At 61.4% G+C, this 57671-nt stretch carries 44 protein-coding genes, 1 tRNA gene and 2 pseudogenes (2 of these 47 cut by a window edge); 30 read left to right on the forward strand and 17 right to left on the reverse strand.

The annotated features are described in order from the left end of the window. The 5 genes from nirB to Q8R81_RS10440 all read left to right on the forward strand — a co-directional run. Window positions 1-1386, forward strand: partial view of a nitrite reductase large subunit NirB gene (gene nirB / locus Q8R81_RS10420; protein ID WP_305617672.1) — the 3' portion only. Its footprint begins 1095 nt before the window's first position; 1386 of the gene's 2481 nt are visible here — the last part of the coding sequence; its start codon lies beyond the left edge, outside the window; it ends in the stop codon at window positions 1384-1386. After that, window positions 1383-1724: a nitrite reductase small subunit NirD gene (gene nirD / locus Q8R81_RS10425; protein WP_305617539.1), complete on the forward strand. Its 342-nt coding sequence runs from the start codon at window positions 1383-1385 to the stop codon at window positions 1722-1724. The genes nirB and nirD overlap by 4 nt, the downstream gene beginning before the upstream one ends. A 163-nt stretch (window positions 1725-1887) precedes the next feature. After that, window positions 1888-4416, forward strand: a complete 2529-nt coding sequence (locus Q8R81_RS10430) for a molybdopterin-dependent oxidoreductase (RefSeq protein ID WP_305617674.1) — start codon at window positions 1888-1890, stop codon at window positions 4414-4416. After that, complete coding sequence (gene cobA, locus Q8R81_RS10435) at window positions 4413-5198, forward strand: uroporphyrinogen-III C-methyltransferase (RefSeq protein ID WP_305617540.1); 786 nt, start codon at window positions 4413-4415, stop codon at window positions 5196-5198. The genes Q8R81_RS10430 and cobA overlap by 4 nt, the downstream gene beginning before the upstream one ends. A gap of 534 nt (window positions 5199-5732) precedes the next feature. Next, window positions 5733-6287 carry a hypothetical protein gene (locus tag Q8R81_RS10440; RefSeq protein WP_305617542.1) on the forward strand — a complete coding sequence of 185 codons (555 nt, stop codon included), beginning with the start codon at window positions 5733-5735 and terminating at the stop codon, window positions 6285-6287. A 265-nt stretch (window positions 6288-6552) separates the two neighbouring features. On the opposite strand, the gene Q8R81_RS10445 is transcribed toward Q8R81_RS10440, so the two are convergent. The 6 genes from Q8R81_RS10445 to Q8R81_RS10470 all read right to left on the reverse strand — a co-directional run bounded on the left by Q8R81_RS10445 (window position 6553) and on the right by Q8R81_RS10470 (window position 10480). Further along, window positions 6553-6987 carry a hypothetical protein gene (locus Q8R81_RS10445; protein WP_305617544.1) on the reverse strand — a complete coding sequence of 145 codons (435 nt, stop codon included), beginning with the start codon at window positions 6985-6987 and terminating at the stop codon, window positions 6553-6555. A gap of 38 nt (window positions 6988-7025) precedes the next feature. Then, window positions 7026-7550, reverse strand: coding sequence for a hypothetical protein (locus Q8R81_RS10450; RefSeq protein WP_305617546.1), 525 nt, complete (start codon window positions 7548-7550; stop codon window positions 7026-7028). Beyond that, window positions 7547-8584 (reverse strand): hypothetical protein, encoded by a 1038-nt coding sequence (locus Q8R81_RS10455; protein WP_305617547.1) that lies wholly within the window; start codon window positions 8582-8584, stop codon window positions 7547-7549. The genes Q8R81_RS10450 and Q8R81_RS10455 overlap by 4 nt, the downstream gene beginning before the upstream one ends. Then, entirely contained in the window at window positions 8581-9321 is a 741-nt protein-coding gene (locus Q8R81_RS10460; protein ID WP_305617549.1) for a hypothetical protein, read from the reverse strand. The genes Q8R81_RS10455 and Q8R81_RS10460 overlap by 4 nt, the downstream gene beginning before the upstream one ends. Beyond that, window positions 9318-9629 (reverse strand): hypothetical protein, encoded by a 312-nt coding sequence (locus Q8R81_RS10465; protein ID WP_305617551.1) that lies wholly within the window; start codon window positions 9627-9629, stop codon window positions 9318-9320. Before Q8R81_RS10465 ends, Q8R81_RS10460 begins: the two co-directional genes overlap by 4 nt. Window positions 9630-9805: 176 nt before the next feature. After that, entirely contained in the window at window positions 9806-10480 is a 675-nt protein-coding gene (locus tag Q8R81_RS10470; protein ID WP_305617553.1) for a PspA/IM30 family protein, read from the reverse strand. A gap of 143 nt (window positions 10481-10623) precedes the next feature. On the opposite strand from Q8R81_RS10470, the gene Q8R81_RS10475 reads away from it, so the two are divergent. Both Q8R81_RS10475 and Q8R81_RS10480 read left to right on the forward strand, forming a co-directional pair. Beyond that, window positions 10624-11208, forward strand: coding sequence for a LemA family protein (locus tag Q8R81_RS10475; RefSeq protein WP_305617555.1), 585 nt, complete (start codon window positions 10624-10626; stop codon window positions 11206-11208). A gap of 14 nt (window positions 11209-11222) precedes the next feature. Further along, window positions 11223-13187: a M48 family metalloprotease gene (locus Q8R81_RS10480; RefSeq protein ID WP_305617556.1), complete on the forward strand. Its 1965-nt coding sequence runs from the start codon at window positions 11223-11225 to the stop codon at window positions 13185-13187. A gap of 464 nt (window positions 13188-13651) precedes the next feature. On the opposite strand, the gene Q8R81_RS10485 is transcribed toward Q8R81_RS10480, so the two are convergent. Then, complete coding sequence (locus tag Q8R81_RS10485) at window positions 13652-14569, reverse strand: DUF3703 domain-containing protein (protein ID WP_305617558.1); 918 nt, start codon at window positions 14567-14569, stop codon at window positions 13652-13654. A 71-nt stretch (window positions 14570-14640) separates the two neighbouring features. Between Q8R81_RS10485 and Q8R81_RS10490 the strand changes: the two genes are divergently transcribed. Next, entirely contained in the window at window positions 14641-15033 is a 393-nt protein-coding gene (locus Q8R81_RS10490; RefSeq protein ID WP_305617560.1) for a helix-turn-helix domain-containing protein, read from the forward strand. A gap of 249 nt (window positions 15034-15282) precedes the next feature. On the opposite strand, the gene Q8R81_RS10495 is transcribed toward Q8R81_RS10490, so the two are convergent. After that, entirely contained in the window at window positions 15283-16656 is a 1374-nt protein-coding gene (locus Q8R81_RS10495) for an IS1182 family transposase (protein ID WP_305617562.1), read from the reverse strand. 188 nt (window positions 16657-16844) lie between these two features. Between Q8R81_RS10495 and Q8R81_RS10500 the strand changes: the two genes are divergently transcribed. From Q8R81_RS10500 to Q8R81_RS10515, 4 genes are all read left to right on the forward strand, one after another. Beyond that, the gene (locus tag Q8R81_RS10500) at window positions 16845-17258 is read left to right on the forward strand and encodes a DUF6010 family protein (protein ID WP_305617564.1); all 414 of its coding nucleotides are present in this window, start codon (window positions 16845-16847) and stop codon (window positions 17256-17258) included. 643 nt (window positions 17259-17901) lie between these two features. Continuing rightward, complete coding sequence (locus Q8R81_RS10505) at window positions 17902-18672, forward strand: universal stress protein (RefSeq protein WP_305617566.1); 771 nt, start codon at window positions 17902-17904, stop codon at window positions 18670-18672. 15 nt (window positions 18673-18687) lie between these two features. Beyond that, the gene (locus Q8R81_RS10510; protein WP_305617568.1) at window positions 18688-21408 is read left to right on the forward strand and encodes a cation-transporting P-type ATPase; all 2721 of its coding nucleotides are present in this window, start codon (window positions 18688-18690) and stop codon (window positions 21406-21408) included. Window positions 21409-21448: 40 nt separating this feature from the next. Then, window positions 21449-22522 carry an NAD(P)-dependent alcohol dehydrogenase gene (locus Q8R81_RS10515; RefSeq protein ID WP_305617570.1) on the forward strand — a complete coding sequence of 358 codons (1074 nt, stop codon included), beginning with the start codon at window positions 21449-21451 and terminating at the stop codon, window positions 22520-22522. Between the two features lie 16 nt (window positions 22523-22538). On the opposite strand, the pseudogene Q8R81_RS10520 reads toward Q8R81_RS10515, so the two are convergent. Together Q8R81_RS10520 and Q8R81_RS10525 are read right to left on the reverse strand one after the other, a co-directional pair. Beyond that, a pseudogene (locus Q8R81_RS10520) lies at window positions 22539-22886 on the reverse strand (acetyl-CoA hydrolase/transferase C-terminal domain-containing protein); the annotation flags it as partial. 318 nt (window positions 22887-23204) lie between these two features. Then, window positions 23205-24017: a Fic family protein gene (locus tag Q8R81_RS10525; RefSeq protein WP_305617572.1), complete on the reverse strand. Its 813-nt coding sequence runs from the start codon at window positions 24015-24017 to the stop codon at window positions 23205-23207. A 150-nt stretch (window positions 24018-24167) separates the two neighbouring features. Here Q8R81_RS10525 and Q8R81_RS10530 point away from each other — a divergent pair. After that, window positions 24168-24370 (forward strand): annotated as a pseudogene (locus Q8R81_RS10530) (integrase); the annotation flags it as partial. Window positions 24371-24565: 195 nt separating this feature from the next. On the opposite strand, the gene Q8R81_RS10535 reads toward Q8R81_RS10530, so the two are convergent. After that, on the reverse strand, window positions 24566-25216 hold the full coding sequence (locus Q8R81_RS10535) for a response regulator transcription factor (RefSeq protein ID WP_305617573.1): 651 nt from the start codon (window positions 25214-25216) through the stop codon (window positions 24566-24568). After that, window positions 25213-26184 (reverse strand): HAMP domain-containing sensor histidine kinase, encoded by a 972-nt coding sequence (locus tag Q8R81_RS10540; protein WP_305617575.1) that lies wholly within the window; start codon window positions 26182-26184, stop codon window positions 25213-25215. The genes Q8R81_RS10535 and Q8R81_RS10540 overlap by 4 nt, the downstream gene beginning before the upstream one ends. A gap of 571 nt (window positions 26185-26755) precedes the next feature. On the opposite strand from Q8R81_RS10540, the gene Q8R81_RS10545 reads away from it, so the two are divergent. Next, the gene (locus Q8R81_RS10545) at window positions 26756-29629 is read left to right on the forward strand and encodes an autotransporter domain-containing protein (protein ID WP_305617577.1); all 2874 of its coding nucleotides are present in this window, start codon (window positions 26756-26758) and stop codon (window positions 29627-29629) included. A gap of 296 nt (window positions 29630-29925) precedes the next feature. Here the strand turns inward: Q8R81_RS10545 and Q8R81_RS10550 are convergent. Continuing rightward, a tRNA-Gly gene (locus tag Q8R81_RS10550) sits at window positions 29926-29999 on the reverse strand. Window positions 30000-30255: 256 nt separating this feature from the next. On the opposite strand from Q8R81_RS10550, the gene Q8R81_RS10555 reads away from it, so the two are divergent. The 9 genes from Q8R81_RS10555 (at window position 30256) to Q8R81_RS10595 (ending at window position 42521) form a co-directional block, all read left to right on the forward strand. After that, the gene (locus Q8R81_RS10555) at window positions 30256-32082 is read left to right on the forward strand and encodes a DUF885 family protein (RefSeq protein WP_305617579.1); all 1827 of its coding nucleotides are present in this window, start codon (window positions 30256-30258) and stop codon (window positions 32080-32082) included. 243 nt (window positions 32083-32325) lie between these two features. Continuing rightward, window positions 32326-34134, forward strand: coding sequence for a quinohemoprotein amine dehydrogenase subunit alpha (gene peaA, locus Q8R81_RS10560; protein WP_305617581.1), 1809 nt, complete (start codon window positions 32326-32328; stop codon window positions 34132-34134). Then, on the forward strand, window positions 34131-35585 hold the full coding sequence (peaB, locus tag Q8R81_RS10565; protein ID WP_305617583.1) for a quinohemoprotein amine dehydrogenase maturation protein: 1455 nt from the start codon (window positions 34131-34133) through the stop codon (window positions 35583-35585). Before peaA ends, peaB begins: the two co-directional genes overlap by 4 nt. Next, window positions 35582-35908 carry a quinohemoprotein amine dehydrogenase subunit gamma gene (gene qhpC / locus Q8R81_RS10570; RefSeq protein ID WP_109796883.1) on the forward strand — a complete coding sequence of 109 codons (327 nt, stop codon included), beginning with the start codon at window positions 35582-35584 and terminating at the stop codon, window positions 35906-35908. The genes peaB and qhpC overlap by 4 nt, the downstream gene beginning before the upstream one ends. Window positions 35909-35957: 49 nt before the next feature. Continuing rightward, complete coding sequence (locus Q8R81_RS10575) at window positions 35958-37046, forward strand: YncE family protein (RefSeq protein ID WP_305617588.1); 1089 nt, start codon at window positions 35958-35960, stop codon at window positions 37044-37046. A gap of 56 nt (window positions 37047-37102) precedes the next feature. Continuing rightward, the gene (locus Q8R81_RS10580) at window positions 37103-38098 is read left to right on the forward strand and encodes a hypothetical protein (protein WP_305617589.1); all 996 of its coding nucleotides are present in this window, start codon (window positions 37103-37105) and stop codon (window positions 38096-38098) included. After that, window positions 38095-39792 carry an ABC transporter ATP-binding protein gene (locus Q8R81_RS10585; protein ID WP_305617591.1) on the forward strand — a complete coding sequence of 566 codons (1698 nt, stop codon included), beginning with the start codon at window positions 38095-38097 and terminating at the stop codon, window positions 39790-39792. The genes Q8R81_RS10580 and Q8R81_RS10585 overlap by 4 nt, the downstream gene beginning before the upstream one ends. Beyond that, window positions 39785-40450, forward strand: a complete 666-nt coding sequence (locus tag Q8R81_RS10590; protein ID WP_305617593.1) for a S8 family serine peptidase — start codon at window positions 39785-39787, stop codon at window positions 40448-40450. Before Q8R81_RS10585 ends, Q8R81_RS10590 begins: the two co-directional genes overlap by 8 nt. 55 nt (window positions 40451-40505) lie before the next feature. After that, a complete protein-coding gene (locus Q8R81_RS10595; protein WP_305617595.1) occupies window positions 40506-42521 on the forward strand; it encodes a tetratricopeptide repeat-containing sulfotransferase family protein in 2016 nt (671 codons plus the stop codon). A 167-nt stretch (window positions 42522-42688) separates the two neighbouring features. Here Q8R81_RS10595 and Q8R81_RS10600 read toward each other — a convergent pair whose 3' ends face one another. Together Q8R81_RS10600 and Q8R81_RS10605 are read right to left on the reverse strand one after the other, a co-directional pair. Then, the gene (locus Q8R81_RS10600) at window positions 42689-45403 is read right to left on the reverse strand and encodes a TonB-dependent receptor (RefSeq protein WP_305617597.1); all 2715 of its coding nucleotides are present in this window, start codon (window positions 45401-45403) and stop codon (window positions 42689-42691) included. A gap of 409 nt (window positions 45404-45812) precedes the next feature. Next, entirely contained in the window at window positions 45813-46250 is a 438-nt protein-coding gene (locus Q8R81_RS10605) for a VOC family protein (RefSeq protein WP_305617599.1), read from the reverse strand. Between the two features lie 139 nt (window positions 46251-46389). Here Q8R81_RS10605 and Q8R81_RS10610 point away from each other — a divergent pair, with 139 nt between their 5' ends. The 4 genes from Q8R81_RS10610 (at window position 46390) to Q8R81_RS10625 (ending at window position 51560) form a co-directional block, all read left to right on the forward strand. Further along, window positions 46390-47100 (forward strand): SIMPL domain-containing protein, encoded by a 711-nt coding sequence (locus Q8R81_RS10610; protein WP_305617676.1) that lies wholly within the window; start codon window positions 46390-46392, stop codon window positions 47098-47100. A 131-nt stretch (window positions 47101-47231) separates the two neighbouring features. Further along, complete coding sequence (locus Q8R81_RS10615; protein ID WP_371135354.1) at window positions 47232-47987, forward strand: metallophosphoesterase family protein; 756 nt, start codon at window positions 47232-47234, stop codon at window positions 47985-47987. A 42-nt stretch (window positions 47988-48029) separates the two neighbouring features. Further along, the gene (locus tag Q8R81_RS10620; protein ID WP_305617603.1) at window positions 48030-48266 is read left to right on the forward strand and encodes a hypothetical protein; all 237 of its coding nucleotides are present in this window, start codon (window positions 48030-48032) and stop codon (window positions 48264-48266) included. Between the two features lie 87 nt (window positions 48267-48353). After that, window positions 48354-51560, forward strand: a complete 3207-nt coding sequence (locus Q8R81_RS10625; RefSeq protein WP_305617605.1) for a TonB-dependent receptor — start codon at window positions 48354-48356, stop codon at window positions 51558-51560. Between the two features lie 84 nt (window positions 51561-51644). Here Q8R81_RS10625 and mtgA read toward each other — a convergent pair whose 3' ends face one another. Together mtgA and Q8R81_RS10635 are read right to left on the reverse strand one after the other, a co-directional pair. Then, window positions 51645-52367, reverse strand: a complete 723-nt coding sequence (gene mtgA, locus Q8R81_RS10630) for a monofunctional biosynthetic peptidoglycan transglycosylase (protein WP_305617607.1) — start codon at window positions 52365-52367, stop codon at window positions 51645-51647. 51 nt (window positions 52368-52418) lie between these two features. Then, window positions 52419-53087 (reverse strand): Crp/Fnr family transcriptional regulator, encoded by a 669-nt coding sequence (locus Q8R81_RS10635; protein ID WP_305617608.1) that lies wholly within the window; start codon window positions 53085-53087, stop codon window positions 52419-52421. 169 nt (window positions 53088-53256) lie between these two features. Between Q8R81_RS10635 and Q8R81_RS10640 the strand changes: the two genes are divergently transcribed. From Q8R81_RS10640 to Q8R81_RS10650, 3 genes are all read left to right on the forward strand, one after another. Further along, complete coding sequence (locus Q8R81_RS10640; RefSeq protein ID WP_305617610.1) at window positions 53257-53694, forward strand: hypothetical protein; 438 nt, start codon at window positions 53257-53259, stop codon at window positions 53692-53694. Window positions 53695-53830: 136 nt separating this feature from the next. Next, window positions 53831-56902: an AAA family ATPase gene (locus Q8R81_RS10645; RefSeq protein ID WP_305617612.1), complete on the forward strand. Its 3072-nt coding sequence runs from the start codon at window positions 53831-53833 to the stop codon at window positions 56900-56902. Further along, window positions 56899-57671: the 5' portion of a cytochrome P450 gene (locus Q8R81_RS10650; RefSeq protein WP_305617614.1), read on the forward strand. Its footprint extends 595 nt past the window's final position; only the first 773 of its 1368 coding nucleotides appear in the window; its start codon is at window positions 56899-56901; the stop codon falls past the right edge of the window. The genes Q8R81_RS10645 and Q8R81_RS10650 overlap by 4 nt, the downstream gene beginning before the upstream one ends.

The following is a 57671-nucleotide window of genomic DNA, read 5'->3' on the forward strand; positions in this document are numbered from 1 at the left end:
GACAACCGGCTGGTTGGCGCGGTCCTTTATGGCGATACGGCAGACGGCAGCTGGTACTTCGACCTGCTGAAAAAGGGCGAGGACATCTCCGACATCCGCGAAGCGCTGATCTTTGGTCAGGCTTTCGCCAGCGGGGGTGCCCTGCTGGACCCTAATGCCGCCGTTGCAGCACTTTCGGACGACGCAGAAATCTGCGGCTGCAACGGCGTTTCCAAGGGCAAAGTGATCGAGACGATCAACGCAGGCGCGTGCAGCCTTGATGCGGTGCGCAGCACTTGCAAGGCTTCGGCATCGTGCGGATCATGCACTGGCCTCGTCGAAAGCCTGCTGGCGCTGACGCTGGGCGGCGAGGTGCAGTCCGGACCAAAGACGATGTGCAAATGCACCAGCTTCAGCCACGATGATGTGCGCCGCCTGATTGGTGAAAAGTCGCTGCGGTCCATCCCGCAAGCGATGCAGGAACTGCACTGGACCACGCCGGATGGCTGCTCATCGTGCCGCCCTGCGCTCAACTACTACCTGCTGTGCGCGTGGCCGGGCGAATATGAGGATGACCAGAAGAGCCGCTTTGTGAACGAGCGGCTTCACGCCAATATCCAGAAGGACGGCACCTATTCCGTGGTGCCGCGCATGTGGGGTGGCCTCACCAATCCGCGTGAATTGCGCGCGATTGCCGATGTGGTGGAGAAGTTCAACGCGCCGATGGTCAAGGTGACCGGTGGGCAGCGGTTGGACATCTTTGGCATCAAGAAGGAAGACCTGCCTGCCGTCTGGGCTGATCTGAACGCGGCGGGCATGGTTTCGGGCCATGCTTATGGCAAGAGCTTGCGCACGGTGAAGACCTGCGTTGGCAGCGAATGGTGCCGCTTTGGCACGCAGGATTCAACCGGCCTTGGCGTGAAGCTGGAGCGGATGACCTGGGGATCGTGGATGCCCCACAAGTTCAAGATCGCGGTATCCGGCTGCCCGCGCAATTGCGCGGAAGCGACGATCAAGGACTTCGGCGTGGTCTGCGTGGACTCCGGCTATGAACTGCACGTTGGCGGCAATGGCGGGATCAAAGTGCGCGCCACAGACCTGCTGTGCAAAGTGGCGACCGAGGCCGAGACGATGGACGTGTGTGCGGCCTTTATCCAGCTTTACCGCGAACAGGCGCATTATCTGGAGCGCACCGCGCCGTGGATCGAGCGCGTCGGGCTGGATCATGTGAAGGCCGGGCTGTTCGATGATGCCGACAGCGTAAAGCGCCTCGCCGCGCGGTTCCGCTATTCGCAAACCTTCTGTCAGGACGATCCTTGGGCCGAGCGCGTGGCGGGCAAGGATGCGGACTTGCACCAGCATCTGGCCGAAGTGCGGCCCCTTTCGATCACGGAGTATGCGCAATGATCGGCGATTGGCTCGACATCGGTTCGGTGGACCAGATCACCCCCGGCACAGCGCGCACGCTGCCGGTGGTGGGCTTTGACGAAATCGCGGTGTTCCGCACGCAGAAGAACGAGTTCTATGCGCTGGTGAACAAGTGCCCGCACAAGCAGGGGCCGCTTTCGCAGGGCATCGTCCACGACAACATGGTGACCTGCCCGCTGCACAACTGGAACATCTCGTTGAAGACCGGCGAAGCGCTGGGTGAAGACAAGGGATGCGTCCCCACCATTCCGATGAAGGTGGATGCGGGGCGGATGTATCTGCTGCGCTCCGCCGTGGTGGGGAAGCGCGCGGCGTGAGGGTCATTTGCGCAACCATCCTCCCCGGCACGGGGAGGGGGACCGCCAGCGGCGCTGGTGGTGGAGGGGGCCATCGTTTTCAACGGTGCTTGCCCGCTCGGTTGCGCGATGGGGATAGCCCCCTCCACCGCCTGCGGCGGTCCCCCTCCCCGTGCCGGGGAGGATTGGCGTGATCCGCACCACTTGCGCCTATTGCGGCGTTGGCTGCGGCATCGCTGCCGAGGTTACGGGCGAGCGTTCCGTCACCATCCGGGGCGATGCGGCGCATCCCGCCAACTTCGGCAAGTTGTGTTCAAAGGGCACGCATCTGGGGGAGACGGTCTCGCTTGATGGCAGGCTGCTGCACCCGATGATCGGGGAACGGCGCGCCGGGTGGGACGAGGCGCTGGATCTGGTGGCGGATAAGATGCGGGCGTGCATCGCGCAGCATGGGCCGGACAGCGTGGCGCTGTACGTCTCGGGGCAGTTGCTGACCGAGGACTACTATGCCGCCAACAAGCTGATGAAGGGCTTTGTCGGCAGCGCCAACATCGACACCAATTCTCGGCTGTGCATGGCCAGTGCGGTGGCGGCGCACAATCGCGCGTTTGGCGAGGATATTGTCCCGGTCACTTATGACGATCTGGACGAGGCTGACCTGATCCTGCTGGTGGGATCGAACACCGCGTGGTGCCATCCGGTGATCTGGCAGCGGATCGAGGGTGCGCGGGAAAAGCGCGGCACGAAGATCGTGGTGATCGACCCGCGTCGGACCGAGACGGCGGAGCAGGCGGACTTGTTTGTGCCGGTGCTGCCGGATGGCGATGTGGGGTTGTTCAACGCCTTGCTGGCCGCAATGGCGGCGCGGGGGTTGGTTGGCGAACAAGCCCTCCCCCAGCCCCTCCCGCCTGCGGGAGGGGAGAATGGTGGCGTTTCGGCGGAGACGTTTGCTGCGCTTGCCGATCTTGTCGCCGCGCATCCGCGCATGGTTACGGTGTTTTCGATGGGGGCGAACCAGTCTGTCGCGGGGACGGACAAGGGCAATGCCATCATCAACCTGCATCTGGCGACGGGGCGGATCAACGTGCCGGGCGCGGGGCCGTTTTCGATGACCGGGCAGCCCAATGCGATGGGCGGACGCGAGGTGGGCGGGCTGGCCAATATGCTGGCGTGCCATCTGGGCTTTTCGGATGAGGAGCGCGCCGATGTGGCGGCGTTCTGGCAGGCACCACGCATGTGCAGCGGGCCGGGGCTGAAGGCGGTGGACCTGTTCCGCGCGGTGCATGATGGCCGCGTGAAGTTCCTTTGGGTGATGGCGACCAATCCCGCCGTTTCGATGCCAGACGCCGGGTTCGTGCGCGAGGCCTTGGCGCGATGCGAGACGGTGGTGGTGTCCGACGTGATTGCCGATACCGATACCGCCAAGTTCGCGCACGTCCGCTTGCCCGCGCTGGCGTGGGGCGAGAAGGACGGGACGGTGACCAATTCCGAACGCCGCATTAGCCGTCAGCGCGCGCTGTTTGCTGCTCCGGGTGAAGCGCGGGCAGATTGGGCGATTGTTGGCGATGTGGCGCAGCGGATGGGCTTTGCCGGGTTCGATTGGACCAATGCGGCAGGCGTGTTTCGTGAATATGCAGCGATGACGGCGCTGGCGGTGAAGCATGGCAAAGTGCTGGACCTGACCGACAAGGCGGGGGTTTCCGACGCGGAATTTGAGGCGATGGAGCCGTTCATTTGGGGCGGGCGGCATCCGATGGCGGGGCGCGCGATGCGGCATGTGCCGGTGGAGGCGCGGATGCGTGACGCCGATCCCGACTATCCGCTGCGGCTCAACACCGGGCGTTATCGCGACCAGTGGCACACGATGACGCGCACGGGCCTATCGCCCACGCTGGCGCAGCATCGGCGCGAGCCTTTGCTGGAGGTGCATCCTGTTGATGCTGCGGGTTTGGCTGATGGCGCTTTGGCGCGGGTGGTGACGGCTGCGGGCGCATCGGTGTTCCGCGTGTCTGTGACCGAGGCGCAAGCGCAGGGCCAAGTGTTCGTGCCGATGCACTGGACCGATGCGATGGCCAGCGGCGGGCGCGGGAATGTGCTGCCCGATCAGTCGGTTGATCCCGTCTCCGGCCAGCCCGGCTTCAAGAACAACGCCTGCCGGATCGAACCGGTGGACAGCGATTGGCGCGCATTTCTGGTGCGGCATGATGCCATTGCGCCCCACGGCTTGGCATGGTGGAGCCGGTCTGCCATCACCGGGGGCTGGCTCTATGAACTGGCGGGCGATGGCCCGGTGGATGCCGATGTGCTGCTGCCTGCGGGCGAGCGCGTGGAAGCGGTGGACATGGCGCGCGGGATGCGGCGGCTGGCGGTGCTGGATGCGGGCGGCATGCTCAAGGCTGCGCTTTATGTAACGCGGACCGGGCAACTGCCTGCGCGGGAGTGGATTTCCGGGCAGCTTGGCTCAAGCGGCGCTGCCCTGCCCGAACTGCTGGCTGCGCGGCCCAGCGCCCCTGCCCCGGATCGCGGCCCGGTCGTTTGCGTGTGCCACGGCATCGGCGCGAAGCAGATCCTTGGCGTGGTGGAGCAGGGCGCTGGCACGGTGGCCGATGTGGGCAAGGCCTGCGGAGCGGGCACCAATTGCGGATCGTGCCGCCCGGCCATCGCCCGGATGCTGCGTGAATGGAACGAGACATGTGCGGAGGCAGCGGAATGACGGACTTTCCCGAAGGAACCGTGTGGCTGGTGGGCGCAGGTCCGGGCGATCCCGAACTGCTCACGCGCAAAGCCGAACGCCTGATCGGCATGGCCACCGTGGTGTTCCACGATGCGCTGGTGGGCGCAGGCGTGCTGGAAATGGCCGCTCCCGGTGCGCGGCTGGTGCATGTGGGCAAGCGATCCGGGCGGCATTCGAAGGATCAGGGCACGATTGACAAGCTGATCGTCGCAGCAGCCTTAGCCGGAGATCGGGTGGTCCGGCTGAAAGGCGGCGATCCGGCGATCTTTGGCCGCGCGACCGAGGAACTGGACGCCTGCCACGCTGCCGGTGTGCCCGTGCGCATCTGTCCCGGCGTGACGGCGGCGAGCGCGGCGGCGGCGAGTCTGGGACAGTCGCTCACCCTGCGCGGCCTTGCCCGCAAGCTGACCTTCGTGACGGCGCATGCGCGCGCAGGCGAAGTGCTCGATCTGGATTGGGCCACGCTGGCCGATCCCGAAGCGACGCTGGCAGTCTATATGGGCAAGGCGGCGGCCACCGACGTTTCACGCAACCTGATCGCGGCGGGCCTGCCTGCCGATACACCGGTGGCGCTGGTCGAGTCTGCCAGTCTGCCGGAGGAACGCCACTTCCACACCCGCCTTGATCTGCTGCCGCTGGTGGCGCGCACCGCACTGGGCGATGGCCCGGCGCTGCTGCTGATCGGCCAAGCGCTAGCCCGGGTCAAACGCAAACATAAAGCTGCAATGGAGCGGGTGAAGGGAACCGCAAAGATCGACTAACGATCTATAATTAAATAAGATGCTGTATTGCAGCAAAGAATACAGCCCCACACAATGGCCCCACTCCCTTTCGGTAAATCGGGATTGAAGCTTAAACCTGGTCTGCTTGTAAACCACTCACTGGGTGATGCCACCATACCCCGGCAAGCAAAGATGCGCAATTTCCGACCGCCCGCGGGCTAAGAGTCTGCTTGCTTGCTGCGACGATGGGCGCGGGGCTGCCACCTCAATTCCAGTCGTTCATTCACGCCGACAGGACAGTCTCAGATCGACGGGGTTTGGGACTTAACGGCCATTCCCGCCTGACGGGTTCAGCGGCAGGTTCAGTGCCAAAACCCGCCACTCTGCCGTCTGCGCGCTGGGCACGAATTGCGACCGCTATTGGGCCGGTTGCTGAAAGGCAGGTTCTGGCTGGCAAAGGATCAAAGCCGATGGTCGGCTTTCCAAGTAAGCTCCGCGATGCATTGTAAGACAACAGGTGGGTGATAAAGCGGTGGCCAGGCGCGGTCGGAAGCCTGCGACGGAGAAGGTCTGATGTCAAAACCTGCACCTGCATTCGTGGATGCTAGTAAGGGCAAACCTGTCCTTTGGGCTGCAGAGCCGGTGAAGGGCATCTACGTTCGCCCTTTCCAGTTGGGACTTCACATTATCCAATTAGCTGCATTTGCAGGGATTGCATACCTGTTCTACCAACAGTCACCGCTTCTGATTGCTATACTCCCCATCCTGTTTGGCATTTTTCTCGTTATAACGATTACATGGCTGGATGCCGACGCTCGCAATGGCATATCATATCGACTAACCGAAGATGGCCTTTTCTTCGTTCACGACAGGACCGCACAGGTTGTTCATTTCACGTCGATGGCAGCGCTAAAATCGATAAAGCGCCCCCGCGTTGTAAGGCACTGGGACTACTTCAGCGTCGATTTGCCAGACCCTGAGCCAAGGGAGCTGATAGGGTGGCGGTCACCTGATATCCCCGCAATGCGGCTCGGCGAACGACTCGAACTTGTCCAGGATCCTGACGCTTTTTTACTCGCTGTCGAATACGCAGGCACTGAAAGCGTTGAAGCCTGTGGGCAGAGCTGAAGGCCCACTAGCGTCATTGGCACCGCTACTTCTTGCGCTGCGCGAAATGACCGGAATTGGGCAACCCGGCGCCGGCCCGCAATGACCGGGATTAGGGCGCTTTGCTGACATTCTGCGTTCTCCTCGGTGATCGACCGGTTTCAGCTAAATCCAACGCTTACTGGTGCTGATGTGAACGGCGGATTGTGGGCCGTTCGCCGACAGACCGGCATGGGAAGTCGATTAGAGTGGGTTGTCGGTATAATCGCCTAATCGACCATGCCGATCAGCTTTCAGATGCGAAAAACAATGCAGCAAGTGCACCAATCCAGAGAGGAAGTGCTACTGGCGCTCGTTTGCTTTGCGCTGCCTTGGCAAGGATTGCCGCAATGCCCATGCCCGCTGCCAGAGTGATGAAGAACTGTTCTGCTGTCAGCCACGGAATTAGTGCGATCAGGGTTTTGGCGACTCCAGCCGGGACGATCTGGAAGGCTGCGAACGCAAGGCATGCGATTGCCAATGCGAGTGAAACCGCAAAGGCAGACCAGCTCAGCGTTGCACTATGTGCAGCCGGCACCGCAGCTGCAAAGACCACTCCTGCTACAAACAGAATTGCATTGTTGATATTGGAAGTGTTGCCGGTGCGCAGATTGCCAATGATCAGCGGCACCATCGCGAGCGTTAGTACGCCAATCTTCAGGAGAATGGCTGTTTCCAGCATTGGAGATTCCTCTGGATATTGAGACGGAAGGTTCAGCGTTAACGGCTGGAGAACCATGCCCGTGCTGATGGGGTGTGAATGAAATAGATCGCGGCAAGGCCCAGCAACGTCGAAACCGCCGAGAAAATCGTGGCCTCCATCGACAATTGGGGTGTGCTATCTTTCGAAGCATACTCTGTGCCTGATAGCATCTGGATCCAAGAAAACAGGGGCATTACGCAATGGGCGGAAAGAATCCATCGGGCCGAGTTGCTGCATAGTCGTGATGTAGCGAACCACAGTGCGAGCATAAGGAACAGGCTTCCGACCAGTATGCTGAAGAATATGTCGAAGCTAACGCCCATTCGCGCAAATACCTGTTCCGTCTCGACAACTTGACGAAGCGGATCAAGAATGAGGAAGTGGGCCACAAGGTTTGTTGCGATGGCCAGCATCATCAACTGATCGAAGCGCGCGAGGTCGGCCGGGCGTTCGATTTGCACCGGTAAGATGGTGTCGGTAGCACTTTGCTTGCGCCCGAAACTGGCGATTGGTTGGCTGGATTGGTTGACACGGCGATTCATGCGGTAACCTTCCGTCCGAATGTCCTTTGCGGAGTTCCATGTTTGGATTGCGGGGCAACTTCCGCGCGCAGATCGAGGCGCGCCTCAGCGACGACACGAGCGCGATCGGCGAGATAACTGGCCATAATCTCATCCGGGTCGAAGCTTTCGCCAGGATTGCCGGCGGGCGATGGTGTGTACTCCCGTACAGGGGCACAGGTCTGGGGCGCGGGCGTATTCCACGCTTCCACTAACTCGCCGCCCGCCGCCCTGCAGGAAATCAGATTGGCGACAAGGGCAGTAAGGCCATCCTTGTCGAGGTCGAGCAGGTCGATTGGGATGAGGTAGTCACGGGTCTTCCCGCCCGGCTCGATCGATGTCAGCACAATGGCGCGCCGCGAGCCGATTGTAAAAAGTACCTTCAAGTTCAGACGGGAATAAGGGCGGGCGCATACTGAGTCGATATGGCGCCAAGCCACGGTCTTGCGGGCCAGAAGGTTGTTGATGCTGATCTGATGATGGTCAAATGTGACAAGCTCGTTGTCGAACAACGCTTTGAACACAATCAACGCTGACGTCACTAGAACAGCGATCCCGACAAGCAGAACCGGCCACAGCACAATGCCCAGCACGCAGAGCAACACCGCTGGAATACCGAGGGCGATCGCATGCTTGACGGCGACTGGAAGAGAAAGGTTGTAGCTTCCGGACTGAGATATCTGGGCTGGTACATCAGGCTTATTGCAATGGTGCACGGGTAATTGACGGGATACCGCAATGTCTAAGCGAGCCTGGTCCTTTTTGCGCAGGACCTGGTGGATGCCCAGCGCCAGACCTACCAGCATCAGTGCGCCGATTACTGACCCTTGCGCCAGCGCGGTGATGGTCGAACCCACCACACCAACCCATAAGATGAAGCGGACGTAGAGCCATGCCAGCGCTTGCGCTCCTTTGCGTGCGCCGTCGCGCGTGGCCACGGCCACCCGGCCGGTTTCGCGCAAGACGGCGACAGTGGCACCTTCGCGGAAGTCCTTTTCGGTCGGTTTGCGGATCATTCCGCTTTCCCTTCACCATGCGTCCTAAGGTTCAGAAGAAACCGAAACGCAAATTTGATCAGCCGTATGACAACAAGACCGCCAAAAAACGCCAGACCGGCAGCAACGGCGAACCACAGCCCTTCAGTGGCAACCGCCAATCCGCCGAACATCAAGAGATAGAAGGCGAGTATCAATTGACCTTGCGGGCTGGACCACCGATGCCAATCGGAGACTGCCTCGGATTGGGACGTTGCTGACCGGCGTAAGGCCGTAATAACCCGCCTTTCCTCAAGTTCAGCCTGCTCCGGTTTGCGGATCATTTCACTTCTGGCCTCCTCAGACAGTTTACCAACACCTCGCTTGCCAAAACCAGTTATCCCCGTTGGTGGCGGCGTGCCACCGACCGCATGTGGTGTGTCGATGTTTGGTCTGCTCTCTTGGTTCAAGAGCGCAGACTTACGCCAGTTCGACAAAACCCAAGGACGCAGGATCAGGTAGAGCAAGGCGCCTGTAATGGCCGTTGTTGCTATGGCCGCGCGCAGGGAGGATCCTTCTTCCGTGCCTGATGTAACCATGGCCGCGAGAGCAAAAACTGCTACAGTCGCGGTGCCATATAGAATGAAGATAAAACCCCAAACATGCCAGACATGGCTGGACAACCGACGAGCAGAATCAAGGATCTTCTCGCCAATTTGTCGTAGCCAGTCGATCGATTGATGCTCTTGAAACTCGCTCGTGTGAGGACGACGGATCATTGCTTATCCTCCCCGAATGCATTCGAACAATCGGATCCGCCAATGACCGGCGTAAAACCCTGAGGCATAGGGGCGAAACTGGCCGGGGCTGCAGCCATGTCACTGGGCTGTTCCAGAATTGCGCTCATTTCACGCGGCATTCCCTTCCAAGCGCCATAGCGCAGGATTGACCAATACATCAGGCTGCGACGTAGCAACACGCCCGCCCCCGCGATCACCGCTACAGTTGACAGCACGAATGCCAGGCCAATTCCGCCCAGAGCGAAGCAGATTGAAACGAGCAGGAAGGCCCAAAAAGTGATGGCCACGAATTTGTACAATCCGTGACGCTCACTGTCTGGCGACGTCCATCGAAATAGCGGCTCTGCACAAACCGCGTGCCAAGCGTCGGCTTTCCAGAAGGCGCGCTGCAAATCCCTGTCGGGTTTCCGTATCACGATCGCGCGCCTTGAGTATTGGTTTGGTCAGTTGCCGCGTGCGCCGCTCAGGCTGCTTGCGAGGCCGAAAGCTTCAACGCGGCAAGCCGTTCTGCAACCGTCGCCTTTTTGGCCAGCGTGTCGATCTCGGCCACTTGGTTTATTGCTTCGGCATCACCACGCGTGAAACCAATCCCCCCGGCCCCGGTCATTGCGCGATCAAACGCAGCTTCGGCGTTTTCAACCTGCCTCTCAACGGTGCGGGTCGCAGCGTGGCCATCGCCGCCAAGGCTTGCCTCAGTGCGTGCAATCGCAAATGCCGCAAGTGCTTCTTCCATCTGCTTTTTGCGGGCACGGAGCGCTGAAAGGCTTTCCTCAAGCCGAGCCTCTTCTTCACGAGCAAGGCTTTGCACCTGATCGAGACCGCCAGCCTGTTCCTCAAGATCAACCTGACGCTTCAACGCGCCTTCGGCCAGATCTTCACGACCTTCTTGTAACGCAAACCGAGCCTTTGCGGTCAGCTCATCGACCTTCTTTGCGATCATCTCCTGCTGGCGGGCGGCTTGCAGACGGCGGGTCATCGCCTTTTCCTGATCAGAGCGAACCTCATCGATAGCGCGCGATACTTCGCGAATCGCCTCACGCATGGTGCCGTCGGAGTTGGCACACTCCATGGCGTCAACACTGTCTTCAATACGAGCAGAAAGCAGGCGGCGGACGCGTGCAAAAACCGATTCAGCCATTAGGACATCTCCTGATCAACACCACGATCTTGCGAGACGCTGTTTAACATCGCGTAAAAGATCTTCCAAATTGGCGTAAAGTAGAAAAGTTTTAATCAGAGGTCTTCTAAAGTGCTTGAGCAGTTACTTACACGAGGGTAGTTATGGAAACGGCATTGTGGATCGTAGGCAGCATCCTGGGGGCTATCCTGCTAATAGCATTGATGTTCTACAGCCGCTTCAAATCAACCTACAACCGTCTTGTGGCATTGGATCAGCGTTGTGAGACTGCGTTTTCCGATGTGGATGTGCATCTCAAGCACCGGCACAATCTCATCCCGGGGTTAGTCGGAGTGCTCAAGGGTTCGACTGCTTATGAAAAGGAAATGCTTTTCGGCGTGATGGAGGCGCGTAATGAGGCTCTGCGCACGGTGTCGATGCCCATCCGCATCAAAGCGGAAGGCAAGCTGACCGCGCAACTTAACACGCTGATTTCTTCATTCGACAAGTTTCCCGACATGAAGGCCATGCCCGAGTTCGCTAGGCTGAGGCAGGAACTGGTCGACTGCGAGAACCGGATCACTGCTGCGCGGCGTTTTCATAACCTTGCGATCGAGGAGTACAACACGGCCACGCGCCAGTTTCCAGGCACTCTGGTCGCGCAGAAGTTGCGGATGAACACCCGTCAGCCTTTCGATTTAGGTGTTGAGCGCGTCCTGGTCGACGAGCCGGTCGCCATTGCGTTCTGAGCGATAAACTGGCGATGGGGAAGAATGCACCGATCGGCCTTTACGGCTGGGTCCAGAGCAACGACGGGCGTTCTGCCGGTCTTTTCATAGGTTTTCTTACCGCTGTTCAGGCCATGGCAGCGCTGGCGCTGTTTCTCCCGCTCACCTTCGTTGATCCCGAACATGCGCCGTTCCTTGGGTGGAATGGGTATTTCCTGCGTTATACCCCAGTTGTTCTGCTCACCTCGATTGGCTGGTTCGGATGGCAGATGTTTTGGCATATCGAATCGGTAAAGCGCGCTGTCGGCTTCCGCTTTGTAGACGCCATCGATGAGCCTCGGCTGTGCCGGTTGATCGAACCGCTTATTACCGCGATGGGCCTGCCGGCCCCCTTTGTAGGGGTGATTGAATCAGACGCGCGAAATGCCTTTGCCTGCGGCATTGCCCGCAAGAAGGCTGTGGTGGTAGTGACGCGTGGCCTTATTGACGATCTAACCGATGTCGAACTGGCCTGCGTTCTGGGGCATGAACTGGCCCACATTCGCAATGGCGACATCCGCCTTATGGCAGCTGCGAACATATTTATGGATGCGCTCGGCAAGCTGCACCGCAACAACCCGCTGAAGTTCACGATAGTGCATGTGGTGCTGGCTATCGTCATTCCAGTAATCCTGCCGCTCACGCTTGCAGGCGGGTTCATCGGTCATCTGGCGCTGCGGGCGGGGCAGGTTTCGCGCTTGAAGATCGCGTCGGCCCGAGAGTTCATCGCCGATGCGCAAGCTGTGCAACTGACCCAAAACCCGGCAGCGATGGCTTCGGCTCTTGTAAAGGTTGAGCAGCATTGGGAAGTCAAAGGTGCTAGGCGCAGCGACGATGCTATGATGATTGCTGGCGATACCTTGGGTGAAAATGCAACACATCCAACGGTTCCACAACGTATCGCCGCGCTGGCTCGCGTTACTGGTTCGATGGTCTTCAATGCTCCAGACGCCCTGCCGAAAGAAGCTTGGGATAGCTCGCGTTCGCTAACTGAAGCCAAGGCCGCCGCGCTTCTTCAAAAGCTGCCGGCAGCAAGGGTTCTGTCGCGCGTGCGCGCAGGTGCCGCTGAAAACGTTCTTGGCCTGACATTCAACGGAATGGTCATGGCCGGAATGGCAATCGTGGGGTTGGTGACACTGCACTGGTCAGAAATCGCGAACCCGCGAACTATGCTTGCCAAATTCGATATTCGGCCGCTTTCACTGATGGTAGGCAGCCCCATGGCTTGCATGGTGGAAGTTGCCGTCACCGGTGACGAGGCTTGCAAACATCGCTGGCAAAGCCGTACTTACCGTGAATTCGAAGGCCAGAAGAACACATTGGCCGGCTGGTTGGCCGATGGAAGCGCAAAGCGCCGCGCGAAAGGTTTCCTTAAGCCAGATCTTGGCGTCTCCAGCATGAATGGGTTAAGCCTACGGGGCGGGGAGTATCGCGGGCAGAGCGGAATGTTGCGCAGGACAACCGCTGTCATGGATGGTCAGGGCGCATTTCAGGCCGAGAACGGATCCGGCTTTACCAACAAAGTGCCAACCGATCTCATGATTGCCGAACTGGACCAAGTCGGATGTTTCTTTGCAGCCATGAACTATGGTGAGCCCGAAGGGCACTATGCTCCCTCCTATTCCATCAACGGCACCAACCTCGAAGGCTTTATCCAAGCGGCCCAGGATAGTGCCAACGTGCCAAGCGAACTGTCCGACGCCTCCCTCCGCTCATATCTGGATACACGCGGAACGCTAACCCAGATTTCCTACGACTTCTACGGCCTCAAAGGGCTGGGCTACATGCAGGCTGCCTACAGCGATCCCGTCCATGCTCCGATGATCGCTCGCATGTCTGAACGACTTGGCGATCCCGCGTTCAAACGGGGCATGGACGCGCTAAATGTTGCCAAGGCGCAAGCGCTGGTACGAAATCCCGATCGCTTCGTTCCGTGCCCTGCGGTTCGTAGAGGTTATTGATGACGCAACGCCGGAGGCGGCGGCGCTATCAACTCGCTATTGGCGAAGACACTGCCGCTGAACAAGGCGCGACGGAACGTCAGGTAAATCTCAGAACGTGGCCGTCGCTTTCAATGTGCCATATCACTTGACGCTAGCGGCAATTTCCGAGGCGAAATGCAGTCCCGGGCCAGCTACCCGCGCCGATTGCAACTATGCCCGCTTTCAGGCAATCAGCGGGCGAGCCGCAACGACCGATAATAGGGCGCCTTGCTGAGCACCTGCATTGCCTGTCTGGGTTGTCGGCTCCTGGGCCGGTTGCTGAACGTCAGGTCTTGGCTCACCAGGGGCCAAAGCCGCAGGTCCGCTTTTAGGATGATCTTGCGAGGCCTGGCGTGACCGAAGCTGGGTGGAAACTTGAATGGCGGCTTAAGCCGTCTGAGTGCAGGCAAGGACAAGTTTCCATCACTCCACAAGGCAGCCTACTATCCCTTCGGTCTCAGTAACTCGCTCAAATCATCTGGGATGGGCATCGGCTTGAACGCACTGACATTGGATCGACCGGTGTTTCCTAGAGGGATACGCCCCGTTAGTGCACCAAGAGGAGCCAGCGCAAGACGGGCGAGCTGTCCGATGATTTCCTTGGCATCTCGTTGGCTCATGGCAAATTTGAACATCGCGAAATGGCTGGCAAGATGCCGAGCCAAATAGGGTTGGGAAATAATGTGCGCACGCTCAAGATGGAGCCATGCCGCTTCCACATCACCGCCTTTCGTAGCAGCATGAAAGGCAGCCATTTCAAGGGCGATCAGTTCATGGGGCACAGATATCCGGCGATTGCTCAACCCTAGCCAGCGGGGAACCATAGTTTTGAATTCTCGATAAGGCTTGCCAAAGCTACGTTCCAGATGAACTTCCTCATAACTCACCTGTGCGATGCATGATCCGACAAATACCGCAAGCCCACCCCAGGCCCACCAAAGGCCAGACGCAATCGCACTCGCCAACCCAATCAGCATCATGCCGACAAAGATCGGGTTTCGGCTGAACCGAAACAGTCCGTGTGAAATGAACTGAGGCGCGTCACCTTCTCGCACGCCAATCCGCCATGCAAGGCCCATCTGCTTTTGCGCCAGAAGCACAATTGCCGAACCAAGAAGCGCGAGGATGGCAGCTAGTAGTGGTAGATTGGAAACAGCGCCTTTCGCGGCATTCAGGCTGGCCAGAAATAGAAGGGCTATGCTTGCTGCGAAGGACAGGCCCGCGATACGCTGAACGCCCTTTGCCTCAAAAAATGCAAAAGGGCGATCGCCGGTTTCCCGCCGTATTGCGATCCCGCGTAAAAGGGTCGCCACGATAACCGCAGCCATCGAGCCGAGCGGTGCAGATTGAATGATTTCCACGTTGATATTCCTTCTCGACAGCCACGAGTCGGAAATTTATCTACAGCCTGTAGCAACTACAGGGTCAAGGCATGAGAATTGGCGAACTGGCAAAAGCCACCGCAACCAATGTGGAGACAGTGCGCTACTATGAAAAGATCGGCATTCTGCCAAAGCCTGCACGCACCTCCGCCAACTACCGTTCCTACGGGGGAGATCATCTGGCCCGCCTCTCGTTCATACGCCGCGCACGCAATCTGGGGTTCACACTGGAGGCGTTGCGCGAGCTTCTCACACTGTCCGACGACAAGGAACAATCCTGCGAGGCCATTGATGCTGTATCACAGGCTCATCTGGCACAAGTTGACCTGAAGATCAGCGATTTGAGAGCACTCAGATCCGAACTCAGTCGTATCATTGTTTCATGTCAGCAAGGCACAGTTGCCGATTGCAAGATCATCGAAACACTCTCGCGCAGCCCGTGAAACCTAGAGTGTAGCGCCAACAGAGATTAGCTAGTTCAGAGGCCGCCATTTACGCCTGATATGTCGTAAATGGGGTCGACACAAGAATTTCCGGTTTTGGCAAAAAAGCCGATGAAGCTGCCGGACAGGTTTCGGGGATGCGGCCGTTGAACCGGAATGACCGGGTTTGGGTGTATTCCGTTGAAAAAGACAGCTGGGGCATCGTTGCGGCGGAGCTCGCGATGAAGACGAGCGGTCTCCCTTTGCTGATCAGGCCAGCGCTGGCGTGGTCATCGGGATGATCTTGGCCATCTTGCGGAGGTTCTGGGCTGCTGCGGCGAGGTGGAACTCGTCTCTTGCGCCATTTGGGCCGCGCAGGCGCAGTCGATCCAGCTTCAGGATGCGCTTGAGGTGGGCGAACAGCATCTCGACCTTCTTCCGCTGGCGGCGTGAGACGAGATACGCGTCGGTTGTGGCGATTTCGCGGGCCAGGTCTCGCGCGCCTTCGTGGATCGACCGGGTGACCTTGCGGGCCGGCATGTTCGGCGTACATCGCTGCCGCAGGTCGCAGCCCTGACAGTCCTGCTGGCGGGCGCGATAGCGGATCGATCCGTCCTTATCGACGCGGCTGCGTGGGGTGCTGAAGTTGCGATTGGATCGCCGCAGGCGATTGCCCCCTGGGCAGATGTAGCTGTCGTCTTGATGGTCGTAGACGAAGTCGGCGCGCTCGAAGCTGCCGTCGCTCCGGGCGGACTTGTCGAACACCGGGATATGCGGCTCGATGCTCATCTCCTCGACCAGCCACGCCAGGTTGGGTGCCGAGCCATAGGCGGTATCGGCCACGAGGCGCTCGGGCCAGATCCCGAAGCGATGCTGTGTCCGCTCGATCATCCGGCGCTGGGCAGTAACTTCGGCCTGACGGACCGATGTTGTAGCCTCGACATCGACGATCACCGCATGGTCGAGATCGATCAGATAGTTAGTGCTGTAGGCGTAGAAGGCGGCCTCGCGCGTCGCCGCGGTCCAGCGCGATGCCGGGTCGGTGAGGTTGATGCGCTTGGGCGTGACCGGTGTCGCGCCGCCGAATGCTGCGTCGTCGAGCACGTCCAGATACTCATCGACGGCGCGGCCGACCGCTTCAGGCGGCAGGCCTTGCTCACCCGGCACCGAACGCTGGCGCTGCACATCAGCCCGGATGAGGCTGGCATCGACCGCGAAACCCTCGCCGCCAACCAACCCCTCGGCCATGCAGCGTGCCACCGTCATCTCGAACAGTTGTCGCAGCAGGTCACTGTCGCGGAAGCGACCATGCCGGTTCTTGGAGAAGGTCGAGTGATCGGGCACATCACCCTCCAGCCCCAGTCGGCAGAACCAGCGATAGGCCAAGTTGAGATGCACCTCCTCACACAGCCGGCGTTCGGACCGGATACCCATGCAATAGCCGATGACTAGCATCCGGATCATCAGCTCTGGATCGATCGAAGGCCGGCCCGTCTCGCTATAGAAGGGCCGCAGGTGCTCACGGATATCGGACAGATCCACGAACCGGTCGATCGAGCGCAGCAGATGATCCGTCGGAACATGCCGCTCCAGGCTGAAGCTGTAGAACAGCGACTCCTGCACCACCGTCCGCTCACCCATCATCGGCCCGTCTCCACCTTCTCACGGAGACTGAATCAGGACGCCCGCGCTACTTCAAGCCTGAGTTTTTCAACGGAATAGGGTGGATTGCTGTCAGTCCGCTTTTCAATTTTGGCCTTGCAAATGATACACGGTGCAGGTCTCCAACCGAATGGTGAATGACTCGCCTCCTATCGACGCGACGAGAGGAATTGCCGATTTCGAACCTTGAGAACTTGATGGGCAAAAGTCCCGCTCGTATCGGTGCACTCTTTGCTACCGTTAGCCTTCCAGCGCATTTCATTTTGCCAGACAACATATCGCATCAGCTTGCAGCCATCGTCCTTACACTCGTAGCTGGCATCTACGTAGGCTTCGCTGTTCAGGATGGGCGGAGTAAGGCGCTCGCGACAGAGGGCAGTATTGCCTTGATGTTCGCGGCAGCCGCATTGGTAGGTTTGGCTTTCTGGCATTGGGCTATTGTGATTGCCTACGCCCTGCACGGTTTCTGGGACCTTGCGCATCATCGCAGCGTCGATACCGCCATGCCGAAATGGTATGTCCCATTTTGTGCTCTATTCGACTGGGTATTCGCCGCAGGACTCATGGTGGCCTGGGCAATATAAAACTTGGTCAACATCAATGATGCGGACAAGCGGCGGCCTTCGAAGATGGTATGCGAGTCCGGCTACGTCCGAAAAGGGGTCGGTTGCGGAATAGCAGGAAATCGTGGCGATCTTGAAAAATCTGCCTTTCAGGCTTCGACGCAATTGCGGACATTAGAAGGGGTCGGTCGTTAATGATGGTAGCCGCAGTGCTTCACGCTGCTGCTTGATAAGGGACAGAACTTGTTCTCGAAAGCCGGGCTGGTCGCTCAATAGCTGCTCCATCCTCTCGGCTGCCGCATGCGCGAACACGCGCCTAAGGACAGAGCCTATTGATCCGCGGAAGTTGGCGGGGCGTAACCAGGCGCTCGTAGTCGATCCGCGCAGGTTGGAGCTTTGTGTAAGTTGCAGGCTGTTTGGCTGGAGCAGTGCTCTGCGGTAATAAAGTGTTGCTACGCCCGCCGGACTGCATCATCCCAGAAATTATTGATTTACCTCAATATCCTGCAATCCATCCGTGCCAGAATGCTGTGTCAACCGGTCTATCCAAGGTTGATCACTACAGCACGAGGAGCACGAGATGACGAGCGCCGGTTCAAGCTGCAATTCACGGTCGATCCTGACTTATGCAACAGTTGATAGCTTTGAGGCAGAGCGGGGCGCAATGGCGCTGGCTCTTTCGGTTTCCACAGCGATGCAGGCCTGCCTGACCGGCGTGCTGCTTGATCTTGAAGCGAACATGCCGCCGAGTGTCACGAGTCTCAACTTTGCGCAAATGTGCGAACAGTCGGAACTGCGCGAAAAGCGAAACAGGCAGAATGCCCAAACGTTAGAGGCAAAGGCTGCCGAACGTGGCATTCCGGTTGAGACGCTGACAGGTATCGACCATTCGCGCGGGGTGATAGGGTTTCTGGCAGATCATGCACGGCTGCACGATCTGCTGGTTATCGGTGCGGATGGCACAGGCCTTATGTCGGACCGTATGATTGCCGAGAACGTTCTGTTCGAAGCCGGCAGGCCAATGCTGGTTGCGCCAGCAGATTTTGCTGGCCCCTTTTCTGGCAGGAAAATCGCGGTCGCCTGGGACAACAGCCGGGTGGCCGCCCGGGCTATGGGTGATGCTTTGGCATTGTTCCCGCAGGTGCAGGAGATCGTGATGATCGTTGTGGGCGACGAGAAGACGATCCAAAGCAGCCTTACTGCCAGTGATGTCGAGCACACGCTTGCGAGGCGGGGTATCTCTGCAAAGGTGCAGCATGTCCTGGCGCAAGCCAGGCCGGTAGGTGATGTCCTGCAAGCGCAAGCAGAAGCTGTCGAAGCAGATTTGCTGGTGATGGGAGGATTTGCCCATTCGCGACTGCGCGATGTCATTCTCGGCGGGGCAACGCTGTCTGTGCTCAAGGCGCCCCGCATGCCCGTTTTGCTTTCTCATTAACATTGGGCATTGGCCATGATCGCTTCGCAGCACCGATTCCACGCAAGTACAACGCAGGATGTTCTGCAGGCGCTTGATGCTGCGCCCGGTGGACTGGACGAAGCAACTGCCGCGGAGCGACTGCACAAGTTCGGGGCCAACAGCCTGCCGCAGGCGCGGCAGCGCAACGCGCTCGTGCGTTTCGTGCAGCACTTTCACAACATCCTGATCTACGTTCTCATGGCTTCGGCGCTGACCACGGCAATGCTTGGGCACTGGATCGATACCGGGGTAATTCTGGCCGTGGTGATCGCCAACGCGGTGATCGGTTTCATCCAGGAAGGTCGGGCCGAAAATGCGATGGCGGCAATTCGTGGTATGCTGGCTCCTCATACTGCTGTGCTCAGAGAAGGGGCGCGTCGAACCATCGCGGCAACAGACCTGGTGCCCGGCGACATTGTGCTGCTGGAAGCAGGGGACAAGGTTCCTGCCGACTTGCGGCTGATTGAAGCGCGCGCGCTGCGAATTGAAGAGGCGATCTTGACGGGCGAGTCCGTCCCCACGGACAAGGACACGCCTCCGGTGGCAAGCGATGCAGCACTCGGCGATCGGTCCTCCATGGCCTTCAGCGGCACACTGGTGGTGGCAGGAACGGCCAAGGGTGTGGTCGTTGCCACGGGATCGCAAAGCGAAATCGGGCAGATCAGCGGCATGCTGGCACGGGTCGAGACGCTGACCACGCCGCTGGTGCGGCAAATGGACATGTTTGCCCGCTGGCTGACCGCCTTCATTCTTGCAGTCGGAGCAGGGCTGCTGGTGTTTGGCGTATTCGTGCGGCAGATGCCCTTTGCCGAAATATTCATGATCGTTGTAGGCCTATCGGTCGCGGCAATTCCGGAAGGCTTGCCTGCGGTGCTGACAATCACGCTGGCCGTGGGCGTGCAGGCCATGGCGCGTCGCAATGCGATCGTGCGGCGCTTGCCCGCAATCGAAACGCTGGGGTCCGTTTCTGTCATCTGCACCGACAAGACCGGTACGCTGACGCGCAACGAGATGGTTGTGGGATCGCTGGCTACCGGAGCCGGACACTTCAGTGTGAATGGTCAAGGCTATGCCCCCACCGGGGCCGTTCGGTTGAATGGGGCTGAAGATCGTTCAGCGCGCTACCCGGTTCTGACCGAATTCGCGCTTTGCGCCAGACTTTGCAACGATGCCGCACTGGTGCGCAGGGGTGATACCTGGTCCGCCGAGGGCGACCCGATGGAAGGTGCGCTGCTGGCGCTGGCGGGCAAGATCGAGGCAGAGGAGTGTGACGATGCGCCGGTCTTTACCCGCATCGATACGATCCCGTTCGATGCCGTGTGGCGCTATATGGCGGTGTTAAGCCATGACCCTGCAGGCAGGGCTTTGGTTCACGTAAAAGGCGCGCCCGAAGCTGTGTTGCCCATGTGTGCAGACCAGTTCACACATGGCCTCGGAACCGCTCCGCTCGACACCCCATATTGGCAGGCCAAGATTGAGCACATGGCGTCGCAAGGGCAGCGGGTTATCGCGCTTGCGATGCGGGCCGTTCCGCAGCAGCAAACCGTTCTTGGCGCGAAGGATCTTGACTGCACGCTGACGCTGATCGGCCTTGTCGGACTGATCGATCCGCCACGCACCGAAGCGATAGCGGCCGTAGCCGAATGCCACCGTGCCGGGATCTCGGTTAAGATGATCACCGGCGATCACGGTGCCACCGCCCGCGCTGTTGCCGCTATGATCGGGCTGCGCAACACCGATGATGTGTTGACCGGCGCTGATATTGCCGGACTTTCCGATGCTGACCTTGCACTGGCGGCAATGCGGGTTGATGTCTTTGCGCGCACATCGCCTGCTGACAAGTTGCGCCTGGTGACCGCCTTGCAATCGCGCGGATTGGTGGTGGCGATGACGGGCGACGGGGTGAATGATGCTCCGGCGCTCAAGCGTGCCGATGCCGGGACAGCCATGGGCATCAAAGGCAGCGAAGCCGCCAAGGAAGCGGCAGAACTCGTGCTGGCAGACGACAATTTTGCCTCGATTGCAGCAGCCGTTCGCGAGGGGCGCACTGTCTACGACAATATCAAGAAGGTCATCAGCTGGACTTTGCCGACCAATGCAGGTGAGGCACTGACCGTCATGGTTGCGCTGCTGGCGGGTATGACCCTGCCAGTCAGCGCGGTGCAGATCCTTTGGATCAACCTTATCACCGCAACCACGTTGGGCATCGCACTGGCCTTCGAGCCGAGCGAGAGGGGCACGATGCAGCGTCCGCCACGCCCGCGTGATGCACCGCTGCTCAGCCGGGAACTGGTGTGGCACATCCTGCTGGTATCGCTGCTGTTTGTGGCATTCGTGTTCGGCATCTTCGCCTATGCCCGGGCACAGGGCTATTCCGTAGCTCTGGCGCAGACTATGGCAGTAAACATGCTGGTGGTTCTCGAAATCTTCCACCTGTTCTTCATCCGCAATATCTACGGTACGTCGCTGACGTGGAAGGCTGTGCGTGCCACACCTGCGGTGTGGTTGTCCGTAATGGTCGTGACCGTTGGGCAATTCGCCATCACCTATGTACCGGTTTTGCAGAAGGTGTTCGGGACGGAGGCTGTGTCTCTGGCTGATGGTGTGCTGATCGTGGCGGCAGGGGCTGCGTTCTTCGCGTTGGTCGAAATCGAAAAGCAGATGCGCCTTGCATTTCGGCAAGGTCCGACGCGGCAATCTGAGCTGCTTGGATGACTGCCCGCCCAATTGCGGGATCGACACAAGGACCTGACCTATGGCAAAAATGAAAGCTGCAATTTTCGTCGAGCCGGGGCGCATTGTCCTTGACGAAAAACCGATCCCTGATGTCGGCCCACTTGATGCGCTGGTGCGGATAACGACGACGACGATCTGCGGAACCGATGTCCACATCCTGAAAGGGGAATATCAGGTTGAGAGAGGGCTAACCATCGGACATGAGCCAGTGGGCATAATTGAGAAGCTGGGTTCGGCGGTGCAGGGCCTCGCCGAAGGTCAGCGAGTCGTGGCAGGAGCCATCTGCACGTCAGGGCACAGTCATGCCGCTTTGTGCGGATGCCATGCGCAGGACGGACCCGGCACGCCGCACGGATGGAAGCCGCTAGGCGGGTGGAAGTTTGGCAACACGATTGACGGATCGCAGGCAGAATACCTTCTTGTTCCTGATGCTATGGCCAATCTTGCCCTCGTTCCAGAAGGTCTGACCGACGAACAGGTTCTGATGTGTCCCGACATCATGTCGACCGGTTTCTCCGGCGCAGAAAGCGGCAAAATCCAGATTGGCGATACAGTGGTTGTCTTTGCGCAAGGCCCGATTGGTCTTTGTGCCACGGCGGGCGCGCGTATGATGGGAGCAACGACGATCATCGCAGTCGACAGTGTGCCCGCGCGGATGGAGATGGCGAGGCGCATGGGCGCCGATCATGTGATCGATTTCAACACACACGATCCCATTGCGGAAATCATGCGTTTGACCAAAGGACGCGGCGTCGACGTTGCGATCGAGGCGCTGGGACGGCAATCGACGTTCGAAGGTGCACTGCGTGTCCTGCGTCCGGGCGGCACGCTCTCTTCGCTCGGCGTCTATTCAGAAGACTTGAAGATTCCGCTGGATGCCTTTCTGGCAGGCCTTGGTGATCACACCATCCGCACCACGCTCTGTCCCGGCGGCAAAGAGCGAATGCGCCGCCTGATGGATGTGATCGCCTCGGGGCGTATCGACACCCGCCCGCTGGTCACGCACCGCTTCTCGCTGGATCAGATCGAGGCAGCTTATGACCTGTTTGCCAACCAACGCGATGGTGTGCTGAAAATCGCCATAACTCCGTGAGTTCGTGACGGGCAGCTTAGCGGAGTGAATTGGCGAGCTCGTCCCGGAATTTCGGGTGTGCCAGCCCGATCAGCGCATCAGCGCGCTGATGGACGGACTTTCCGCGCAAATCAGCCCAGCCATGTTCGGTCACGACCATATGTGTATCATTGCGAGGCGTGGTGACAGGACCATCGTGCATGGGGACGATTCGCGATACTGTGCCATCGCAAGCTGTCGACTGACAGGCCATGATCGACTTGCCGCCGCGCGAGGCAGATGCGCCGCGCACAAAATCAAGTTGGCCACCTCAACCGCTATATTGCCGCCCAAGCAAATGTTCCGAATTGCAGGCGCCACCCAGATCGATCTGCAAGGTGCCGTTCCCAATGCCATCGACAAGCCAAATGCAGCAGTAAGTGCGGAAACGCCGACAACCGCAAGCAGAACCGCGGCGGTGAACATCTCGGCATTGCGCGTGGCTGCAACTTGTCGCAACGCAGGGCGCAGCACGACCCTGCCGATGCCATAGATCAGGCAGATATATCAGGCTCGCCGCCTAACCCACGCCATTCAATTAGCGGTCCACCAGCGGGTAAGACCAAATCGGGGCCTGATCAGACGGCAGTCATTTTCGTGGCCTCGCTTGGCAAGTTTCCCCACAACCTTTCAGCGCGGACGTGAGGGCATAACGTTGTCCATGCTATCCTTCCTCTGACACCTCAAGGAACAGTCGGACGAGTTCGGTATTGATATAGTAGTTATGCTTGCCGGCGCGCTGCTTCACCACGAACCCATGCTCCGTTAGTGTATCCAGGTATTTTGCTGCGGTCTGACGGGCCTTCAGCCCCAGATCGCGCTGGACGTATTCGATGCGTGTGTAAGGATGCCGGAACAGATTGTTGAGAAGCTCCTGACTGTAGAGCCGGGGTAATTCGGCACGCATCCTGTGCTTTGCTCGAGCCATCTGGTCACGGATACCTTCGACGATGCGCAGCGTGTTTACCGCTGTTTCAGCTACGCCCTCAAGCATGTAGATGACCCAATCCTGCCATGCTCCGTGCACCCCGCCGCTGTCACGCACAGCCTGGAGCAGGCGACAATAATCGGCCTTATGTCTCGTGACATGTCGGGCAAGGTAAAGCACCGGGATGTCCAGCAAACCGGTACGCGTCAGATAAAGCACATTGAGAATGCGGCCGATGCGACCATTTCCGTCTGGAAACGGGTGTATGCTTTCGAACTGGTGATGGATCAGAGCCATCTTGATCAAGGGGTCAAGATCACTGACCGTGTCGTCGTTCACGAACCGCTCGAGAGCGGTCATCTGCGCAACAATGTCTCGAGCGTCCTGCGGCGGAACATACACGATTGATCCCGTCCGATCATGTTTGAGGGCGGTACCTGGCGTCACGCGAAACCCATCTTCGCGTCCCTTCAGGAGCCTGAACATGTCGATGAGCACGGAATTGGGTATCAGGCCATCGGTTTCCTGTATCCGCGCATAACCACCCATCATCGGTCAGAATCTGGGGTGATGCACGCTCTCGAAAGCGGCATGGCGGCTTCAGGCGGAACCAGACGTTCAATTTGGCGGTCGTGGACAACCGGGTCTGGTCGGCACGTGACTCATAGGAATTTACCGATTGGGCCGACAGGCGTTCTTCGGATGGCCAATCATGGTCATCTCAGCACTCGCCAATACGCCCGACTTGTAGACGAACAAAGGCGTCGATCATCTACCGGGCAACTGGCAACCGGCGCGCTGTCCAGATTCTCCTCGGCCACAGCAAGATCGAGAATACGGTGCGCTATCTCGGGATAGATGTGGAGGACGCGCTCGCCCTTGCCGAGAACACTGAAATTTGAGCTCCTCGGCTCCTCGTCGCCGGCGAGGAGCCGAACTCGGGCCCTTGGGACTAAGCCTTCGTTCGCGACCTCTACCGGGAACGGCCGGGTGCACTGAAACCTTTCATTCCTAAAACAGCCGATGTGGCTGCGACGGGGACCGGATTTGAGCTACTTGCTCACTGACCACGTAAACTTCGCTTGAATCGCGAAACATCAAACCAGATCGAGCATCCTTGCTTTGATCGAAGCATCGGTGCGATTTGTTGCGCCCAAGTGAACCAGCAGCTGGCTCAGGTGCGTTTTCACTGTTGATGGCGCGAGATTGAGGGTGCGGGCGATCTCCTTGTTCGATAGGCCCTGCGCCATCAGGCGCAGCACTTGCATCTGGCGTTCGGTCAGGCTTTCAGCGAGGCGGGCAACGTCATCGCGGACGGCGGTGACCGAACCGTCTTCGATGCGGGCCGAGGCAATCTCAGCAAGGCGCGGCGGTAGGTAACGGCCTCCGGCGAGGATCAGACGCATGGCTGCCTCAATGATTGCCCCGCTCGCGGTCTTGGGCGCAAACCCAGCAACACCTCGGTCGAGCAGGTCGAGCAATAATGCGTCGTCTTCGGTCCCGGTTACAACCAACAGCGGCGAGTTCGGTGCAGCGCGGATAATGCCGTCGATACCTGCCAGCGGACCGCTGCCCGGCATGATCAGGTCGCAAACGATCAGGTCATAGCACATCTCGATCGCCATGGCCCAAGCGCTGGGAAAGTCGCCTGCGCGATCAACCTTTGCATCGGGCCAACCCATGCGAACGGTTCCGGCCAGTGCTTCGCGGACCAATGCGTGATCGTCGCAAATCAGGCAGGATTTCATGATGTCTCCTCCTTGGCGTGGTGAGCCGCCGGAAAATCGAGGTAGAATGCCGAGCCGCGTAACCAGCGTAGATCGAGCCCTGCTGTGCCATGCATCAGCGCCACAATCCGCCGCACCGATGACAGCCCGAGACCGAACCCGCTTTTGACCGCAGCACGAGAGTCCGAGCCGCGATAGTAATCGTCGAATATCCGCCCCGCATCGACGCGTGCGATGCCGGTGCCATCATCAATCACCCAGATGCGGACGCGGTCGCCATCTTTACGAGCACCCATGAGGATCCGCTTGCCCCCGCTGTGTTCAATGGCGTTGCTTACGAGGTTGCCCAGCGCACGCTCGAACAATACCTTGTCGAGCCGCAAACGCGTATGTGACCTGACCAGCCGAATTTCGATCCCTGCAGCGCTTGCCGCAGGTTCGAACTGCGCCGCGATCCGCGCCATTGCCGGGCCTATCGCAAAACGCGCAAAATGCGGGTCGACGGCATCGGCTTCCAGCCGCAAATGGTTGAGCATGTGCGATAGCAACTGGTCAGCCGAGGCAAATGCCCTTCGCACGCCGTCAGCCGCTCGGCTGCGCTGGTCAGGGTCGGGCGCGCGCAGCGTCTGGTCAAAGAATAGGCTGGCTGCCTGCAACGGCTGGCCCAGATCGTGCGAAGCAGCAGCAATGAACCGGGTTTTGGCGTCGCGTTCCTCGGCAACATCGGCAAGCGCCGCTGCAAGCCGCCTCGCTGCTTCTTCGCTTTCAAGGCGCGCAGCCACCGTCTCGGCGAGCGGCTTGCTTACGATATCGCAGAACAAGAAATACAGCACCCCTAATCCAACGATACCGATTGCAAAGATCCCGCCAAGATTGCCGCCCGATGTGATGAACCAGAGCGCCAGCGGGACAGTGGCAAGGATCACGCCCACCCTGTTGGCGAGGACATTTTCGGGGCTGCAGATAATCTGCGCCGAAGAGCAACTCATGAACATGCCGCCAAGCAAGAACTGAATTGTGACGGGGCAGTGCCGGAACAAAAACCACGTCGCCCAAATCGTGGGAATGTGCGATAGGATAATGATAACCCGCGCGGCGGCACCCCATACTCGTACGCTTTCCTCAGGCCCCGGTTGCCGAAAGACCATGGTCAGTACAACGCCGAGCCAGGCTACCAAAAACACACTGGTGAAAGCCACCCAGGCCGACATGCGCACATCAGTCGCGTAAGGATGGATCAGCCACCAAACGACAATGGCAAAGACGCTATATGTTAGCCACGTTGCTGCCCCTGCCAGGATAAGCGGACGCAGCGGATGGCGCACAGCATAGTCTGCTGCATCCACTAAAGGCACGTCTGCCCCGGTTAAAGTGCTCCCGTTCATTGCGGTTGCGAAACTGCGCCCGCCGCTGCCTTACGTCAACGATTGCCATGGCTTCCCCCATTTGGGGGAAGCAAACACCGTCTGCCTCCCCCATCTGGCTCCCCCATCTGACCGATGGCGGACCGCACATCAGGGCTGTTAGCCCCTTTGCAAAGGAACAACCGGGGAAACGACGATGCAACGCACCAAATCCGTTCTGCTTGGCGCAACGGCGCTGGCGATATTCGTCGTGCCGCAGGTGGTAAGCGCACAGAGTGTGGCCTCAGGCGTAACGATACTCTCCGGCCCGGAGACACCTGCGACGAACGGCGAAATCGGAGCTGACAGCCTCATCCTGCCCAGAGCAATTTCTGCCGACGGCACAAGTGTGCTGGCGCAACCCATTCCTGCGGGAAATGTCGGGACTCCGATCGATAACAACATCTGGGTCTGGGTGAACGGCGTGCCGCGGTTGATTGCAATTGGTCGCCCCACTTTGCCGGGCGGTGAGGAGGCGCGCCAGTTTACGCCCTTCGATCTCAGCGGTGATGGCCGGACGATCACCGGCAGCGTCAACGGGCGCATCTCACTGTTGGACGGCACAACCTTGCGCACCTTCAATGTCCCGCGTTCGGTGTTCTGGACCGAGGCGACCGGACTTGTGCTGTTTCCGCAAATATCCGAAACCGAATTTGTTGGACGCCTTGGCGGCGCGCCTTCCGCCTTTGTGAACAGTGATGGCAGCTTCTTTGCCGTTTCCAGCTCGCCGCTCCCCTATCTGCCCGATGGCTCTCGCAATCCGGCGCCGCGCCTGTCCCGCGCGCATCGTTTCAGCGTTGCTGGCGGATACGAGTCTCTGGGAAGTCTGGGCGCGACTGTCTCGTTGATGGTGAGCGGCATCAACGGCGCTGGCGATGTCATCATCGGCAATTCGGTTGATCTTGTGGCAACCAATTTCGATGAGAATGGTGATGCCATCAATCAGGGCGCGTTTCGCTGGGATGCAGCGACCGGCCTGACCCAATTGCCTGACCTGTCGGCGGCTCCGCTCAATGGAACCGTGGGGCGGCAAGCCGCCGCGGTCGCAGTAAGCCGCGATGGCTCAACCATCGTCGGCAGCTCGCGCGGCAATGATGGCCGCACGCAGGCAGTGCTGTGGCGCGCCAGCGGTATTCAGGCACTCGGGTTCGTGCCCGGGTTCGACAATGCTGGTGCGATTACCGTTGCCACAGCCGCCAGCCACAATGGCAGCATCATTGGCGGACAGGGGACGGGCGGGCCGTGGCTATGGGAAACGGCCAGCGGCATCCAGAGTTTGCAAACCTTGGTCCAGAATGCCGGAATTGGCCTGAATGGTTTCACCTTGACGGATCTGAACGACATTTCCGACACGGGTGAGTTCATCACCGGCGGGGCCTTCAACGCGGCTGGCGGGCTGGATGAGTTCGGCCTTCCTCTGGTGGTCCGCGGGTTCGTGCTGCAAATTCGGCGCGCGGCCCCAACGATGCTCAGCACCTCGGCGCAACTGGTCGTTACGCTCACCCTGCCGGGGGTAACGCAGACCTCGATCGTCAACCAGACCTTCAGCACGCAGGTCGATGCCCTGCTCAATGGCACAAATGTGTTCACCCGCACCGTTGGCGATACGATTACCGGCAGCCTTGGCGTGGCTGCGCTGGCCGATGCGCGGGCATCCTTGCAGCAGACCAGCGGCCTGCGCCGTGTGGTGATTGGCGCGCCGGTGCTGATCTCAAACGTCACGACGGTGCTCGGCAGCACCAGCAACACGGTGGATGTCGCCTCTGGCACGCAGGTGACCTCAGCAACCGTTGTGACAAACGGCCCCGCAATTGTCGCTACGGGCAATCTCGGCACTTGCGCTACGGCGGCGGCGAATGGCGTCAACCCCACCGGCTGTTCGCTTCCGGGAACCCCGGTGACGGTGGGTGCAAACGTCATCAACACCAACACCTTCACTAACACGATCAACAGCGTGACGCCCACAACCACGCAAACCGTCAACCAGTTGATCACTGCCCGCTGGCAAATCTCCGCCACCGCCGGCAACCAGTTCGGCACCGCCCATGCGCTGGTCGGCCCCGCCGCCTTTGAACGCGGCGACCGGTTGGTTGGGCAGTTGCTCGGCATGAATAGCGGCAACGCTTCGGCAGCAAGCGGCATTACCCGCGCGACGATGCCTGTGCGCGATGAGTCCGGCCTCGGCGGCGGCGAAAGCGGCCTAACGATGTTTGGCGGCTATTTCGGCAGCCGCAGTTCGATTGATGCCGACGCCAGCATCTTTGTTGCGCGGGTCAAGGGCAACAGCAACGGCTTCGTCCTTGGTCTGCAACAGGCACTGGGTGACGCTGCACATATCGGCATTGCGGTCGATCATGGCACTTCAGATTACACCGTCCGCGATCCGCTTTATCCCGAAACGCTGATGCTGAAGCATACGCAAGCCGCATTGTTCGCCGGATGGAGCGACGGCGGGTTCTCGCTGAGCGGAGCTGCACTTTACGGCTTTGGCACGGCGCGCACATCGCTTTTGACGCCAACAACCCCCGCTACCGGATCGCGCGATGTGAACAGCTGGTCACTCGGCGCGCAGACGGGTTATGCGGTGGCTTTAAGCAAAAGCGCCAACCTGACCCCACATGTCGGCATCCGCCACACTTCAGCCAGGCTTAAGCGCTTTGCCGAAGTGGGCGGCCCAAACCCGCTGCTTGGCCTAGCGCAAACCGTCAACCGCACGCGGATATATGCCGGACTTGAGGCCAAGGCTGGCATCAATCTCGGCGGACTGACCCTCACCCCACGCGTCTATGGCCGTATTGCCCGCGACAGTGGCGACGCCAGCGGCACCGCCGACCTCGTCTTCGCCAGCACCCCCACCGGCCCGGTGATGCAAGCATTCGGCCCTCGCGTGGGTCGGACGGTTACCGAAATTGGCGGAACGCTAGATGCTGCAGTCAGTGGCAAGGTCCACTTGTGGGCAGGCTATGACGGCAGCTTCCGCAACGGTGCGCGCAGCCATGCGGCCAAGGCAGGTGTCACGGTAAGGTGGTAGGGTACGGCCAGCAGCTTCTGGCGGCCATCTACCCGATACTTGAGCCGCCAGAGCTTGCCCCCAACCGAGGGTGACTGTGAGCAGACGACGTTGAACGCCTTCGGTCTGACAACCATTGAATACCGTAGATTTCAGTGACCGGTCTAGACCAATGCGAACATTAGCGAACAGGGAAATGGAGCGGGTGAAGGGAATCGAACCACGCTCGTAGCGCCTTGGCGCGGAGAGCCACAAGGACTCGAGGGTTCCACGCCGGAACACGCAACATCGGGCGTTACGCGAAGCTAAAGTTATAATGGAGCGGGTGAAGGGAATCGAACCCTCGTATTCAGCTTGGGAAGCTGCTGCTCTACCATTGAGCTACACCCGCACGCGGCCATTTGAGGCGCAAGGTCCGGCTTGTGCGGACCGGGTGCGCCTCTGCCATGATCGGGGGCGCGCCGTCAACCGTGTGGTGGGCGGGAATGCGGCATTTGGGCAGCGGCAGTTTCAGATGTGACGATTTGTCTTGATTGGCGGGTTGCGCAACCGGTTGTTCTTGCGCCAGAACGGGCGGCATCGCAGGCCGGTTGCATCGCGCCGGACTGCCTCAACCCATCGCCGCCCATCTTGGCAGAGGAACCTTCATGAAGCCTACCATCACCGCCAGCCTGCTGGCTGTCGCCATCGGCCTGCTCTCGCCCGCAGTTGTATCGGCACAAGCGCCCGCCGCCCAAGCAACAACCGCCAGCGAAGACGCGCGGCTGACCGCGTTCCTCGATGCGGAATTCGCCACGTGGGTAAAGCAGCAGCCGCAGCTTGCCACGCGGCTTGGCATCAAGGACGGCGGCGACAGGTGGAACGACATTTCCGATGCCGCCTCCGATGCCGAAGTGGCTTGGCGGCAGGACAGCGCAAAGCGCATGCAGGCGCAGTTTGACCGCGCAAAGCTTTCGCCGCAGGGACAGGTGAACTTCGATATCTGGGCGCTTGAGGCCGATCGCGCCGCGCTTTCCAACACGGATCGCAAGTATCGCCCGCCGCTCTATTCGCGGCTCTATTCGGTCCACAGCCAGCTGCCCGATTTCCTTGTGAACACGCATGGCGTGGCGGATGTGACGGACCTGAAAAACTACATCGCCCGCCTGCGCGGCATTCCCGCCGTGCTCAATGTGGCGATTGCGCGCACCAAGGCGAGCGAGGCCGCTGGCATCCGCGCACCGAAGTTTCAGGTGGAAACGGTCATCACCGGCAGCGAAAAGCTGATCGGCGGCGCGCCCTATGGCAACGGGCCGGACGCCGCGCTGTGGGCCGATGTTAAGGCGAAGACCGCCGCGCTGGTCACATCCGGCAAGCTCCCTCAGGCCGAGGCTGACGCCCTGCTTGCAGAAGCGCGCACCGCGATCCTCGATCTCAAACCCGCTTATGAGCGCGTAATTGCGTGGGGCAAGGCCAGTTTGCCACTGGCCCCCAGCGGCAAGGTAGGTGCAGTGTCGCTGCCCGGCGGCACGGCGTTCTATGCCAATGCGCTGAAGCTCAACACCACCACGGACCTGACCGCCGACGAAATCCACAAGATCGGCCGCGCCGAAGTGGCCCGGATTGAAGCGGAGCAGGACGCGCTTGCACGGCAGGCCGGTGTGGCTGATCGCAATGCGTTCTATGCCCAGCGCGCGCAGCTTCACCCGCCCAAGCCGTGGGACGATGCGGCCCGCGCCGAATACCTCGCCGCCGCCAATGCCTTCGTCGCCAAGACGCGCACGATGCTGCCCAACTACTTCGCCACGCTGCCCGAATACCGCATCGAAGTGGTGCGCGAACCAGCGTTTTCTGAAGTGCCCGGCGGCGCAGCGCATGCCTCTGCCCCCAGCCCCGATGGCACGCGGCCTGCACGCACTTACGTCCACCTCGTTGGCGATACGGAAGACCCGGCGGCGATGTACACGCTGATGTGCCACGAAGCGGTGCCCGGCCACAACACGCAGGGCGATATCCAGGTGCGGCAGAAGGGCGGGCCAAAGTTCCGCTCCGTCACCGGCTATGTCGCGTTCGGTGAAGGCTGGGGCCTTTATGCCGAGGCGATGTGCAAGGAAATGGGCGCATTCCCGGACATTGCCGCCGATTTCATGCGGTTGGATGCAGAACTGTTCCGCGCCGCGCGTCTGGTGGTCGATACCGGCATCCACGCGATGGGCTGGACCGAGGACGAGGCGGTGACCTTCATGAACCAGACCGGCCGCCAGCCGCTGGAATCTGCGCGGTCAGAAGTGCGCCGCTATATCACGCTGCCGGGGCAGGCCACGGGCTACAAGATCGGCATGCTCAAGATCATGGAACTGCGCCGCAAGGCCGAAAAGGATCTGGGGCCGAAGTTCGATATCAAGGGCTTCCACGACCTGCTGATCGCTTCGGGTTCGCAGCCGCTGTCTATCCTTGAGCGGCGGGTGAATGACTGGATCGCTGCCAAGTCCTGATCGGCTGATTCAGCAACAGATTTGAGGGGGTGGGCAGCGCGCGTTGCCCACCCCTTTTCTTTGCGCGAACGACGTATGGACGCCGCCGCATTGTGGGGCGAAGGTGCTGCCGACAGCGCGTCAAACCCTTTTCGCACCTGCAAAACAAAGGCGTTGACGAACTTTTGACACCTGTCCAGTCTTTGCCCTGACACCGCAGCCGACTCGCTCTGCCTGCGGCCTGCCAAGGGGGAAATTGCGACCATGACCGTGGCCGAAACCGTTGCGCGTGACTCTGCCGACAGCCTGACTGCCGCACACCCCAAACGTCCGCTGCGTGGGCGTCTCCTACAGTTTCTGGCCCTCACCTCCCTGCCCGCTGGCATCGTTCTGGCGCAAGCTGCCAAAGAACCGGCGCGCGATCCTTCCAACCCGGTTGAGACTGAGGCGGGCTTCCCGATCAAGGACGCGCTGGTCGTTGAAAAGTGCGGCACCTGCCATACCGCAGATGCGAAGGGCAACCTCTCACGCATCTCATACGTGCGCACCACGCCCGAAGGTTGGGCGCAGGTAATCCGGCGCATGTCGGCGCTCAATGGCCTGTCGCTGACGCCGGTCGAGGCCCGCGCGGTGATCCGTTCGCTCTCGGCCACCAATGGCCTTGCACCTGAAGAGGCAAAGCCCGTCGCCTACTTTGCCGAACACCGCATCATCACCGAAACCAGCATCCCCAACGAGACGATCCGCCAGTCCTGCGCGGCCTGCCACGCCTTCGCTCAGCCGCTGTCATGGCGGCGGTCAAAGGCGGAATGGAGCCTGCTGCGCAACCTGCACGTGGCGATGTATTCGCAGGCCGATGCGCAGTTCCGCAAGCCGGTGGAAGACCCCACACAGCCGGTCCCGGCCAGTGGCGCGCTGAAGCCGCTGCCGGTGGAAGTCGCGCTGGAGTACATGAACAAGACTGCGCCGCTGACGACGCCGGAGTGGACCAGGTGGCAGGCGCGCCAACAGTCGGCCAAGCTGGGCGGCAAGTGGCTCGTCAACGCGTTCCTGCCCGGCAAGGGCACCTATGTCGGCGAAATGGTCGTCACCCCGGCGGGCGGCGAGGATGACTATACCACCGCCATCACGCTGAAATCGCTGGCCGATGGCTCCACCCTGTCGCGCAGCGGCAAGGGGCTGGTCTACACCGGCTATTCGTGGCGCGGCACGTCAAAGAGTGGAGCCGAGGGCGCAACGCCCGATGCTCCCGCCGATCACGAAACGCGCGAGACGATGCAGTTCGCGCCCGATCGCAAGTCTGCCGAAGGGCGCTGGTTCTGGGGCGATTACAAGGAATTCGGCTTCAACGTGAAGCTCACCCGCGCCTCGGCAGAACCGACCGTTGCGGCCATCTGGCCCTATGCGCTGAAGTCCGGAAGCAAGGGCGCAACGCTCAAGCTGATCGGCGACGCCTTCCCGGCAGGGCTGAAGCCTTCCGACATCGATCTGGGCAAGGGCGTGACGGTCAGCAAGGTGGTTTCCGCCAGCCCGACCGAGGCAGTGCTGATGGTCGATGTGGCCGCCGATGCAGCCGTTGGCGCGCACGATGTGGGCCTTGGCGGATCGGTGCTGGCCGCTGGCCTGCCGGTGTACAAGAAGGTCGATTATCTGAAGGTGACGCCCGAAACCGCCATCGCGCGCCTTGGCGGCAGCGAGAAGCACACGCCGGGATACCAGCAGTTCGACGCCATCGGCTATGACGCCGGGATCGACGGCAAGCCTTACACCTCCGACGACGTGGCGCTGGGGCCGGTCGACGTCACGTGGTCGATGCAGGAAATGCAGACCGTCTATTACGACGATGACGTGAACTATGTCGGCAAGCTGAGCCAGACCGCGCTGTTCACACCCGCCATCGATGGCCCGAACCCCGAACGCAAATGGGGCCGTAACAACTACGGCGAAGTCTGGGTCGTCGCCACGGCCAAGGCCGAAAAGGATGCGCTGGGCCGTCCGCTCACCGCCAAGTCGTTCATGGTCGTCACCGTCCCTGCCTATAAGCGCTGGGATCAGCCGGAGGTGGCCAAGTGACCACAATTCTCGCTCCGAAGTATCGCCGTGGTGACATCCACCTGTTCGACGCCGATGGCGCAGGGTTCGTCTACCTCGCATCAGCCGGCGCGATCTTCGCGCTGGATGAAGGTGCAGCAAGCGTCATGGCGCTGCTGGGCGAAAGGCAGATGGCCTATGGCGAAATGGTCGGCGCGCTGGTGGAGGCAGGCTATTCGCGCGCCGATGCAGAAGACCTGATCCGCGAGCTGCGCGCTGTGCGCGGCATCGTTTCGGACGAAATCCGCGAAGCGCCGCTGGCCCCGCCTGCGCCGCCCGAGGACTATCCGTTGCAGGCACTGGTGCTCAACGTCACCAACCAGTGCAACCTTGCCTGCACTTATTGCTACGAATTCGGCGCGGACAAGATCGCCACGCCTGCGGGCAAGCCCAAGTACATGACGTTGGAAACCGCCAAGACATCGGTCGATTTCCTGCTGAAAAGTTCGGGCGACCGCGAAAGCCCGCACATCACGTTCTTCGGCGGTGAAACGCTGATGAACTTCAAGCTGCTGCGCGATGTGGTGCTCTATGCCAACGAAGCCGCCGCCGCGGCGGGCAAGCGCATGACCTACAGCCTGACCACCAACGCCACGCTGCTGACTGACGAGATCATCCAGTTCCTGTCCGATCAGGCCGTGGGCGTCACAGTATCGATGGACGGCCCGCCGGACCTGCAGGACAAGCGCCGCGTCTACAAGAACGGCAAAGGTTCCTACGCGGTGATGGAACCGCGCCTGCGCAAGCTGATTGCCGGGCACAAGACCCGCGCGATTACTGCCCGCGTCACGCTGACCGAAGGCGTGACCGATGTGATCCGCATTTACCGCCACCTGAAGGACGATCTGGGTTTCCACGAAGTCGGATTCGCGCCGGTAACGGACTCGGGCGAGCAGGCCTACACGCTCGACAGCGATGGCATGGACACGGTGGTTTCGGCCTTCCATGAACTCGCCGCCGAATGGCTGGCCTATGCCCTTCGCGGTGAAATGCACGGGTTTTCGAACGTATCGGAAACGATCAGCGAACTGATCCAGGGCACCAACAAGTCGCACCCCTGCGGCGCGGGGCTTGGCCTTGTCGGCGTCAGCCCCTCGGGCGATCTTTCGCCGTGCCACCGCTTCACCGATGCCGATACGCATGTGCTGGGCCACGTGACGACGGGGCTGGACAAGGAAAAGCGCACCGACTTCCTGACGCGCGGGCACGTGGGCGCAAAGTTCGACTGCGCATCGTGCTGGGCACGTCCGTTATGCGCGGGCGGATGCCATCACGAAGCGTTCGTCCGCTATGGCGATACCGGCCACGCAAACCTGCATTACTGCGACTGGATCCGCGAATGGACCGAGGCCTGCCTGAAGATTTACGGCACCGTCGCCCAGCGCAATCCTGAATTTCTTGAACGCTTTGCTGCACGAAAGGGCTTGTCATGAAGCACCTGAAACCCCTGAACAAGAAGGCACTGCGGATCGAGGAAACCATTTCCTCAACCGAGGAAGACGTCATCGCGCTTCAGCAGAAGCCGATGCACACCCCGATGGGCTGCTCGATCTCGTTCTCACCCGGCTGGGAAGTCGACGCGGGCGGCGGCACGGCGGGTCTGTGCCAGCCGGCCGAGCGCGATATCTATGACTGCTACGTCACCTGCTTCTGGCCGGTGCAGGTGCCCGATCATGTCAACTACTCGCCCGATTGGGCCAGCAATTGCGCAACGGCGGCCAAGGACTGGCGCAGTCTCGACATCATCTTCCCTTAAGGCGCGCCGTCGCCGCCCCACGACATCCCTGCACCGGAAGAGCATTCCCATGAAGAAACTCGGTCTTGCATTGCTTGCCCTTTCCGCCGGGATCGTCCCGGCGCAGGCCTCCACGCTGTTCATGGGTTCATACCCCGACAAGATGCTTGTGCTGGATGAAGAAACCGGTGCGGTGAAGGACCGGCTGACGCTGGCATCGGGCCTGCCCACATCGATGCGCATTTCGAACGATGCGAAAAAGATCTACGTCACCACGATCACCACCAGCGGCATCGAGGTGATCGACACCGCGACCAAGAAGGTGGTCAATTCGTTCAGCCTGAACACGCCCACCACCCGCTATCGCTTCAACGGCGGCGTGCCCGATCCTTCGGGCCGGTTCTTCTACACGATGATGCAGAAGTTCGAGAAGCTGCCGGACCGCTGGACCGTCAGCCCGCAAATGTTCGGCGTGATCGATCTGACCAAAAAGGCCGTCGTGCGCACCGCAGACCTGCCGGATGAGGACGTGCGCGGTGGGGCTGGACGTGGCAATTACATGATGTCGCCCGATGGCAAGACCATGTTCCTGATCCGGGACAAGGTGCTCATCGTAGACACCGCCGCGTTGAAAGTGACCGACCGCCTTGAGTTCTCCAAGCCCGAAGCCACCGGGATCGAGGGCGTGAGCTTTGGCGGCGGGGTGGAGACGCTGCGCAACCCGAGCGAATACGTCTCGATGTTCACCGCGCAAGACCCGTTCATCCGCAACAAGGTTTATGGCGTGGGCCGGTTCAATCTGGCGACCAAGGCGTTTGATTTTCACCCCATCGGTCCTGCGCCGGTTGGCGGCGGCATGGCGGGTCTGCAAGTGTCGAAGGACATGAAGGAGGGCTGGACCGTCGTTACGCAGGAAAAGGTCGGCAACAAGCGCTGCGAGTTCTGGCACCTCGACCTGACGACCAATCTGGTCAAGAACAAGGCCGAGTTCCCCTGCCGCACGCGCTTCCAGTTCGGCATGTCGGGCGATGGCAAGATGCTGTATATCTACGGCGCAAGCTATGACATCGAGATGTACGATGCGCAGACGCTGCAGCACATCAAGACCGTCGATCTGGGCAATGACACCACCGGCGCGGGGATGATCATTACGCAGTGAGCGAGCCATCACTTCAGTTGAGGGGGCCCATTCACTTGAGGGGGCAAGGTGTCGCGGTGGCTACGGCCGCGCACCTTTTGGATCGGGCCGGGTTTGCGTTTGCGCGCGAACCCGGCCTTCGCCGTCCGGTGCCGGTGATCATGCTGAGCGATCCGGCGCTGGCGCTGTTGCGCGATGTTTACGGCAACCCGATGCTGTTTGCCGACAAGCCCCGGATTGAGCGCCGCGCAGTGCGTTGGGGCAGCCCCGAAGCGGTCACGATGCCGCATGGCGCGGTGGTTGTTTCCGAGGATGATTTGAGCAATGTTCTTGATATGTTTCCCCGGGGAAACACATTGGAAGCAAACGATAAAATCCAACATTCCAATGATTTCAATGGCAGTTTCTCGGTCCACGCAATGCCACCGTTCCCGCAACGGGAAACGCTGCGCTTCGGCGAGCGCCTTTCGGCCACCGCCCGCGTCACGCTGAAGCCCGATGTTGCGCCCGCCACCTGCTGGATCGAGGCGGTGGATGCTGGCTGGCTGTTCCTGATCCCCGATGGCTTTGGCCAAGCGTGGTTGCTGGCCGTCGGCGGCGCGCCGGAGGTGTTGGCGCACAATGCTCCGCTGATCGGCCCCCTGATCGACGCTCTCGAACCTTCAGGCGGCCAATTCGACACCAGACCGCGCATGCTGGCTCAACTGGCCGGAGACGGCTGGCTCGCCTGCGGCGCAGCGGCCATCGCCTTCGATCCGATTTGCGGCGATGGCACCGCGCAGGCCGCCCGCGAAGGGATACTGGCCAGCGCCGTAATCGCCGCGCTGGCGCGGGACGAAGATGCAGGCGCGCTGGCCACGCACTACCATTCGCTGCTGCTAGCCTCGCTGCGGCGGCACTTGCAGCTGTCCTTGCCGTTCTACGCCAATGGCGGTGCAGGGCCTTGGTGGCACGAACAGTACGCCGCCGCGCGCGAGGGGTATGACCGGACCACCGCGCTGCTGGCAAAGCTGCCCGAACCGCGCTTTGCCCTGCATGGCTTCGACCTGATCCGGCGCGAGCAGGCGGCATGAACCCGGCCCCCAAGATCGCGCCGTGGAGCACCTACAAGCGGCTCTGGCCGTGGCTCAAACCCTATGCGCCGCGTCTGGTGCTGGTCCTGCTCGGCAGCCTCGTCGCCACCGGCCTGACGCTTGCGCAGCCGTGGATTTCCAAGCTGATGATCGACGAAGCGCTGATGAAGCGCGACTGGGAGATGCTGGTAAAGATCGCCGCGCTGATGGTGGGCGCGACCGTGGGCGGATTTGCGGTCAATGCGCTCGTCTCCTACCGCTATGTCGGGCTTTCGGCGCAGATGCTGTTCGATATGCGCGTGGCTCTGCTGCGCCATCTGCAGCGTCTCTCCCCGCGATTTTACGGCAGTTTCCGGCTGGGCGATCTGATGTCGCGGCTGAACAGCGATGTGTCCGACGTGCAGCGCGTGGCGGGCGATACGCTGCTATCGGTGCTGAGCAACGTGCTGTTCTTTACCGGCAGTGTGGCGATGATGCTGTGGCTGGACTGGAAGCTGTTTCTGGTCGGCACGGTGCTGGTGCCGCTGGCGGTGGGCAGCTTTCTGCACTTCCAGCGCAAGATGACCGACCTGACGCGCCAGATGCGCGAGAGCGGAGCCGACATCGGCAGCCTGCTGGCCGATACGATCATCGGCATGCGCACCGTCAACGCGCTGGGGGCCGAGGCGCATGAGGCCGACCGGTTTGGCAAGGCCAACGGCGGGTTCGTGGCCACGATGCTCAAGATGCAGACCGTCTCGTTCCTGACCGGTGCCCTGCCCGGCACGATCGTAACCGCATCGAGCGCGGCGGTGATCCTCTATGGCGGCAAGCAGATCATCGATGGCACAATGACCATCGGCGCATTGGTAGCGTTCATAACCTATCACGGAAGGCTGCTGGCCCCGGTGCAGGCGCTGATGGGGCTGACCGCCAGCCTTGCGATGGCGCGCGTGGCGCTGGCGCGGATTTTCGAACTGTTCGACACCGCGCCTGAGGTGGTCGAGGCTCCCTCCCCCTGGCCGCTGCCGGGGGTGACGCGCGAGATCCGGCTGGAGGGCGTGACGATGCACCACGGGCGCGAGCCGGTGTTGCAGGATGCCAGCCTTGCCATTCCGGCAGGGTCACTCACTGCGATCATCGGGCCATCGGGCGCTGGCAAATCGACGCTGGCGGACCTGTTGGTGCGGTTCCTCGATCCGGTTGAAGGCCGTGTGACAATCGATGGGGCAGACCTGCGAGAGCTGTCGCTGAGCGATCTGCGCGCGCGGGTGCTGCTGGTGGATCAGGCACCGTTCCTGTTCAACGCATCCATCGCCCAGAACATCGCGTTTGCGCGGGGCGATGCGGCGGAAACGGATATTGCCGCAGCCGCCAGCGCTGCCGGGCTGGACGCCTTGATTGCGCGCCTTCCCGAAGGCCTTGCGACGCGCACCGGTGAGCGGGGGTTGGCGCTATCGGCGGGCGAACGCCACCGCATCGCCATCGCCCGCGCTTTGCTGCGTCAGCCCGATGTGCTGATTTTGGATGAACCCACCGCCGCGCTGGACGAGGCGACCGAGCAGCTCGTAGCCAAGGGCCTGCGCCGTGCCCTGCCCCACGCCACGCTGATCGTGATTACCCACAAGCCAGCGCTGGCCGACATGGCCGATCATGTGATCCGGCTGGAGCACGGGCGAGCGCGGATCGAGCCGCAGGTTTCTGCGCATGGCTAGGCGGATTGCAGTGATCGACAGCGGGGTTCACCCTGCGCATCCGCATATCGATGCCGCGCGGCTGCTGCCGGGGCTATCGGTGCTGGCCGATGGCACAGTGTTGAGCGATCCTGCTGAAACCCTCGACAAGCTGGGCCACGGCACGGCGGTGACGGCAGCAATTCAGGAGTTGGCGCTAGAGGCCGACGTGCTGCCGATCCGCGTGTTCCGCGATGGGCTGCGCGCCAGCGCCCGCGCGCTGGCAACGGGCATCCGGCAGGCGCTTGAGGCGCAGTGTAACCTCATCAATCTCAGCCTCGGTACGGCCAATCCCGCGCACGCGGAAGTCTTTGCCATGCTGGCGGAGGAAGCGGCGGCGCAAGGGGCGCTGATTGTCGCAGCGTTCGAGGCCGAGGGCGCGCCGTGCTGGCCGGGGTGTTTGCCGCAAGTTCTTGGCGTAGGGCTGGACTGGGACTTGCCGCGCGGGGTGCCGTGTCTGGCAGCGGATGGTGCCAAAGTCATGGCATCGGGCTATCCCCGCCCGATCCCCGGCGTGGAGCCGCGCCGCAATCTGTATGGCGTGAGCTTTGCCGTTGCGCAGGTGACGGGGTGGATCGCAGCGCGCGGGCTGCCGAGCAGGGATGAGGTGATGGCGGCGCTCGAACGCTGCACGGCGTGATCCTTGCGCTGAATCGCGTACACCCATTGCCGGGCACGCGGCCTAGGCTGCTGCCATGATCCAGCAGTTGCGCACGCCTCCCCCCGCCCAGATGCTCGCCGAGGCAGAAGGACTGCTGGAAAAGCAGCCGCATCTGGCGCTGGGCAAGGCCGAGGCCATGCTGCGCACAGCACCCGGCTTTGCCCCGGCGGAGTTCCTTGCCGCACGGGCCTTGCGGCGGATGGGCAAGGGCAAGCAGGCGGTGGCGAAGCTGGACGCTCTGGCACGGGCCAATGGCCGAGTTCCGGCGGTGCTGTGGGAACTCGGGCAGGCGGCGGCGGAGATCGGCGATACCCCGCGTGCCATTGGCGCGTTGCAGGCGTTGACGCAGTTGCAGCCTGCGGTGGCTTCGGGCTGGTTCCTGCTGGCGCGGCAGTTGCGCAAGGCCGGGCGGGCGCAGGATGCTTGGCGGGCGGATCTGTCGGGCGTTCATGCCTCATCGCGCGACAAGCAGCTGCTGCAAGCGGCGGTGGCGGTGAATGACGGTGATCTGGACGCGGCGGAGGCCCTGCTTTCGGCGCGTACCGATGATCCTGCTGCGCTGCGCCTTTATGGTGAAATCGCGTGGCGACGGGGCGAGATGACGCCCGCGCTGGAGCGGGTGGAGAAGGCCGTGGCGCTGGCACCGGGCTTTGATCTGGCGCGCGATTTTCTGATCCGGCTGCTGTTGCAGACCAACCGCCTGCCCGAAGCGCTTGAGCATGCCGAAGTGCTGGTGCAATCGCCTATCCCGTCGCCCGGACACCGGCTGATCCTCGCCTCGGTGCTGGTGCGGCTGGGGCATCAGGAGCGGGCGGCGGGGCTTTATCGTGCGCTGCTGGCCGATCAGCCCGACCAGCCGCAAGTATGGCAGAACCTTGGCCATGTGCTGAAAACGCTGGGCGAACAGGCCGAGGCTGTGGACGCCTATCGCGCTGCTGTTACGCGCCAGCCAACGATGGGCGAAGCGTGGTGGAGCCTTGCCAACCTGAAGACGGTGAAGGTGGGGCAGGTCGACATTGCCGCGATGGAGGCCGCGCTGGCAACGCTCGATCCCGAGGACGAGGCGCGGCGGGAGGACACGTTCCATCTGCACTTCTCCCTGGGCAAGGCGTTGGAGGACGCCAAGCGCCACGACGCCTCGTTCGCGCACTATGCCAAGGGCAATGCGCTGCGCCGCACGATGATCCGGCACGATGCGGACACCTTCTCTGCAGAAGTGCAGGCAGCGAAAGAGACGTTCACGGCAGCGTTCCTCACCACGATGGGAGATGGCGGGTGCCCTGCCCCGGACCCGATCTTCGTGGTGGGCTTGCCGCGCTCCGGCTCCACGCTGGTCGAGCAGATCATGGCGAGCCATTCGATGATCGAAGGCACGATGGAACTGCCCGAGATGATGATGATTGCGGGACGCCTGCAATCGCGGGTGGACGAGGGCGAGTTTGCCGATTTCGGCGCGATGGTCGCCTCGCTGACGCCCCCCGACCGGACGCGACTGGGCGAGGAATACATCGAGCGCACACGCATCCACCGCCAGACCGATCGGCCTCTGTTCATCGACAAGATGCCCAACAATTGGCAGCACATTGGCCTGATCCGGCTGATCCTGCCCAATGCGAAGATCGTGGATGCCCGGCGCCATCCGCTGTCGTGCTGCTTTTCGGGCTGGAAACAGCACTTCGCGCGGGGGCAGACCTTTACGTACGATCTGGCCGACATCGGGCAGTATTACCGCGATTATGTGGGCATGATGGCGGCGTGGGACGCGCAGATGCCGGGCACGGTGCACCGCGTGATCTATGAGCGGATGGTAGCCGATACGGAAGCCGAAGTGCGGCGTTTGCTGGAATACATTGGCGTGCCGTTTGAGGCCGGATGCCTTGAGTTCTACAAGAACGAACGCGCAGTGCGCACGGCGAGTTCTGAGCAGGTTCGCCAGCCGATCTTCAAGGACGGGTTGGAGGCATGGAAGCCTTATGAGCCTTGGCTTGGGCCGTTGAAGGCGGCGCTGGGGCCGGTGCTGGAGAGCTACCCCGACGCGCCGGTGGGGTGATCCCCCGCGACGGCGGGGCCCTCACACTGCCCTTTCGTAACAACACCGAGGCCCCCGCCTTCGCGGGGGAACAGTGCGTGTTGAAGGTAACACTGGCACACAAAAATGGCCCCCACGGTTTCCCGCAGGGGCCAGTCGTTACCTTCGCAGGGTAATCTGGTGAACGATCAGTAGCGCTGGCCCCAGCGGATGCCGAAGAACTGCGGCTTGATCGTGAAGGTGCGTGTCGAGTCAGAGCAGAAGTCGATCGAGCAGAACGTGTTCGTGGTCAACGGACCGCGCTTGTCGAAGGCATTCTGCAGGAAGATGTCGAGCGTCCAGTTGTCCTTCTTGATCCCGGCCGAGAAATCGAAGCTGACGAAGCCCGGTGTCTGGCAGGAGCGGCCCGCAGCGGTCTCTGCAGCGGCGATTTCCGGGCAGACGTAGAGGTTGCTGTCGGCAATGTTCAGATCCTGCGTCGCGCCGGTCTGATAGAGTGCCGCCCCCTGGAAATAGGCATCCATATCGCCCCATTCGGTATCATAGCGGATCGAGCTGGTGCCCTTGAACTTTGGCTGGCGCGAAAGGCGCGAGCCATCGGCTGCGGCAACCTGCGAAGTCGGCGGTGAAGAACCCGGGACGTCCTGGCCAAGGACGCACGTTGGCAACTGGCTGATCGACAGCGTGGTGCGATCGAGCGCGAAGTTGCAGAAGTTGCCCTTTAGCTTGGCGTCATTGTAGGCACCGCTGGTCGAGATCGTGACCTTGCCCAGCTTCAGATCGGCATCGTATTCCACACCATAGACGCGCGCCTTGCCCGCGTTGCCGGTCATGCCTGCACCCTGCGCGCCGGAAACCACGACGCTGTACTGGATGTTGTCCCAGCTTTCGTAATAGACGGCTGCGTTGAAGCGGAACATGTTGTTCCACGTGCCCTTGAAGCCGAGTTCGAAGTTGGTCAGTTCTTCGGATTCGAATGACGGAACCGTGGCAACGCCAACCCCGCGAATGCGCAACGGACGGTTGAAGCCGCCGGGACGGAAGCCGGTCGAATAGTTGAAGTAGACCATCTTCGACGGTTCGAACTGCCAGTTGAGCGCAACCTTGTGGGTTTCGCCCTCTTCCTTGTACCGGCCGACGCCATCGGCTGCAGCGAAGTTGGTGTTGATGCACTGCAGGCGCTCGGCTGGAAGCGGGATCGGACAACCGTACGTTCCGGTCGGCACGTTGAGCGAGGTGATGGTGTTCTGTGCGGAGGCTGCGACACCTGCAAAGCCGAGCACCTTGTAGTTGGTCCAGAAATAGCGGATGCCACCGGTCAGCTTCAGTTCGGGCGTGATGTTGTAGTGCCCTTCGGCAAAGACCGCGTAGTCCTTCCAGAAGTTGTCTTGCTCCGTCATGTAGAAGGCGTCGCGCTTTACGGCGGGCGAGCCGAGGATCATCGTGCCGCCGTTCTCCACCGGAACGCCGAAGCCCGCCGGGAAGTTGGTGTCGCCGCCACCGGCCTCGGTATAGCCGACAATCTGGTCAAGACCGTGGATGGCGTAATCGTTGTTCACCTCGTTCTTCTGGTAGTGGTAGAAGCCGCCCAGTGTAACGTCGAACGGCCATTCCTTCGGCGTGGAAATGCGCAGTTCCTGCGTGAACTTTTTCTCGTTGCGCAGGCCGCGATAGTACTGCGTCGGGTTGATCAGGCTGTTGCATTTCAGTGTGGCGCCCGCACCGGTGCAGCCGTTCTTGTCGAAGAACTGCAGGTAGCTTTCATAGCCTGCGCCGAATGCGTCATAGGTCACGGTGTAGTAGGTGTAGTCGTTCAGCAGCTTGATCTGGCGCTGGTAATATCCGGTGGCTGAGACGACGTCGAAATCGCCGATATGGCCGTGGATGCTAAGCGAGGCCTGATAGAACTTGTCGTTCTGCTGGGTCACGTCGTAATCGTGGACCTCAAGATCCCCGACGCGCGGATCGTAACCGAAATAGCCATTTGCGATCTGCTGCTGCGCGGTGATCTGGGGCATGATGTCCCATCCATCGATTGGCTGCCACAGCAATTGCAGGCGGCCGCCATAGCCTTCGATCGTGTTGTAATCGTCCTGCGCGATGTCGGAGTTATCAAGCGCGAAGTTGGTATCGGGGTTTTCATCACCCAGCGTCAGCACCGCTGGCGCGCCGGTGTTCAGCAAACCATTGTTCGGCGTGTTGTCGATGTAGCCACCATCCTTGCGGTAGAAGCCCATCGCGCGCACGGCGAGCGTATCGCTGATCGGCACGTTGATGAAGCTCTGGTACTGGCCGCCGAAATCGCCCTTGCCGTACTTGTTTACTTCGGCGTCATAGCCGAACTCGAACTTGTCGAGCTTGGGCTTTTGCGTGATGAAGCGGATCGTGCCTGCCAGCGAACCTGCGCCGTAAAGCGTGCCCTGCGGGCCGGACAGCGCCTCGATACGCTCAAGATCATAGGCCTGAATGTCGGGCAGGCCGGTGCCGGTGATCGGAATGTCGTCGATGTAGTAACCGACCGATTCACGCGCGCCGCCTGCGGGCACGATGCCTCGGAAGTAGGGCGTGTTGCGGCCCGGCCCGATGCCTGCGAAGGTGACGGAAGGGAGCAGCGCGGCAAAGTCGGTCAGGCCCTTGACCTGACGCTGGCCGAGCACGTCCGCGCTCAAAGCCTGCATCGAGATCGGCACGCGCTGGATCGACGTGGCCGTGCGCGTGGCGGTGACGACGATTTCGCCAAGCCCGCCTTCGGGATCACTTGCCTGCGGCTCTGCAGCGGGAACCATTGCTTCCTGCGGCTCATCCGCAGCGCGGGCGGCCATCGGCAGGGCCATCGTGGAAAGGATGGTAGTGGCACCCAGAATCCTCATGGCGCGCGACCGGATGCGGATTTGTTTTCTCATTGCTTCAACCCCCTTGTAAGACGCGTGGCGTTCCCGCCCTTCCCCAGAACCATCCCCCCACAGGCCTTGGCGCGTGATGCATGCTGCATCGCAGCAAGTCCGGACGCCGCGCTCAGCAGTCCGGCTCAAAAGGGCAAAGCTTCCCCGTCGCCGGAAGACAGAAGCGTCTCCAGCCCCGCCGCACTGGCGCGGCAGACATCAGGACTTCACCAATACCCCTTCAACGCGCGCCGCCTATTGGCCATTCCATGACGCTCGTCCGGGATTGATAATGCTGCAGGGCAACATGGAGTCAACGCCCTTTTGTGCAGCCGCAACACCCTTTTTGGCGCGCGGTATCAGGCCCGCACACGAAAACGGCGCCCGGATCGCTCCGGACGCCGCCTGCGTAACGGTGCGAAGCTGGCCTTTACCAGCTACCGGTGTTGGCCATGCTCACCCACGGCTCCTGCGGGGGCAATTGGCCATCCTGCAGCAATTCCACCGAAATGCCGTCGGGCGATTTGACGAAAGCCATGTGGCCATCGCGCGGGGGGCGGTGGACGATATGCCCTGCGTCCACAAACCGCTGGCAGGTCTCGTAGATATTGTCGACGCGATAGGCGAGATGGCCGAAATTGTGTCCGCCGGCATAGACTTCGGCGGGCGAACCGTCTTCGGGCGGCCAGTTGTAGGTCAGTTCAACCTCGGCCACGCCCTCCTCGCCCGGCGCAGCGAGGAAGATCAGCGTGAAACGGCCCTGATCGCTGGAGAAGCGGCGCACCTCTTTCAGGCCCACCAGTTCGAAAAAGGCGATGGTTGCATCCGGGTCGGTCACCCGGATCATGGTATGGAGGAACTTGGTCACGGCAGGAACCTTTCCGTTCAAAATCGGTTCATCGATAGAATTGCACAACTCGGCGCGGCACCGGAATGGCGGCGTCGCAAGGGAGATCACGATGCAGGGCGAAGATAGGGACAATGATGGCCAGACCCAAGGCGGTGTGATGCGCTTTATTCCGCAGGGCGGAAAAGGCCTGCTCCCGGTGCTGGTCCTGTCTGCCGGGCTGGTGATTGGCGGCTGGTTCATCGGTGACGGGTTCCGCCGTGCCAAGGTGGCCGATCGTTCGGTAACCGTGCGCGGCCTTGCCGAGCGCGAAGTGACCGCCGACCTTGCCACGTGGACTCTCGCCTACTCCGCCACCGCCCCCGATATGGCGAGCGCGCAGGCCAGCGTTGACCGCGACAGCCAGTCGATCCGCGCCTTCTTTGGGGAACTGGGCTTTCCGGCAGAGGCGCTGCAGCCCACCGGCGTGAACGTGCAGAGCTTCAACAACAACGGCGTGGTCAGCTTTACCGTGCGCCAGCGCATGACGCTGCGCACCACAGATGTGGACCGCGCGCAAAAGGCGGTGAAGCGGCAGTTTGACCTCGTCCGGCGCGGCGTGATGCTGGAGGAAGGGTCGGGCATGGCCTACACTTTCACCAAGCTCAACACGATCAAGCCCGAGATGGTGGCCGCCGCCACCAAGGACGCGCGTTCAGCCGCAGAACAGTTCGCGCGCGATAGCGGGGCATCGGTGGACGGGATCAAGACCGCCAGCCAGGGCTATTTCGAGATCACTGCGCGCGATGGCGATGGCGGCGGCTGGGGTGTGTCTGACAGCCCCTACAAGAAGGTCCGCGTGGTCACGACCATCGACTTTTACCTGCGTTGAGGGTTGATCCTGACATGCACGATAAGGCGGTTGATGTTGCAACGCGCACATCATGCCGCCATATCGCGCGATAACGAGGGTCCATGTTAAACAAGTTGCGTTCGTTGTTTTCCAGTTCCGGTGAGGGGCCTGTGGCCCTTGCCGTGCCGGTTGCGCGTGTGCCGCAGGGGCAGCGCGTCTATGCCGTGGGCGACATTCACGGGCGGCTCGACCTGTTTGAACAATTGCTGCAACGCATCCAAGCCGATGACACAGCGCGCGGACCTGCCGATACCACGCTGATCCTGCTGGGCGACCTGATCGACCGGGGGCCGGACAGCCGCGCAATGGTCGACCGCGCGATTGAACTCGCCCAGTCCGACAACGTGCGCGTGCTGGCGGGCAATCATGAGGAAATGCTGCTGGTCAGCATGGAAAATGATGAGGCGCTGCGCCATTTCCTGCGCCACGGAGGCAAGGAAACGCTGTTCAGCTATGGCTTGGACCCTGCGGAATACAGCCGCTCGACCCTGCCCGATTTGCGCGAGCGTATGGCCGCGCTGGTGCCGGGCGAACACATCGCGTTCTTCCATGCGATGGAAGATCACATCGTGATCGGCGATTACCTGTTCGTTCACGCCGGGATCCGTCCCGGTGTGCCGATAGGCGACCAGACGACGTCGGATTTGCGCTGGATCCGCCGGGAATTCCTCGATCATGCCGAATGGCACGGACATCTGGTGGTGCATGGCCATACGATCACCGACGCGCCGGACATCCAGCCCAACCGCATCGGCATCGATACCGGCGCCTATGCCTCTGGCCGGTTGACCGCGCTCGGGATCGAAGGTGAAGCACATTGGTTCGTTTCGGCGGAAATCACCCCCGAAGCACCCTCCCCGGTCTGAACCAGGACGCTCAACGCAAAAAGGGTGGGGAAACCTTCGCGTTTGCAGCAATTTTTGCTCGCCGTTGCGAAAATGCAACTCCTGCCACTTTGTTATACATTACGTGTCTATCTTGTAATTTTAGAAGGCCATTTAACGGCGCAGGGCAATTACCTGTCCCTGGCGCAACCTTTGATGTCACCCCGTCGCAACATCGTCATTCTGGTGTCACATGAGACCGGTTTTGGGGCTTCCGGAAGCGCGGCTAAGGGCCGTTGGCATCGCGTCGGTAAAGGGTGATTCCTTTTTTCGACGCAGGTCAACGGCGCGGATCACGCCCGCGCCACAATCGCGCCAGTTTGGTGCAGCAACGGGGTCAACAGAACCATGCAACTCAGATTCCTCCTGGCCGCAAGCGCCGCCAGCCTGACGATGGCAGCGGCCATCGCAACGCCAGCCTACGCGCAGGAAACCGCATCGGCTGTGCGCGGTACCGTAATGGCCGATGGCCAGCCGGTTGGTGGAGCGACGGTTACGATCGTTCACACACCGTCGGGCACCACAGCATCGACCACCACCGACGCCGGTGGCAACTTCTCGTCCAACGGCCTGCGCGTCGGTGGACCGTTCGCCGTCACCGTAGAAGCGGAAGGCTTTGAAGCGGCGACCGTTAACGACCTGTTCTTGCAGGCTGGCACGCCTGCACGTTTGCCGATCATGATGCAGGCTGCGCAGCAGATCGTCGTGACCGCTTCGTCGATCACCTCGATTGCCGCGCTCTCGGATGGGCCGACCACGTCGCTCAACGCGGCAAAGATTGCATCGTCAGCATCGATCAACCGCGACGTCCGCGACCTTGCCCGTCGCGATCCGCTGGTAACGATGGACCTGACCAACAGCCGCACCATTGAAATCGCTGGCAACAACGGCCGCTTCAACCGCTTCTCGGTCGACGGCATGCAGATGTCGGACGACTTCGGCCTGAACAACGGCGGCCTGCCCACCGGTCGCGGCCCGGTTCCGTTTGACGCAATTGAACAGTTCACCGTCAAGGTCGCCCCATATGACATCGCTGAAGGCGATCTTCAGGGCGGCGCGATCAACGTCGTGCTCAAGTCGGGTGGTAACAATTTCCACGGCGGCGGGTTCTATTCCTACACCGACGACAGCCTGACCGGCAGCAAGTCCAAGGACCGCATCGTCAACCTCGACTTTGATTCGAAGCAGTTCGGCGGTTGGCTCTCTGGCCCGCTGGTGAAGGACAAGCTGTTTTTCATGCTTGCTTATGAGCGCACCAAGGAAGGCCGTCCGCTAGAAGCCGGCTTTGGCGACGGCTTTGCCAACCAGGTTCCGGGCCTGACCCAGACGGTGATCGATCAGGTTTCATCCATCGCGCAGAGCCGCTTCGGCTATGACACGCAGGGCCTGATCTCCACCACGCAGGAAGAAGACGAGAAGATCGTCGGCAAGCTGGACTGGAACATCAGCGATGATCACCGCGCCGCGCTGACCTACATCCGCAACGTTGGCACCAACCAGTTCCAGCAGAACACCTTCCTGACCGCACCTTTCGCGCTCGGCTTCCTGTCCAACGGATACGAACTGCGCGAAGAAGTGAATTCGGGCACGCTGGAAATCAACTCGACGTGGTCGGACAGCTTCTCAACCACGGTGCGTGGGTCTTATCGTGACTACAACCGTGCGCAGACGCCGTTCGGTGGCAATGCTTTCCCGCAGATGGAAGTCTGCACCGATGCAACGGCACGTGGTTCGGCCACCGGTTGCGACGGCACACGCCTGTTCTTCGGTCCAGACGTTTCGCGCCATTCGAACGCACTCAACACCGAGAACCTCTCGTTCGACGTGAGCGGCCGTTACGATACCGGTGACCTTACCCTGCGCCTGAACGCAGGCTACACCCGCGTTAACGTCTACAACCTGTTCCTTCAGCGTTCACTGGGCGACTTCTACTTTGACTCGCTGGCCGATTTCACGGCAGGCAACGCTGCCCGACTGCGTTACGGCAATGCCGTGCCGTCCAACGATCCAAACGATGCCGCCGCCCGGTTCAACACCACCAACTGGACGTTCGGCACGCAGGTTGACTGGCAGATCACGCCTACGTTCGACGTGATGCTGGGTCTGCGCTACGACCTGTTTGACAACAACGTCCTGCCGCCGCTCAACGCAAACTTCGTTTCGCGTTACGGCTTCTCGAACCGTGAAACGTTCAAGGGTCGCGGTGCGTTCCAGCCGCGCTTTGCCGCGAACTGGGAAGCTACCGACCGTCTCGTCTTCCGCGCTGGCGCTGGCGTGTTTGCTGGCGGAACGCCCGACGTTTACCTTTCGAACGTGTTTTCGAACACTGGCCAGCTGACCAACGCGGTTGACATCACCCGCGCCAACTGCGCCGCTTCGGGCACATGCGGTGCGCTTAATGGGCTGACCACTGGTGCGATCCCGACCACTGTTCAGGACTTCCTGGCGCGCAACACCGCCAGCCTTGCTGCTGCTCCTACCGACAACATCGACCCGAACCTGAAGATTGCCCAGAAGCTGAAGGCAACCTTCCAGGCAGACTACAAGGCCGATCTTGGCCCGCTGGGCGACAACTGGATGTTCGGCGCCCAGTTCCTGTATGACAACACGCTACAGGGCTACCTCTGGCGCGATTTGCGCTCGGTGGCGATTGGGACGCTTCCCGATGGTCGCACCCGCTACGGTCCGATCGGTGGCATCGCCACCACCAACCGCGATCTTCAGCTGACCAACACCAGCGATGGCCGCAGCCTGTTCGGCACCTTCCGGGTGGAAAAGAGCTGGGACTTCGGCCTTGGGATGTCGGCAAGCTACACCCGCGCAGACGTTAAGGACCGCTCTTCTTCCACGTCGTCAACCTCGGGTTCGAACTATGGCAACAACGCCTTCTTCGATCCAAACCTGCCTGCATACGGTCGTTCGATCTATGAATTCCGCAACCAGTGGAAGTTCGGCGTAGACTACAGCCATGCGTTCTTTGGCGATGCCAAGACCACGTTCTCGCTGTTTGGCGAACTGCGCTCGGGCCGTCCGTACAGCCTGACCATGCTCGACAACACCAACGGTCGTGGTGCGGTTTACGGCACCGTGGGCAACCTCGGCAACGTGCTGCTCTATGTACCAACTGGTCCCAGCGATCCGCTCGTCCAGTTCGACAACGCCGCCAGCGCTGCGACCTTCGAAACGCTCGTTGGCCAGCTCGGGCTGGAGAAGTATCGCGGCAAGGTCGTTCCGAAGAACTCGCAGACCTCGCCAAGCTTCTTCAAGGTCGATCTGCACTTCGGTCAGGAAATCCCTGTTCCGATGATCTCGGCTGGCAAGATCGAACTGTTTGCGGACATCGAAAACGTCCTCAACATGATCGACAAGGACTGGGGTGCGCTTTCGCAGGTCGAATTCGCATACAACGCTGCTGTGGTTCGCGTGACCTGCGCCACCACTTCTGGTCCCAACTGCACCAAGTACCAGTATGGCACCGTGCAGGCTCCGAACGAAGTGCTGCAGACGCGCCAGTCGCTCTACGGCATCCGCATCGGCGCCAAGGTCAAGTTCTGATCGCGGCCTGAAAGCTAGCTACAAATCAGCGCGGGAGGGGAAACTCTCCCGCGCTTTTTTGTGGGTGCCGTGCGGGCAGAAAACTCAGCGGTAAACGCAGGCGTCCAGCGCTTCGTTCTTCACCACTGCCACGCGCCGGGCGATGGAGTTGCCGTGGCGGCGAGTGAAGCCGCCTGCGCCGTTGACTTCGCGCTCCTTGGGCAGGGGGAGCACGGCGGCGATGCGGGCCGCTTCGACCGCGCTCAGCTTGCGGGCGCTCTTGCCGTAATAGCGCTGGGCGCCGGCCTCAACGCCATAGGTGCCGATGCCGGTTTCGGCGACATTCAGGTAGACTTCCATGATCCGGCGCTTGCCCCAGATCGTTTCGATCAGGACGGTGTACCAGGCCTCAAGCCCTTTGCGCAGGTATCCGCCGCCCTGCCAAAGGAACACGTTCTTGGCGGTCTGCTGGCTGATCGTGGAGCCGCCACGGATGCGCCCGCCCTTCTGGTTGCGCTTGAACGCCTGCATCATCGCGGCCTGATCAAAGCCGTTGTGCAGGCAGAACTTCCCGTCCTCGCCCGAGATCACCGCGTCCACCATGTCGCGGTCGATGTCGTCCAGCGGGGTCCAGTCCTTGGTCACCGGGTGTTCGTCCATCAGCATGGTCAGCGTGGTGGGAACCGGCACGACCTTGTAGATCACCACCTGCGCCACTGAGATGAACAGGAACGCGGCGACGAGGCGGGCGAGCAGCCAGCCAAAGCGGCTTGCAGGACGGCGCGCGCGCGTGGCGGGCTGGCGGGGGTTCTTGAGTTCTTCGAGCATCGGGCGCGAACGTATCCGGCAACCTGCGGCTCTGGCAATCGCTTAAAAAGCTCAGGCGGTTTGCGAATACCGATGCAGCCGGTCCGCCAGCCGCGTGACCGAAGGCACGACGATGCGCCGCCCTTCACGCGTGAGCAGGCCTTCGCGCACCAGCAGCGCGAATTCACGGGTCACCGTCTCGCGGTTGGTGCCGATGCGGGCGGCGAGTTCGGCCTGCGTGGGGATGCGGGTGATGCAGGCTGACCCATCGGGCGCAGGATTTCCGGCAAGGCGCAGCAGTTCGGCCTGCAGGCGCGGGCCGACGCCCATCGTCGAAAGTTCGTAGATGCGGTTGGTGAGGTAGCGCACCTGATGCGCCAGATAGCGCGCCAGCCACAGCGAAAGCACCGGCTCGCTCTCGATCAGGCCAACAAAAGTGGCGCCGGGGGTGACCAGCAGCGTGCTGTTCTCCACCGCCACCACATCAGCCGACCGGGGCTGCCCATCAATCGCCGCCAGTTCACCAAACATCTCGCCTTGTTCGATCAGCCGCAGCACCGTTTCGCGCCCCTGCGCCGAAACGAGCGAGACGCTGACGCTGCCCTCGATCACAAGGTAGACGTCGTTCGCAGGCAGGCCAACCGCCAGCAGGACGTGCCCCTTGCGCACGCGCAACTGGCGGCCATTGCGCGCCAGCACATCGCGCACCGCATCCGGAACCGTAAGATACGATATTGGCACAGTTCAGGTCCGTTTCCGTAGCATCTCTCGTTAGCGGCTTATCGAATGTGCCAAGAATCACAAGTGGCAGGTGCGCTGGACAACGGCGGTGCGCTGGAAAGGCAGGCACAATAGCAAGCCTTGCCATGCCCCGCGCGGCCCACCAGCCGCGCCTCTGACCGCCGAGGCCATGCACCGTTACCTCATCTGGAAAGCCGGACCCGGTCCGATCGATATTGAATTCAAGCGCTTGGGCGAGGCAGTCCTGCGCCCGTCGGTATCGATCGTGACGCCCGTGGGCGCAACGGCCGTCCCGCGCGAGGATGCGTGCGATGTTGCCCGTTTCAGCCTTGATTGCGCAGATGTGGCGCGCCTGCTGTCCCCGCGTGACGACGTGCGGGCACCTTGTATAATGGTGCAGTGTGATGCGTTCATGGCTATGGCTTCGCGCCGCCGCCGCTGGGGCTGGGCTATCCGCGTATCGCGCAATGGACAGGCGTTGCAGGGCTTTCATCTGGACGGAAGGCCGCTGGCGCTAAGTCGTGACGGGTTCACGCGCGCGCGGCTGCAAAATATGTCCGAAAGGACAGGGATGGCCCACGCGCACGACATAATTGGCCTGATCTGACGATGTTTGGCAGCCGGTCTCGTGATGAAGCACAGCCCAGCGGCCCGAATCGTCAAGAATTTTCGTTGCGATTATGGCTGCAACCTGAATACGTGGAGTTGCCGGGGGGCACGCCGCAGGATTCGCCGCACCCGGTATGGGGGCGCAAAAGCAAATCGTGCGTGGTGCAGGAGTTGAAATCGCAGGGAATACAGCGGAAGGCGCAGCCGCAAGCTCGCCTGCGCCGATCGCCCTGGCTGAAAGCCTATCGGGCGATATCGACTCCATCCGATTTGCCACAATCCTGTTTGCAGACGTCGTCGGGTCCACCCGCCTGCTGCGTGCGCTTGATCCCGAAGATGGGCGGGATCTGCTCGACAGTTCCCTCGCGCTTATCCAGCAGGCGATCCACGAATTCGGCGGGCTGGTGGTGCGCATTCAGGGCGACGGGGTAATGGCGGTGTTCGGCGTGCAACCTGCTGCTGAAGATCACGCGCTGCGCGGCGCGCTGGCGGCACTGCGCATCGGCGACAAGATGAAGAGCGGCGCGCTCGGCTTTCTGCCCGCCCCGCAAGTGCGGGTGGGGCTACATGCAGGGCCAATCCTGCTGCGGCGGCAGGACAATGATTTCGGCTCGATCCTCGATGTGGTCGGCCATTCCGCGCACGTTGCCGGACAGATCGAGAAGATGGCACCGCCCGGCAGTGTTGCCATTTCTGCCACCGTCGCCTCGCTGATCGCCGAACCCAGCGAATTGCGTCCGGCCGGTAGCGTCGAAAGCGGCGGCAGCGAAAGCCCCGATGGTCGCGGCGAGGCAGTGTTCGAACTGCTGTCTATCGATTTCCTGGGTAGCGACCGGGTGACGGTGAAAGGCAACGCCACGTACCCGGTGATTGGTCGCGATGCAGAACTGGAGCAGGTGCGCCAGGTTGTGGGTGGCCTTGCCAGCGGGCATCACGGATCGCTCGCCATCATCGGCGAGGCGGGCATGGGCAAGAGTCGTTTGCTGCTCGAAGCGTCGCGTCTTGCCGCAGGCTTTGGCACAACTTTCGCCGCCGTACGCGGCAATGCCCTGCTGGCAGCGGTGCCTTTCGGATGCCTTGGCGGCACGTTGCGCCATCTGATCGACCTGTTGCGCCCGTTCACGCCCGATCCGGCAGCCGTGGCGCAGCTTTCGGCCAACGAAACGGCCTGCCTTGAAGGGTTGACCGCAAACGAAGCTGGCTGGCTGGCGCACCTGCCTCCCGGTGACCGTAGCCGCATCGCCACCGGCACGATGGTGCGGATCGTGGAACTGGCCGCCGCGCACATGCAACTGGTGCTGCTGGTCGATGATGCGCACTATCTTGATAGTGAGACGCTGACGGTGCTCGCCGCGATTGGCCGGGGCGGACGGATCGCCATGATCGTGGCGGGCCGTCCGGAAGCTGCGCCGCGCATCGAAGGCATGTGTTCCACGTTGCTGCGGCTGGGCTCCCTGTCACCGGGCGCAGCGCGCACGCTGGTATCACTGATCAACCGCGTCAGCCCGATCGAAGACAGCGTGATCGACCACGTGATCGAACGGGCCGCAGGCTTGCCGTTGGCGCTGCAGGAATTCGCAGTGATGCTGCAAAGTGAATCTGGCGCAAACACGGCTGACGGCACCGATCTGATGAACGCGGCCCCGCTTCCGGCACGGCTCGATTCCCTGCTGGCGGCGCGCTTGGCAACGCTCGATGCCGATGCGGGCAAGCTTTGCCAGTTCTGTGCGGCACTTGGCCCCGTCTTTCCGCTGAACCGGCTGCAGCGCGGTGCCGTGCTGGTGTGCCGCAATCCTACAACCGCGATCGCGCGCCTGATCGATGCTCGCGTGATCGAATTTTCCGGCACTGGTCAGGCCCGCTTTACCCACCAGCTGGTGCAGGAAGCGGCCTATCGCGCAATGGCACGGCGGCGGCGCACCGCCATGCATGCCAGCGCACTCGAAATGCTCAAGGAGGCAAAGGCCGAGGCAGCAACGCGTGGCAGCGCAGGCGAAGAAGTGGCGAGCCACGCCGAACTTGCCACTCACGCTGAAAAGGCGGGACTATACCCCGAGGCGATGGGCCATCTGTGGCAGGCCTGCGTCCAGGCGCTTTCGCTGGCCGCAATCGATTCCGTGCGCCAGTTGCACGAACGCGCGTGCGCTGTGGCCGCGAACCTGCCTGCCGCACAGGCCGCATTCGAACGCGCCCGATTTGCCTTGCTGGCGGCCGATACCCTGCAACAACTGTCGCTCGAACAGGTGCTGCGTGACGATATTCAGGCCGTGGCCGAAGCGCGCGTTGATCTGGGACCAAGCATGCGCACCGTGGCCCGGATCAACATGGCCTTGCTCGATTGGATCGACGGCGCACCGACGCGCGGCAGCGCTTGGCTGGCGCAGGCCGAAAGCGATCTGGACGTGCACGAAAGCCTGCCCCGCCGCACATATGCCGATCTGGTGGCGGCCTATCTTGCCTTCTCGCTGGGGCGTCCGGCCGAGGCGGTCACACGGATCGACCGGCTGGGGAATCGTCTGGCGGATGGGTTGCGCGGCGAAACATTCGGAGCCGTGGTGGTCATTCCGCACGTTCTGGCCCGCGCCTTCGGCGCTTGGTATCTGGTCGATCTTGGCCAAACCGCCAAAGCCCGCGTCTGGGTGGCCGAGGCGCTCAATCTATCGCGGCGCTATGGCCATGCCTATTCGCGCATGCTGGCAGAGCTTGCGCACGGTTACCTGCACTATCGCGGTGGGAAGTGCGAACGGGCGCTGCCCATGCTGCGCCGTGCCTATGCCGATTGCCTGCACCACAATTTCCTCGGCTTCGAACCGGCCTGCGCCAGTTGGCTGGCATTATGCCTGATCGAACTTGGGCTGCTGGACGAGGCCGCGCGCATCCTTTCACAGTCAGTTGAACGGGGCAATTTCCGCAAAGTCCGCACATCGGCAACGTACTATCTGCACGAGGCGCGTGCGCGGCTGGCGCTGGCGCAGGGTGACGCTGTGGAAGCGGGCAGTCTTGCCGCACTGGCGCTGGATCATGCGCGCAGTTGCGAAGACGTGGTTCACGAACTTCACGCCCGCGTGCTCTGTGCCGAGGTGAGCGCGCTGGGCCGGGTTGCGGGCATCTCCGCCGATGACGTGGATGCACAGACGCTTTCTTCACGTGTCGACGAACTGGGTCTGGCCGTTCTGCAACGCCGGTTGGAAGCCCTGACGCAATGAGCGTCGAGACCGAACTCGCAGCCCTCGGCCAGCGCCTGCTCGATCCCGCAGCACCCCCGCTTGAACGCTTTGCCGCGATGGAGGACGATGATTCCGACGTGCGCGTTTTCGTCGCTGCGCGTCACGATGCAGTATCAGGGGTGTTGTGCGAAGAGCCGGTGTTTTCGCTGCGCCACTATGACGAACTGCTGGAACAGGTCTTACCCGGAACGCGCTATCTGGTGGGAGAGGACGATGCGGCGCGTCAGGTCCGGTTGCATCAGCTTCACGCTGCCCAAAACTGGCTCGATGCACAGCGCAATGCGCCAGCAGCGGGTGAGCCGCCCAACATGGCCATCGGATTTCGTGACTGGATCGGCGCGATGGCGCGCGAGGAAGCAGATGCCATCCTCGACGTGCTGCAGCGGCGGGCAAGCACCGGCGAGCCGGTGAACTTTGCGCGCGAATATGCCTTTCTGATCGCCTATCGCATGGCGCGGCGGTTCATCGGGGTGCCAGCGCCGGAAACGGTGCCCGGTCTGGTGCGGATGATCGTGATGTGGCGCAACACCCTGCGTCCCGGCCAATCGCTTCGCCTCAAGGATGAGCTGGGTGATTCAGTGGCCATGCTGGTCATGTTGCAGCCCCTGTTCGGCCACGTTTTCGGAACGGTGGTGAACAGCCCGTCCGCGCTGCAGGCGCTCACCCGACGCACTGCCACGCCCGCATTGGAAGCGATTGACCAGGCGCTGGCAGCACCGCAATCCGCCCCCGAACACAGCCTGCTAAG

The organism is Novosphingobium sp. (genome assembly GCF_030696665.1).
Taxonomy (GTDB): Bacteria; Pseudomonadota; Alphaproteobacteria; order Sphingomonadales; family Sphingomonadaceae; genus Novosphingobium.

What these genes read in the sequence shown, in the direction of transcription:
- nirD (WP_305617539.1), top strand. Translation starts at nt 1,383, where the DNA reads ATGATCGGCGATTGGCTCGACATCGGTTCGGTGGACCAGATCACCCCC.
- cobA (WP_305617540.1), top strand. Translation starts at nt 4,413, where the DNA reads ATGACGGACTTTCCCGAAGGAACCGTGTGGCTGGTGGGCGCAGGTCCG.
- Q8R81_RS10440 (WP_305617542.1), top strand. Translation starts at nt 5,733, where the DNA reads ATGTCAAAACCTGCACCTGCATTCGTGGATGCTAGTAAGGGCAAACCT.
- Q8R81_RS10445 (WP_305617544.1), bottom strand. Translation starts at nt 6,987, where the DNA reads ATGCTGGAAACAGCCATTCTCCTGAAGATTGGCGTACTAACGCTCGCG.
- Q8R81_RS10450 (WP_305617546.1), bottom strand. Translation starts at nt 7,550, where the DNA reads ATGAATCGCCGTGTCAACCAATCCAGCCAACCAATCGCCAGTTTCGGG.
- Q8R81_RS10455 (WP_305617547.1), bottom strand. Translation starts at nt 8,584, where the DNA reads ATGATCCGCAAACCGACCGAAAAGGACTTCCGCGAAGGTGCCACTGTC.
- Q8R81_RS10460 (WP_305617549.1), bottom strand. Translation starts at nt 9,321, where the DNA reads ATGATCCGTCGTCCTCACACGAGCGAGTTTCAAGAGCATCAATCGATC.
- Q8R81_RS10470 (WP_305617553.1), bottom strand. Translation starts at nt 10,480, where the DNA reads ATGGCTGAATCGGTTTTTGCACGCGTCCGCCGCCTGCTTTCTGCTCGT.
- Q8R81_RS10475 (WP_305617555.1), top strand. Translation starts at nt 10,624, where the DNA reads ATGGAAACGGCATTGTGGATCGTAGGCAGCATCCTGGGGGCTATCCTG.
- Q8R81_RS10480 (WP_305617556.1), top strand. Translation starts at nt 11,223, where the DNA reads ATGGGGAAGAATGCACCGATCGGCCTTTACGGCTGGGTCCAGAGCAAC.
- Q8R81_RS10490 (WP_305617560.1), top strand. Translation starts at nt 14,641, where the DNA reads ATGAGAATTGGCGAACTGGCAAAAGCCACCGCAACCAATGTGGAGACA.
- Q8R81_RS10495 (WP_305617562.1), bottom strand. Translation starts at nt 16,656, where the DNA reads ATGATGGGTGAGCGGACGGTGGTGCAGGAGTCGCTGTTCTACAGCTTC.
- Q8R81_RS10505 (WP_305617566.1), top strand. Translation starts at nt 17,902, where the DNA reads ATGGCGCTGGCTCTTTCGGTTTCCACAGCGATGCAGGCCTGCCTGACC.
- Q8R81_RS10510 (WP_305617568.1), top strand. Translation starts at nt 18,688, where the DNA reads ATGATCGCTTCGCAGCACCGATTCCACGCAAGTACAACGCAGGATGTT.
- Q8R81_RS10515 (WP_305617570.1), top strand. Translation starts at nt 21,449, where the DNA reads ATGGCAAAAATGAAAGCTGCAATTTTCGTCGAGCCGGGGCGCATTGTC.
- Q8R81_RS10525 (WP_305617572.1), bottom strand. Translation starts at nt 24,017, where the DNA reads ATGGGTGGTTATGCGCGGATACAGGAAACCGATGGCCTGATACCCAAT.
- Q8R81_RS10535 (WP_305617573.1), bottom strand. Translation starts at nt 25,216, where the DNA reads ATGAAATCCTGCCTGATTTGCGACGATCACGCATTGGTCCGCGAAGCA.
- Q8R81_RS10540 (WP_305617575.1), bottom strand. Translation starts at nt 26,184, where the DNA reads ATGAGTTGCTCTTCGGCGCAGATTATCTGCAGCCCCGAAAATGTCCTC.
- Q8R81_RS10545 (WP_305617577.1), top strand. Translation starts at nt 26,756, where the DNA reads ATGCAACGCACCAAATCCGTTCTGCTTGGCGCAACGGCGCTGGCGATA.
- Q8R81_RS10555 (WP_305617579.1), top strand. Translation starts at nt 30,256, where the DNA reads ATGAAGCCTACCATCACCGCCAGCCTGCTGGCTGTCGCCATCGGCCTG.
- peaA (WP_305617581.1), top strand. Translation starts at nt 32,326, where the DNA reads ATGACCGTGGCCGAAACCGTTGCGCGTGACTCTGCCGACAGCCTGACT.
- qhpC (WP_109796883.1), top strand. Translation starts at nt 35,582, where the DNA reads ATGAAGCACCTGAAACCCCTGAACAAGAAGGCACTGCGGATCGAGGAA.
- Q8R81_RS10575 (WP_305617588.1), top strand. Translation starts at nt 35,958, where the DNA reads ATGAAGAAACTCGGTCTTGCATTGCTTGCCCTTTCCGCCGGGATCGTC.
- Q8R81_RS10585 (WP_305617591.1), top strand. Translation starts at nt 38,095, where the DNA reads ATGAACCCGGCCCCCAAGATCGCGCCGTGGAGCACCTACAAGCGGCTC.
- Q8R81_RS10590 (WP_305617593.1), top strand. Translation starts at nt 39,785, where the DNA reads ATGGCTAGGCGGATTGCAGTGATCGACAGCGGGGTTCACCCTGCGCAT.
- Q8R81_RS10595 (WP_305617595.1), top strand. Translation starts at nt 40,506, where the DNA reads ATGATCCAGCAGTTGCGCACGCCTCCCCCCGCCCAGATGCTCGCCGAG.
- Q8R81_RS10600 (WP_305617597.1), bottom strand. Translation starts at nt 45,403, where the DNA reads ATGAGAAAACAAATCCGCATCCGGTCGCGCGCCATGAGGATTCTGGGT.
- Q8R81_RS10610 (WP_305617676.1), top strand. Translation starts at nt 46,390, where the DNA reads ATGCGCTTTATTCCGCAGGGCGGAAAAGGCCTGCTCCCGGTGCTGGTC.
- Q8R81_RS10625 (WP_305617605.1), top strand. Translation starts at nt 48,354, where the DNA reads ATGCAACTCAGATTCCTCCTGGCCGCAAGCGCCGCCAGCCTGACGATG.
- mtgA (WP_305617607.1), bottom strand. Translation starts at nt 52,367, where the DNA reads ATGCTCGAAGAACTCAAGAACCCCCGCCAGCCCGCCACGCGCGCGCGC.
- Q8R81_RS10640 (WP_305617610.1), top strand. Translation starts at nt 53,257, where the DNA reads ATGCACCGTTACCTCATCTGGAAAGCCGGACCCGGTCCGATCGATATT.
- Q8R81_RS10645 (WP_305617612.1), top strand. Translation starts at nt 53,831, where the DNA reads ATGGGGGCGCAAAAGCAAATCGTGCGTGGTGCAGGAGTTGAAATCGCA.